This window comes from Pseudoalteromonas sp. S3785, assembly GCF_005887365.1.
Taxonomy (GTDB): domain Bacteria; phylum Pseudomonadota; class Gammaproteobacteria; order Enterobacterales; family Alteromonadaceae; genus Pseudoalteromonas.
Map to the genome: position 1 here is coordinate 1 of NZ_PNCT01000025.1, position 41,107 is coordinate 41,107.

A 41,107-nucleotide genomic window follows, 5' to 3' on the forward strand; every position below is an offset into this window, starting at 1 on the left:
TTCATCAATTAGGCTGTCTATATCATCTAAATCAAAATCATCGCTTTCTTCAACGAGCGCATCAGCAGAGGCCGTATCGGTGGTATCACTCGCTTCATCAATTAAGCTGTCTATGTCGTCTAAGTCAAAGTCATCGTCTTTTGGTGAGTCTGTATCAGCTTGTTGATCTAATAATTCATCAATATCAAAGTCATCGCCTTCTTCTTGGGCAAGTTCTTCGCTTAAGGCGGCCAACTCATCATTGCTTTCGACATTACTATCACTCGGTTGCTCAACCTCAGGCAAGTCAATTTCAGGTAAGCTATCGTCCTCATCAAATAAATCATCTAGATCATCGCTGCTTAAAATATCGTCTGACTCTTTTGCATCACCTAAATCGAGGTCAATTTCATCCTCTGGTTTCTCATCTACAGGCTCATCAAAGCCCTGCTGCATGAAAATATCTAACTCGTCTCCTGCACCGCCTTCATCATCAAAAACAATATCATCACTTAATAAGCTTTCTAATTCGTCTTGATCGAGCAAGTTTTCAGTATCAGAAAATTCCTCGTCTAACGCATCATCAAGAGAATCGTCAAATGCAATATCACCCTCTGGCAAAATATCGTCGCTATGATTGTCATCAAGTTGAATATCTAAATCATCAAGAGGGTCAGGAATGATTGGATCGTCTAGCGCATCATTACTTTGCGGCTCGTCTTCGGTAAAGCTGGGCGTTTGTGGTAGAAAGTCGTCGTCATCTTGCGTTTCCTCATCTTTGTTGGTGCGCTTTCGTAAAAACATCACCACAGCAAAAATAATTAATAATGCAGGAATGGTCATTAATAAAATAAGCACAAGCGGTTTAGACATGAAAGCGCCTAAGTCAAAAGGTTCTTCTTTTGGTACTTCTTGTACTTTTTGTTGCGCAATTATTTCATTTTGTTTTTCAATGAGTTCTTTTAACTGTTTTTGGATTTCGCTGTCTTGGCCTAGTTGCTCTTTTACATTAGCTAGTTCTTTTGAAATGCCCGACAGTTGCTTTTTGAGATTATTATTTTCAGCTAATATTTCTTCTACATTATTGACCGAACTTTTAAATTGCTGCTGCAGCTCTACAAGTTTATTACCTTGCTGCGTTTTTATTTCATTTAATTCTTTTTGAATTTCTTTTTTAGCGTCGTCAACATCGGCTTTACGCGCTTGAGTAACTTTAGTTTGCGCAGCGTTAATTTCACTGGTGGTTAGTGTGCCATTTTTCTTTTTTTCCCACAGCGCGTCGTCTTGCTCTGAGCGTTGTTTAGCAAGCTGTGGATCTATGCGTCTAATTTCCGCTAAAGTGGGTATTTTTAAATAGGCACCACTTTGCATGTGGTTTAGGTTTTGTTCTAAAAATGAATTAGGGTTTTTGTTATACAAGGCTTGCATAACTTGGTAGATACTAACTGAATTATCTGGGCGTACTTTGGCAGCAATACGCCATAGTGTATCGGTTGGCTTTATAGGCCCTATTGATCGCCCTTGCGCACCATAGTCAGCGCCTTTTGGCCCCTTTAATTGGGTGCTGTCTTGAGAGTAAATTGGAGTTACTACCAATGCAGACGCTAATATAATAAGTGAAGCTAAACCGCGCATGCTGATCCTTTAATGTGTAAATGTTAAATGCTTTGCTATTTATTAAGCTGCTCAACATTAATTATTCTTGCCGTAACCAGCCAAACAGCTGATCTACATTTGTTATTACAATCTATTTTTATTGCAAGCTCTATTCCAGTTACAAACTATAAACCAGTTACGGTCTAATATCCATTGCAACGCTTTGAAAATAAATACCTTAAAACTTTATTCTTAATACTATTTTATCGTGATAGATCAAGGCGTTTAGCTTAGTAGCAACGCTAAGCGGCAATAATTTGGCTTCTCCAAAAACAAAAGCGGCAAACTCTTAAAGTTTGCCGCTTAATTTACATACTATATTAGCTGCTATTTATAAATAGTTAGCGATTAACTCTTCAGCTATTTGTACGCTATTTGTTGCAGCCCCTTTGCGGGTGTTGTCACTCACAACCCACATATTTAAACCATGCGGGTGCGAAATATCGGCGCGCAAGCGGCCAACGTAAACCGTATCATTACCACTGGCATCTGAAACCGCGGTTGGGTAATCTCCTTCGTCTTCAATAAGTTCGACCCCTGGCGCATCATTTAAAAGCTGCTTAACGTGCTCAAAGTCATACGGCATGCGTGTTTCAATATTGATTGACTCAGAATGGCCAAAAAATACAGGTACACGTACACAGGTTGGGTTAACCGCAATGGTAGTATCGCCCAAAATTTTATGTGTTTCGTTTACCATTTTCATTTCTTCGCGTGTGTAGCCGTTATCTTCAAAGGTATCGATTTGAGGGATAACGTTAAATGCAATTTGCTTAGGAAAAATTTCGTTTTCCATTGGACGCGCATTCATCAAATTGGCGGTTTGTTTTGCCAATTCATCTACTGCTTCTTTGCCTGCACCAGATACAGCTTGGTAGGTAGATACATTAATGCGGTCAATACCATAAGCATCGTAAATGGGTTTAAGGGCAAGCATCATTTGAATAGTAGAGCAATTAGGGTTTGCAATAATATTGCGGTTTCTAAAGTCTTCAAGGCTTGCTGCATTCACTTCTGGTACCACTAGCGGCACTTCAAAATCATTTCTAAAATGTGAAGTGTTATCAATTACAACACAGCCAGCGTCGGCCGCAATTGGCGCGTATTTTTCTGATACACTGCCACCAGCTGAAAACAAACCAATGTGTGCTTGGCTAAAGTCAAAGCCTTCTACGTCTTGTACTTCAATGGTTTCGCCACGAAACTTTATGTCTTCACCTGCGCTGCGGCTACTGGCTAGTAAAAAGAGTTGGTCTACCGGAAACTTACGATCTTCCAGGGTTTCAATAATTTGACGACCTACTAAGCCTGTAGCGCCAAGCACAGCAACATTATATTTTTGCGACATATTTTATCCTCTTTAAGCACTGTTAAAACAACAATGCTAGTTAAATTAGTTTGCGGTGTTAAAACCAAGCTGAGCGAGTGCATTTGTATGCTGCCCACTCCCTTGCACTGTTAAAGTGCTAAACTCTCGCCTTACTGGGTAGTTTTTACGTAAACTATCAAACCCATCTTTTGCTAAGTGACGTAGCAAAATGCCATCATCGCGGCGTACGTCGTAGATTAAATGCACTAAACGCGCAATATCAGCCTCAGTAAAGGTGCTTTCTAAATTTAAGTTTGTAACAGCAGGTTGTGGTAAAAAATCAGAAAGCGATTTTTCTGCGGTTACGTCTTTTAATTTACATAGAGCCTGATACAGCATTTGTGTGCCGCGGGCTTTTCCTTCAAGGGTATGCCCGGCAATGTGCACGCTGGCATAGCGCACATGATCAAGCAATGGAATTAAAATGTTAGGCTCGTTTTCCCACACATCAAGAACCAAATCTAAGTCTGCCCCTTGCTTCATAACCGATAACAAAGCCTGGTTATCAATCACTTCTCCACGGCTAGCATTTATAACAGCTAACCCAGGCTTTAACGCATTTAGGCGTTTTTCATCTATTAAATGATGTGTTTTATGCTCACCAGTTTTAATCAGCGGCACATGAAAAGTAACCGCATCTACAAGCTCAAGTAGCTCATCAAGTTCTACATGCTCGGCTAATAAGCCCTGCTCATGTTTAATTGGGTCACATAATAAAACATCAACATCAAGTGCTTTTAGTTTTTGAGCTAAACAGCTGCCAATATTTCCCACCCCAACAATACCTATTGTTTGCCCACTCAGTGAGGTTGCGTTTTCTTGGCTTAAAGCGAATAAGCTACTTATTACATATTCAGCCACCGCAATTGCATTGCAGCCAGGGGCACTGCTAAAAGCAATGCCTTTCTCGTTAAGTAAAGGTGTATCTATATGATCAACACCAATGGTGGCGGTACCTACAAAGCTTAATTTATTAGCCTTTGCAAGCAGATCACTGTTTACTTTAGTAACCGAGCGCGTAAGGAGTACATCAACATCAATTAACGCATCAGGTGTTAAATTTCGTCCATCAAAGCGCGTTACCTCACCAAAGTCTGCAAAATACTGCTCAACTAAAGGCATGTTTTGATCGGCAAGAATCTTCATTGGGGAGTCCGTATGGCAAAATGAGGCGCTATTGTAACGAACAACCAAGCAATTACACAAACTAAAAAGCCGAGCAATGCTCGGCTTTTAATCACTATAAAGAGAAAACGAATTAACCTTTATATTTGCTCATAACTAATGTGGCATTTGTACCACCAAAGCCAAAGCTATTAGACATTACCGTATTAAGCTGTGCATCGCGGCGCTCAGTTACAATGTTAAGGCCTTGTGCTTGCCCATCTAGCTCTTCTACGTTAATAGATGGCGCTACAAAGTCGTTTTCCATCATTAAAATTGAGAAAATAGCTTCGTGAACACCCGCAGCACCCAATGCGTGACCCGTTAATGATTTAGTCGCACTAATAAGCGGCGAATTACCACCAAACACTTCTTGAATGGCGCCTAGCTCTTTAACATCACCTACTGGCGTAGAGGTACCGTGCGTGTTTAAATAATCAATGGGTGCATCAACACCTTGCATTGCTTGGCGCATACAGCGTACTGCACCTTCACCTGAAGGTGCTACCATGTCGTAGCCATCAGATGTAGCACCGTAGCCTACAATTTCTGCGTAAATATGTGCGCCACGAGCAAGTGCATGCTCAAGCTCTTCTACTACAACAATACCGCCACCAGCAGAAATAACAAAACCATCGCGGTTTGCATCGTACGTACGTGATGCTTTTTCTGGTGTTTCGTTGTATTTAGTAGACAACGCACCCATTGCGTCAAATTCCATTGCAAGGGTCCAGTGTAGCTCTTCACCACCACCGGCAAAAATAACATCTTGCTTGCCTAATTGAATTTGCTCAACCGCGTGACCAATACAATGTGCAGAGGTTGCACACGCAGAGCTTATAGAATAGTTAACACCTTTAATTTTAAATGGCGTTGCTAAACAGGCCGATGTGGTGCTCGCCATTGTACGCGGTACCATATATGGGCCTACACGTTTTACACCTTTTTCGCGCAAAATATCGGCTGCTTCTACTTGCCACTTTGAAGAGCCACCACCTGAGCCTACTAATAAACCCGTGCGCTCATTAGATACTTGCTCATCTGATAAGCCAGCATCTTCAATTGCTTGCTTCATAGAAATATAAGAGTAAGCAGCAGCATCTCCCATAAAGCGCATTGCTTTACGGTCTACGTGTTCTTTAACATCAATATCAATTTTGCCCGACACATTACTGCGTAAGTTGTAATCGGCAAATTCTTGGTTAAAAGCAATACCGCTTTTACCCGCTTTTAATGACTCTAAAACTTCTTGTTTGTTATTACCGATGCTTGATACAACACCGATACCCGTAATTACGGCTCTTCTCATGGGTAATTCCCTTAGCTTGAAACTAAATTACTGTGTATTTTACGCTGTTTTTAGGTGTTAAGTGGTCAGCTTTCTAGCGTACACCTGTACTCTGAATTTAATAGCTTATAAATAACGCCAGACTATTTCAAAGAAAACCCGTAAAATAATAAAAAAATACTGTCTAAAAATTTAATAAGTCATGATAAAAAACGCCCAAATACACTTTAATGAAGTAGGCACACCGGTAGCCGATAACTTTGACGATGTTTATTTTTCTAATGACGACGGCCTTGCTGAATCGCATTACGTGTTTTATCAACAAAACAATATACAGGCGCGGTTACAAAATCATGACCAAGCGCATTTTGTTATTGCCGAAACCGGTTTTGGCATGGGTTTAAACTTTTTAAATGCATGGCAGCACTTTAATGACCACCTTGCCAATCAACAAGTTCAAAATCAAGTAGACAAACGTGTTAAGCGTTTGCATTTTATTTCGTTTGAAAAATACCCGCTCAATGCTGACGATCTAAAAAAAGCATTGCAAGCGTGGCCAACACTGCACAAGCTAAGTGATGAATTAACAACGCATTACCCAATTAATTTAGCTGGCTGCCACCGTATTGAATTTAATAACGGCCAAGTTATTCTTGATTTGTATTTTGGCGACGTGCTTGATTCCATAAACGCGATGAGCTACCCGCAATCGGGGGTGGTCGATGCATGGTTTTTAGATGGCTTTGCACCGAGTAAAAACCCCGACATGTGGCAACAAAGTGTGTTTAAAGCCATGGTTGATATATCACGCAAGCAAGCAACACTAGCCACCTTTACCGCGGCAGGCTTTGTACGCCGGGGCTTGATAGCCGCAGGCTTTAATATGCAAAAAGTAAAAGGTTTTGGGCGCAAACGGGAAATGCTAATAGGCCAATTAGCCGATGCTAATAGTGCGCACTCATCACCCCCATACTTTGAACACCCCCCTGCCAAGCTAGAACATGTTGCTGTAATAGGCGGCGGAATTGCAAGTAGCTGTATTTTGCACAGTTTGGCTAAGCGTGGCATTAAAAGCACCCTATTTTGTCAAGATGAAAAACCAGCTATGGGGGCTTCACATAATGTACAAGGTGCGGTTTACCCGCACTTACAAGCTAAAAATTCACCGCACAGCGAATTATTTGCGCATAGTTTTTTATACGCTAAACGCAACTACCAGCAACTACTTAAAAACGGCTTTAATTTTGATCATAGTTGGTGTGGTGTGTTGCAACATGCGGTAAAAAAACCACTTGCCGATAAACACCAAAACTTAGAACAAAAACAGCTATGGCCTCAATCCTTAATGCGCAATGTAACTGCCGAGCAAGGAGACACACTTGCAGGCGTAACAACCGGCTACCCCGGCGTTTATTTTGAGCAAGGCGGTTGGGTAAACCCACCGCAATTAGTAAAAGCAATGCTTCAGGCTGTCCACACTTTACAGCCTTTTAGCCGCCATTTTAACTGTCATGTTAAGCAGCTTAACAAAACACCCGAAGGCTGGTATTTAGCCGCTAATAACATTCAGTACGGCCCATTTAGTGATGTAATAATATGTGCTGGTGAGCATAGCGATGCGTTTGAGCAAACAAACGCATTACCTATTGTAGGAGTACGCGGCCAAGTATCGCATATTCAAGCCAGTGAACACTCTAAAAAGCTTAAAACTGTGTTGTGCCATAAAGGTTATTTTACACCCGCCTATTTAGGTAAACACTGTATGGGCGCTACATTTGAAAAAAACACAAAAAGTCGCGCCGTTACAGAAAAAGATAACCAATTAAACCACGAGCAACTCCTTAGCTTTTACCACCAAAGCGACTTTGCCACCTCATTAGGTGATATAACCTGCGCTAAAGCCGCTGTACGCTGCACATTTATAGATCATTTGCCAATGGCGGGGCAATGGTGTGAGCAAAGTGATTACATCAACGCCTTTGCTAATTTACGCTTAGGTAAACGCTATCAATACTTGCCTTTGCAAAAACCACAACAAGGCTTACATATTTTTACCGGATTTGGAGCGCGTGCATTATGCAGTGCACCGCTATTAAGTGAGCACTTTATTAGCACCTTAAATAACGAGCCACGTCCATTAAGCGAGCGTGTAAGCCAAGCTATTCACCCAGCGCGTTTTATAGTGCGTGATTTAATACGAAATAAAATTTAAATGACACCATTCTTTTTTTGCGTAAAATAATACCTATAAAAGGAATTTATATTACTCATGCGCAGCCTATGTACGAATGCGAATGGGTATAAATAAAAGGAAAAAAATGAAAGCTTTAACTTATGCTGTAGCAATACTTGCCGCTATATCGTTTAACGCATTTAGCCAAAACGTAAGCGAGATCCCCTTACCCGAAGAGTTTGTCACTACCATGGATGTAACTAACGAATACCCAAAGGTACGCACTGGGTATTTAGCCACCTCTATCAATGATATTGCTAAATTTTATCAACACGCACTTGGTGAGCCTCTCAACATTAAAGGCGATAACAACTACCGCACCCTTTACTATAACTATCAAAGTCATGCCGTACGCATTAGCTTATACCATCATAATTATGTTACCGAAGTCAGTATAATGATTGAATAAACACGGCAAAAAGCGGCTAATTTTCACGCTCAGTTCAGACTCCTACTTTATTCACCAGCAAATTTATTATTTGTGAAGAATAATCATGTTTTACCCTTTAAAAACGCATGCCTACCCCAAGGTCTATTTGTACTAAACACCTTTACACTAAATTGAGAAGGAATTAATTATGAGTAAGACCCTAATTATTGGCGCTAGCGGACAGATTGGTAAAATGGCAACCGAGCTGCTTTTAAACAATGAGCAAAATGTATCTGCATTAGTGCGCGATAAAAGCAAGTTAAGTGATTTAGATAGCCCGTTTTTAACTATTGTAGAGCAAGACCTCGAAGGCGACTTTTCTACTGCGTTAAAAGATTGCGACCAAGTAATATTTGCTGCAGGTTCTGGCGGAAGTACAGGCACAGATAAAACCGTGCTAATTGATTTATGGGCGGCTACCAAAGCAGCCTCGTATGCTAAAGAGCATGGCGTTAAGCATTTTATTATGATCAGTTCTATTGGCGCTGACGATCCAGACTCGATTGAAAGCGACTTAAAACCTTACTTAGTTGCCAAACATATGGCAGATGAGCACCTTATCAACAGTGGTTTAAACTACACCATAGTGCGCCCAGGTACTTTAACCAATGAAAGCGCCTCAATGAAGGTAACCACAGAACGCCCAAGCGATCGTTCTAAAGCTAAAATTAGCCGCGAAAACGTAGCCAATGCCTTGTTGCATATTGCTACAAATACATTTAATGGCAACCGCGTTTTTGAGTTATTTAATGGTGAAACACCAATTAAAACTGCTGTAAAATAAATTAGGCCTTGCTGCCCTTTGCAACTCCTATGCAAAGGGCACTCTACTTAGGTGCAACAGAACCCTCTATGCACCGCCTCCTCTTTAAATTTATAAATGTAAACAACACGTTTAAATTTCTTTAATAACACAAATCAACATCGTCCCTAATAAAACCACAGGAAAAACAAGTATTTCCATTAAAACGGCTATAAAACAGCATGTTGAGATTATGAAAGGTTGATTTTTGTTCAGGCTTTTTTACTAGTTTAATAAGGTTAAATACTAGAAACCCCTTATTTTATCTGGTAAATTAACAGCGTGTTAAAACAATAATAAAAATTCCTCAATGGAAGTTGCACGAATAAGGACATAGCGTGAGCGCCTCATTTAAAATTATTTTTAATGGTCAGTTACATCAAAATGCTGACATTGGTACCGTACAAGACCAACTTTGTCAGTTTTTAAAAATTCCCCATAATGTCGTTGTAAAATTATTTGATGGCCGAGCCTATGCACTCGTTAAAGACCTATCGAGTATTGATGCAGTTAAAACCGAATCACAGCTGAAAAGCTTTGGCTTAATAACTAAGGTTGAACCGCACGCAAGTGTAAGGGCACCCCAAAGTACAGCGGGTACTAAACTGGTTGTTACTAACAACGAGCCAGCGGTAAAAAACATAGCCAATACAATAACCAGCATTAAAAAGGCCGGCGTAAATAGCCCTGCCACCCTGCCCAAACTTGCACTGCAAAGTGCGTTATTTTTTTGCTATAGCTTATTATTCATCTGCCTTATTTGCTCAGCAGTAATAAGCTTTAACACACTTAAAATGAGTATGATAGACAGCTCAATAGCTTCCCCCTCTACAACATTAAATTACGTTAATTATAAGCAGTACTTAGCAAATCAAAAAAAGCACCCAGAAGTCACCTTGCCTAGCACCCACAGCACAGATGAGCTTAACCAAAGGGCGCAGCAAAAAATTGATAGCTATTTTGCTCGCTTTTCAGCGCACATAAACAGTTACGCAAAGATTCTAAAGCAACCAAACATAAACAGCATGGGTGCAGGAAAGTTAAAGCAGCACTTACAAGAAATAGACGCACTAGGCACGGAACATGTTTTTTGGGAGCAATTAATTAACCTTGCTAAATCGCTCAATAATGACGCCCATATAATGAGCAAGCTTGCTAATGATAACCCAGATAAAATTCAGTGGATCAACGCCGTTGATTGGATAAGCCAAAGCTATATTAGGCAGCAACAAAATAAGCCTAACGCTTTACCGGCCTCGCCTGCAAACACACAACTCGCCAAGTCACCAATTTTAGATTTAACTTTGCTAATTAGCTTAATGTCGTTCTTAACGCTTATTATTATTAGTATTAAAATGAAAGTAAGATCGTTAAAAATGAAGCTAGCCACTATAAGCACAGAATAAATTAAACCCATAAAAAAACCGCCAACTTGATTGCTCAAATTGGCGGTTTTTTATGGTTTTTAAGTAACGAACTTAAATACCTGTATTGGTGGAGCTGGGGGGATTTGAACCCCCGTCCGAAAAGCCTCGACCGTCGGTACTACATGTTTAGTATTGTCATTTAATTAACCTTTAAATCCCGGACAAACACGGTAGATAAAGGCGAGGCCGCTTAGATTTAACGCTTCAACCCCGGCCAGGGTTTCCGTCGCGATCAGGTGTTAGGGTGACACTCCAAAATCCAGTCCACAAGAATACATGGAAGGAGCGCTAGCCAGCCTAAGCTGCTAGAGAGTAGTTATCGTCGTTTGCGATTACTTTAAATTGCGGCTTTTTTACGAGGCAAACCGCACCTCGACATGCACCTCAGGCTTCTTGAATTCCGTCGAATCCTAATCAGCCCCTGAAATATGAATTTCTTTCAGTGAGGGCAGTATAACTGAGTAAACGTCTGATACTCAAGGGGTGTGACACTTTTATTTTAGCCTACAGAATCAAGTGAACAGTTAATAAGCACAAGTTTGCAAAAAAGCAAACAAATACTGAACATTTACTTAACATACCGTTCAAGTTGTGCTCAAATAAGGAGTTAATTTTTACGCAGAGGCTTAAGTTTTTGTAGTAAAAGTAATAATCATAATAACAGGCATAATCGTAGGGAATTTATAAATGTCGGTTTTTTTATTTAATGAACAAACGGGTGAGCTGGCGTTATCTGCGCATCCTATTGATAATGGATTTCCGGTAACAAGCGCTCAGCTTATTGAGCTACTTGAGCAGTCGGATTATTGCGAGTTTGAAGTGCTCTCTGGCAATATTGGTAAGTTATTTTCACCAAGTAAAAATTATCAGCAAGAGTCATTAGTAATTGCCAAAGCAACGGACGCGAGCCTTGTTATTAATGTTGATGAAAAAAACATGGTTGCTGAGGCAACACTTACCACGGCCAGAGGCGGTGCTTTACTTTCTATGGAAGCCGCTCAAGCCGCGCTGGCTGAAGCTGGTGTGAAAAAAGGCATTAGCCCTCGTGCACTTGATACGTTTTTAGGACAGCAGTTTTCTCATCCTGCAGGTACAGCATATAGCGCTATTGTGGCCCATGGCCGAAACCCCAAAGAAGGCAGTGATGCGAGGTTTGTTCGCCTTTGCTCTACTGCGCAAGACCGCGTACTTAGCCCTCAAGCAAAAGAAGGTGGCAAGGTGGATATGAAAGACCTTGGCGCCATTATTACCGTAAAACCCGGCACTCCTTTAATGCAGCGTGTGGCTGCTACACCCGGGGAGGATGGCTATACGGTTTTTGGTGACCTAATTAGGGCCACGCCAGGTAAAGAGCATGAATTACAGCCCTTTGAAGGCACAAAAATAGACCCTAACAACCCAAACATGCTCATTGCCGATTGTAAGGGCGTGCCTGTTGCACTACCCAGAGGCATGCGGGTGGACGACGTTTTGTGTTTTCATAATGTAGATGTAAGCACAGGCCATGTTGATTTTGATGGCAGCGTAATTATCTCTGGTGATGTTAAAGATGGTATGCGGGTTAAAGCCAATGGCGATATTACTGTATTAGGGTTTGTTGAATCAGGCACGATTGAAAGCCAAAGCGCGGTCACTATTATGCTCGGCGCTATTGGGCGCAAGCGCGAAAATGAAGAAGCATTTACTTGTGAAATTTCAGCTAAGCGTACCATTTCTATTGGCTATGCCCAGTACTGTAATATTAAAAGTGCACAGGATTTATTTATAGAGCGCCAGGCCTTGCACTGTAATTTAAGTGCAAGGCGCTTAATACGGGTAGGTAAAGCAGGTAACCCGCGCGGAAAAATAATTGGGGGTAATATTCTTGATGCTATGCGTATTGAAACGGGGGAACTAGGTGCACCAGCAGGCACTAAAACACGCGTGTTTTTAGCTCAAAACTGGCATGAACTGCGCTCAAAGCAGTCTCAGATAATTGATTTTGAAAAGGTGTTAGCAAGTAAAACGTCGGCGCTTAATCAAGCTAAAGAAAAAGCGATAAAAATTCCTGTTGCAGCTCAACGTCAACAGCTGTTAGATAAAATTGCCGCTAATGAGCAGCATATAAAAACGCGTGCTATGCACGTACAACGTCAAAAAAGATTGGTGAAACAAAAAATTTCTCAGCTATTAGCCACTAGCCGCTTAAAAATTAATGAAATAATGCACCCAGGTGTGGAGCTTAAAATAGCAAAAGACACAAAACAGTTTTCGCGTATTTACCCACCCCACTTGGTAAAACTGTCTGAGGGGAAAATCACTCAGTCGTTTTAGTATCCTCTTGAGTGTTTTCAGTTTCTTGAGCGTCACTTTCAGGTAGTGGCGCTAACGGCCAGCCCCCTAATTCTTGCCAACGATTTACTATTAAACAATACAGCTCTGCTGTGCGCTCTGTATCGTAAAGTGCAGAGTGTGCTTGGCTGTTATCAAACTCAATGCCCGCGGCTCTACATGCTTTAGCCAGTACCGTTTGGCCTAACGCTAAGCCTGCAAGCGAGGTTGTGTCAAAGCTTACAAACGGATGAAATGGCGTACGCTTAATATTGTTACGCTCAATGGCTGCATTTAAAAAACCATGATCAAAGGCAGCATTATGTGCCACTACAACTGAGCGTTGACACCCGGCGGCTTTTTGCGCTTTACGTACTGCTTTACAAATTTCTTTTATTGCTTCTTCTTCAGGTACAGCGCCACGCAGTGGACTAAACGGGTCTATGCCGTTAAATTCAATGGCAGCTTGTTCTATATTAGCACCTTCAAAAGGCTCTACATGAAAATGAACGGTATGATCTATGCTGAGTAACCCTTGGTCATCCATTTTTAAAATGGATACGGCAATTTCAAGTAAGGCGTCGGTTTCTTTATTAAAGCCGGCGGTTTCTACGTCGATTACAACAGGAAAAAAGCCGCGAAAGCGTTGTGCGAAAAGTGTTTGCTCAGTATTTGCCATAGTCTTCTTGGTTTGTGAGGATAAGCTCACTATTATGTCAAAATTGAGGGCGACTCGGCTAGGGCTTTATAAATTTTTTAATGAATATATTGTAGGCATGCTATTTGCTTTCTAATAACTGCTACCCGTATTGGCTATTAATTGAGCCTAGCTTTTGTAGCACGCCAAAATATTGGCTTAGTAGATTAACTGGAGCGTTTTATGAAGTGTAAGTTGTTTTTTATTAGCGTAAGCCTTGGCACCGCCCTGATGAGCTATTCATCGCAAGCGGCTATGCGTCAATACAGCGCAAATCAAGATAACTCTAACTGGGAAGTTATAAAAACAACACGCTTACAGTGCCAGCTAAACCACGAAGTGCCCTACTATGGCGAGGCTATATTTAAGGCATCGGCAAGTAAAAATAAAAATTTAACTTTTAATTTAGATATGATTGTGCGTCCGGAAAATTATGATATAGCAGGTTTAAAGGCGGTGCCACCAGCATGGCGAGCAGGCTTGCCCGCGCGTGATATAACTACGATGAAGTTACTTAAAAAGTTTGATGGTGAGCTTGGTAATAAAACCGCATGGGAAATGCTGAGCGAACTTGAAAAAGGGTTTCATCCTACCTTTTACTACCAAGACTGGCAAAATAGTGCCGACAAAATTGCCGTTGGTATTTCAAGCGTTAATTTTAAACAAGCCTATTGGGCATTTTTGCAGTGCCGAGATGAGCTTTTACCGTACAGTTTTGAGGATATTTCATTTACCGTAATGAACTACCAATCAAATAGCAGCAAGCTCACTAAAGAGTCGCAAAAGCGCTTAGATAAAATTGCTGAGTATTTAAAAAATGACACGAGTATTGAATCTATCAGTATTGATTCGTATACCGATAGTTACGGTGGCCGCTGGAATAACTTAGACTTATCGCGTAAGCGTGCCAATGCGATAAAAGACTATATGGTCAGCTTAGGTGTTGATGAAAACAAAGTACAAACCACAGGCCTTGGTGAAAGACGCTTTGTTGATACCAATGAAAATATTTTAGGCCGAAATAAAAACCGCCGCTTAATTATTCAAATAGCGAAAATGTAACTACTTTAAGCGCGTAAATACAGCTGTAAATTCATGGTTACATTATTATTTACGCGCATTTATTACAAAACTATTTATGTTTTAAGTAACTAGTTATATCTTGAGTGCCTCTCACACATTTAAGGATAGTTAAGTGCTTAAAAATAAAACAATAGGCAGCATGTTAATTGTTGCAGGCACCACCATAGGCGCTGGTATGCTAGCGTTACCCATTGCCTCTGCTGGGCTTGGCTTTAATACTGCACTTGCACTGATAATAGCCAGCTGGTTACTGATGACCTACACCGCTTTATTAATGCTAGAGCTCCACCAACACGCTCCCAGAGATGCAACTTTGAACACCTTAGCAAAACGCTGGTTAGGAAAGCGTGGGCAATATATTGCTAATTTTTCGATGGTATTTTTATTTTACGCCCTGTGTGCAGCTTATATTGCCGGTGGTGGCGCTCAGTTACAGTCGCGGATTAGTAGTGATTTAAGCATAAACATCGCGCCACAAATTGCCTCTGTGGTTTTGGCCGCTGTAATTGGTAGCGTGGTTACTTTAGGCACCAGTAAAGTAGATAAACTCAACCGCGTATTATTTACTATTAAAATTATAGTATTAGGCAGTTTGTTTTATATGCTTACGCCCCATGTACAAGGTAAGCATTTACTTGAAATGCCCGTAGAGCAAGGGCTTATTTTATCTGCCTTGCCGGTTATTTTTACCTCGTTTGGTTTTCATGGCTCTATTCCGTCAATTGTTAAGTATGTGGGGCTAGAAACAAAAGTATTGCGTAAAGTAATGATTGCAGGGGCTGCTTTACCTTTAGTGATTTATATTTTTTGGCAACTGCTTAGCCAAGGTATTATGCAGCAAAGTGATTTACTCAATAGTAATGGATTAACAGGCTTTGTAGAGAGTGTCGCGAATATTGCGCATAACCCGCAAGTAACAAGCGCCGTTACACTGTTTGCCGACTTAGCATTGGCCACCTCTTTTTTAGGTGTTAGCCTAGGCTTATTTGATTTTTTTGCTGATGCATTTAATAAAGGCGATACCAAATCAGAGAGAATAAAAACCGCACTAATTACCTTTATTCCTCCTTTAGGGTTTGCGTTGTTTTACCCTCAGGGATTTATAATGGCGCTGGGTTATGCAGCCATCGCCCTTGTGGTACTAGCTATATTTTTACCCGTGTCGATGGTTTATAAGCAGCGTAAGGTAGGCCCGCAATCAGGGTATAAAGTACGAAGTGGTAATGTTGGTCTAGCAGTTGCTGGGCTGTGCGGTATTGCAATTATTGTCGCCCAATTTATGCAAATGTTGGGATTAGTACCCGCCATTGGTTGATAAATTAAAGGCTAACCCCTTTAGCTTAAAGGGGTTAGCTCCAAGCCTTTAAAAAACGCGAGACTCACCGCGACCTGTAGCCTGAGACGCAGCTTGTAGCTCACCGTCTTTATTTACAATAACCTGCAAGTCACCAAAACCTCGCTCATCCAGTGTGTAGCCCATTTTTATAAGCTCAGTTTTTGTGTTTTCACTAAGCCCTGCATGCACTCTGATCACGTTTTTAGGCCACAACTGATGATGAAACCGCGTGCTGTTAACAATACCCTCGGCGCTCATGTTAAATTCAACCGCATTTAAAATCGATTGATACACCGAGCTAATGATTGTTGTGCCCCCAGGCGAACCCGTAACCATTTTAACGCGATTGTTTTTAAGCAGTATAGTTGGCGACATTGAGCTAAGCATACGCTTTTTTGGCTGAATTTCGTTTGCTTTACCACCGAACGCACCAAAGGCGTTCATTACCCCTGGTTTAGCGCTAAAGTCATCCATTTCGTCATTTAATATAAAGCCCGCACCTTCAACCACAACGCCACTACCAAAGCTTAAATTAATTGTTGTGGTATTTGCCACCGCATTACCCATTTTATCAATAATAGAAAAATGTGTGGTTTGCTCACTTTCTTTAAGCCCAGGTTTTATATTTTCGGTGGTGGAAATAGCGGTTAAAGAAATCCCCTTACTGCGCCCTTTTAAATAATCAATATTAGTAAGCTCAGTCACTGGTACATCAAAAAAGTCAGGATCGCCCAAGTACTCTGCTCTATCGGCAAACACACGTTTGCCTATTTCAGCAAGTAAATGTACGTATTGAGTAGAGTTATGTACTAGCCCCATTTCGCTTTTTTTAAGCTCAAACATTTTTAGCCACTGTAAAATAGCTATTCCACCAGAACTTGGTGGTGGAGCAGTTAATACTTCATAGCCATTCCAATTAGCCTTAATAGGCGTGCGCGACACAGCAGAGTAGTGAGCCAAATCTGCTTCATTAATAATACCGCCATGCTGGTGCATAAAGTTGGCAATAATGCGGGCTGTTTCACCTTTATAAAATCCGTCTTGGCCGTTATCTCTTATTCGTTTTAAAGTAGCCGCTAGCTCGGGTTGTTTAAATACCTGATTTGCTTTTATATCTGCAAAATAGTGCTTAAAATTTACATTTATTTTTTGCTTGTCTAAATGAGCAATGTATTGCTTAACGCCTTTGGCCAATTTGGGCGGCACCTTAAAGCCTTGCTCTGCTAAGGTAACCGCCGGCTGTACTAATGTTTGCCATTTTAAGGTGCCGTGTTTTTTGTGCGCCAACCACATACCAGCTACACTCCCCGGTACGCCACTGGCGTGAATACCATAAATGGACTTGTTTTTAATTACATTGCCCTTGGCATCTAAATACATATCTCTGTGCGCTGCTTGGGGGGCGGTTTCGCGATAGTCTATAAAATCACTTTTTCCTTCTTTTTGTATAAGCATAAAACCTCCCCCGCCAATATTACCTGCCTCGGGAAGTGTTACCGCCAATACAAATTGCGCAGCTATAGCCGCATCAACAGCATTTCCACCTTGTTCTAAAATAGCTTGCGCGACATCTGCACTGAAAGCGTCAGGCATTGCTACCGCGCTTTTAGCAACTTGCTCTGCCTGCACGCTAAATATACAAAATTGTGCAATCAATACACTCTTAACAATGAGCCTGCTTGGTCGAAAAAATAATCCCATGAAACATCCTTACTTTATTATTTTAAACTCGCTTGGCTCATTTATGCATACCATAGAATGCTAGGTCAATGTTTATACACGTTAATTTTTGTATGCTATAACGGCTTAGCGTATAAAACAGCATTTAAGTCGCCTTGCTCATCGGTATGCACATAATTTTTGACCCACCTAAGCCCAAGCTTTTTCATAATACCAATTGAAGCTTTATTATCGGCCAGTGCCATTGCCGATAGTGTTTTTACCTCTGGCTGCATTTTTAAAGCGCTACATAATGCGCTTGCAGCCTCAGTTGCAAAGCCTTGCCCCCAACTAGATTGTTTAAAGCGCCATCCTATTTCAATATTTGAAAAATCGGGCGTTTGAGTAAAAAAGTGCATAGGCCTAATAAGTACCCACCCTATAAAAGAGCCGTCTTTTTTTAGGGTGATTTTCCACAGCCCCCAACCTTTGTTTGCATTTTTGTAGGCAAGCATTCTGGGGATTCCTATTTCTTTAATTTGCTTTAATGAAGAAGGAGTGCCCCGATTTATATATTTCATTACCGCGGGGTCTTGATCTAGTTCATACAACAAAGGCCAGTCGTGTTCATTCATTAATTCAAAATTTAAGCGTGTTGTTACAGGTGTGTTCATTTTCGTTGTTCTATTATTAGGGTGAATTAATTACTTGTCTCTAAGGAGAGATAGCACATGAACAAATTAGCAGGTTTAGCTTTATTAGGCACTTTAATTACACTTACGGGCTGTGAAGATGCCCAACAAGCACAAGAAGATGCAAAAGATAAAAGCGCACAAATGCAAGAGCAGCTTGGTGATACATGGAACGATGTAAAAGATAAAGCCAACGAGCTTAAAAACGATGAGTCGTTAAATGAGCTACTTGAGCAAAGTAAAGCGATGGGCTTAGACATGTACGACGATGGCAAAGAAATTGCCGTTGATGCATGGATAAAAAGTAAAGAAGCCGCAGGCGAGCTAACTGAAAAAACAAAGCAAAAAGCGCAAGAAATTGCACAAGAAATTGAAGAAGCTCGTGAAGCGCATTCTCAAGAGCAATAAGCTTTAATAGTTTTACTACTTAAAAATTAGTACCTTATAAAAAAGGCTGCAAATATAACTATTTGCAGCCTTTTTAGCTTTATATACAAAAATGTTTTGCACTATAAAATTAAATTGCTTCTTCGTCTTCTTCTGCTGTACGGATACGCACTACACGCTCAACATCAGTGACAAATATTTTACCATCACCAATTTTGCCGGTTTGCGCTGTTTTTACTATTACTTCTATTGCGCGCTCAACGTCTTCATCGGTTAGTACAATATCAAGTTTAACTTTAGGTAAAAAGTCCACCATGTACTCAGCGCCACGGTAAAGTTCTGTGTGCCCTTTTTGACGGCCAAAGCCTTTTACTTCACTTACAGTCATACCTGTAATACCTACATCTGATAAGGCTTCGCGTACATCGTCTAACTTAAAGGGTTTGATGATTGCTTCTATTTTTTTCATGCTCACTACTTATTAAAGCTTTAGTTGCCTCGATTTTAGACAATCATGGGGTTCATAGCAAACAAAGCAATTGAATTCGATGATAAAACAACCAAGCATGGTATAATTGCTTATAAGTCCAATGTGTAAATATTCTCAACTCGCTATAACAATAACAAATGTAGTAGGTGTAAAAAATATGAAAAAATTCCAAACCGGTTTAACTTTATTAGAGCTTATGGTGGCAGTGGCCATAGTGGGTATTATTGCCTCTATAGCGCTTTGGGACAGCAGCGATATGCTTGAAGAAAACCGCGCTGAAAACTTCTTACTTGAACTAAAACGTAATATTAGTTTTGCCCGTTCGCAAGCCGCCAGTACAGATGAAATTGTTGTTGTATGCCCTACCGGTCAAGGTAAAATTAAAAACAGCAAAGACACTTTCAATTGCAACAAAAAGTGGGACGAGAATAAGATTATTGTTGTGTTTATCGATTTAGATAACGACGGGCACTATAATGGTGCTACCGATACATTGCTTAGAGTAATGGAAAAAATTTCAGATAACGACAAATTAACCTTTACAGGCAATGAGCGTCGCTTACGATTTAATACCAGTGGACGAATTACCACTAACCCAGGTGACTTTGTTTTTTGTCCCAATGGTGGTACTGAAAACAATAAAGCCCTTACTTTATCGCAATCTGGTACCGCTTTTTATGCAGGTGACAGCGCACTTAGTTGCGGTTAAAAAATATACAATTTAAGTTGTCATATTTTTATCATTTACTACACTGAGCTAATACATTTTTTTACTCAGGGCTTCAGGGATGAGGTTATCTACCCAAACTCAGGCTGGCTATACGCTTTTAGAATTGATGGCATCTATTGCTATTGTGAGTATTGTTAGCCAAATTTCTCTATCGGTTTTTCCTGACTTTTTAGCGAAAAACCGCGCCGATAACCATGTTAGTTTGCTGCACCGAAACATTAATTATGGCCGCCTTTACGCCATTGAAAATGGCACTTATGTTACTTTGTGTGCTTTAAAAAATAATCAATGCACTAAAGATGAGTGGGATGGACAAATGTCGTTATTTATTGATAACGACAAGTCTACATCATTAGACGCCGACGACTTATTAATAAGCACTTTTGAAAAAATCCATAATGCCGATTCTATGCAGTACCCCCGAAGTGCAATTACCTTTCGGCCCGATGGCTCTTTAAATGGTTTTCAAAATGGAACATTTATATACTGCCCAAATAAAGAAAAAGCCAACCTTGAGGGGCTGGCTTTATCTGTTAGTCAAACAGGGCGTATACGAATTAAATCAACCGACAAATGTCAGCACGACTAGTTAACCAGATTAAGTTAACGTCCCCAACAGTACTCAACGTCTGAGTTACCTTTAGTGCCTTTTGCGCCTTTATAGCCCGTATCAGTGATTGTAATTTGTGTGCAATCACCGTCGCCTTTTACTGCACCTGCAATAGGTTTAGCTGTAATTACAAAGGTATTGTCGTCCTCTTCCACATCAATCGACAGCTCAAAATGGCCGTTTTCTGTGGTGTCTTGTATACCTAGGTCTGAAAATGACTCTGTGTACTCACGATTGTCTACAAAGTATTGCTCTTGTTTGTTTGCGGCATCTAAAAGCGCTGCTGCAGCCTCTGCGCGAGAAGAGCGTTTTACATACTCAGTATAATTAGGCAGTGCTATTGAGGCTAAAATACCTACAATAGCCACGGCTATCATTAACTCTATCAACGTGAATCCGCGTACGTGTTTATTCATTAATATTCCTTAATCATCAATTTCATCATTCTCTTCACGTTTATAAATATAGGTTTGTTGGGTTTTAAAACCAAACCCTACATTATCGTCGTCATTAACTAATTGTACTGTACCATCTACAACCGTTAAGCCTGGGCCCATTATTTCTACTGGCTTCATTGGGTTTTGCGCATTTTCGCCTTTTATCCCCGGCCCAATTAGGTAAAACTGGCTTTCTTCGGTCACTTCAATGGTTGGGTTATCATCACACATGCCATCACCGTTGCCATCTGCACACGATGGGGCTTCACCGAAGTACAATTGTGGTGTGTCAGGTACATCATAACTAGTGGTAAATTTTAGGTCGTCATAGACTTTGGTGCCATAATGTAAATGGAAAGCATATAACGAGCCGCCTCCACCACTTAACGAACATTGGTTCTCTGTGGAAGTTTCAGATGAAGGTGTAAAGCTTGTATAATAAGCGACACCGCCAACCACGGTTGCAGCGGCTAAAGATTTTTCGCCGGTGCCTAACTCATAACGCCATCCTTTGAATTTAGCTAAATCAACTTCTAAATCAACAAACTCATCTACATCGTCTAATGCATTACCAAACGGGTCGCTGTTCATTAGCATTAGATCTACCGGTTTAATCGCTGCTGGTGCAGTCGTGAATGACTGAGTTACTGTGTTTTCGTCTCTTATCATAAACAGTTGATCGTCTTCATTGGTCCCGGTGGGTTTTGAGCGGTTACCGCTACCAATCACAATCGCGTCATAAGGTGTATCTAAACGTGTAATAACTGTTTCGCCATTAACGGTTGTTTCACTTACCTTGCTATATAGTGTGCGCGCCACCATTGGTTGATAAAAAAAGCGACGGTCTTGGCTTGCTAAACTGCTACCTAGTTCTGCAAGTTTAAAATGCGTAAAATTACTGGTGCTAGTGCCTGGCATGTCAATACGCCAAATATCACCCCCGGTATCGGCAGCATAAATTCTGTCAATGTAACCATCGTAATCTGAATCAAGCGTAGATAGATTTGCTGCAATCGAGTGCTTACCTTTAAATCCGTTTTCGCTTGGTGTTAAAGCCCACACTTTTTTGCCTGTTTCAGCTTCTACAATATAAATACCGCGGCCTACAGAATCTTCACTTCTTACCACGGCGTCTTTATTCGTGTCATACCCTGCACCAAAAATGAGTAATGGTTTATCACCAAATGCTTTTATGTAGGCTATTTGGGGCTTTGACCACGTTTGAGCAAGCTCTTTAAAATCGCCTTTACCACCCTCTATAGGGTTATCCCATAGTTTTTTAGGCTGATCGGGGTTAGTGATATCAAAGGCATAATAGTTTTTCCCGCCACGGCGCATGCCTGCAAACGCCCACACGTCATCACCATCGCTCGCATCAACAATACCATCATTGATGCCATCATCATTTAAGCTTTTATCACTAAAGTAAACACTGATTGGGCCGTCCATACCATAGAGTTTACCGGTGTTTTCATTGCGTAAAGGCTGAATAATATCGTAAAGATCGGAGGGAATGAATGCCCAACTTTCGGTTACTTGATTATTAGTATCATCGTCTTTAAACATATGTAAAAAGCCGGCATTAGTACCAATCAATATCCGTATGTCGTTATTACCATAGTCGATTGCTACGGGCTTAGAGTGTAAAGGGTCACCAAAAATATCACTGCGTTGATCGGTGTTAGAGCCATCGTTATCTTCATCATCAACATCTATTCCCATTGCCCATTTTATATCAGAACTGGCTAGGCTAATCGGGTTGTTAGTTACTAAGTCTAAAATGTCGCTCACAATACTGGTTGTAAACTCAACTATATCGCCTTGTTTATCGGTATAGAGGTTACGTCTGCCCTCAGCGGGTGAGCCTGTTAATGAAGACAAGTGATAATTTACTCCCCCTTGTGCTACTAAGTTACCATCAGCAGACTGGCCATCTGGCAACCAAAATGTTTTAGCATCAGTATCGATTAAACCATCAGAGTCAAGCGCGGTGTTGCCAACTGAGTCGACTATTTCACTGCCTGATACTTTTAATTTTTTTAAGTTACCGCCCCAGCGTGTGTTTGTTTCTGGATAAAACATGGCAAAGTAAATGGCATCACGGCTACGTGTTTGGTCTACGTTGTTACTTGCTACCGAAGGCGATGAAAAGCTATCGTTAACTTCACGAATGCGAGAAATTGCACTATTTAATGAGTTAGAGAGCTCGTCAGGTGTACTCGCTGGTAAGTTTTCACCGCCACCTAATAAGGCCGCACGCCTTAATAACTCTTGACCTTCGTCACTCATGCCTGACCCAAAACCTATGGTGTATAAGCGGCCTGTTTCGTGAATATCAGCAGTAGCAGGGTATAAATCAACAGTAACATCACTTGTACCATGAATAATTTTGGCCATTTGGTGTAAATAATTACTGTAATAACTATCGGTGTCCCAGTTTAATGGCTCTCCAAAGTACTTTTCGTGTTCATCACTAATATCACTATCGCTGCCGTTATCATTAGATGGATCACCATCGGTCATGTAAATGATGTTGATTGAATTATCACAACGAGCCGCTTCAGCTTCACTGTCTGCAAATGGCGATATATAAGTATAACTTGTTTGGGTATCTATATAGGTTTTACATTTTATTTTTGGGTTCCACCAGGGCCCAGTATTGTAACAATATTCTTTCTCTTCTTGAGTTGTTACCGTTTCTTCTACGCTTGTGTCTCGCTCAAAAGTAGAGGCATCTAGACCATACCCCACACCTTTACCAGTAATGTACAAATAAGCTTCCCATAAGGTTTCGGTTAAAGGGGTGCCACCATTGGCTGGGAGGGCTGCGATGGAGCTGCGCACTATAGACGAGTCACTACCAACACCATTTACAACATAGCCGCCTTCAGAATCACTTTTAAATCGCATCAAACCAAAATCGATAGTGTCTTCGTTATCTGATACTACTTTTGTCATGGCATATTGTGCTGCCGCAAGTCGACTATCCACACATAAGTAGTAACCTGTTTGATTGCTATAACCACAGCTATTACCATTAGTAGATGAAAAAGCCATACTTCCTGATGTATCAAAAATTAACAGTACTCGCGGTTTTTCTTCCACATCCACATCGTGGTTTACATACAACTCTATATCTTCGGCAGCAACATAGCTGCTTAAAGTGATGCCAATTAAAGAGGCGAGAACTTTATTCGGTTTCATCTTTAAATCCCCTTACTTATACTGGCCATTTCTTGAGCAACACCGGTTACAATTGTAAGTTCGTGTTTTGCTTTAGAGCCATATTTTATAGTGGTAGAAACTTGCAGCATGTTGCACGATATACCCGCAGTAAAATTAAATCGGCGTGGGCATTCTAAATCAAGCGCTCCCTGATTTAGGTTTACCATTTTGCTTTGCATGTCGCCGTGCGTAGCGATGACCATTCCCTCATCGTCTGCGCCTGCATGAGTTGAGACTTCATCTGGCGTTAAAAAAAACTGATTAGCAGCGCCTTTGCTTGCTTCATCAGAAATCATGCGCTGTACCTCACCAATAAGCTCATTTTCAGCCACTTCACGCTCTTGGGCTGCATTGGTAATTTTTATGTCGACGCTACTACTGCTCATTAATGTAACGGCAATACCCGTTACTGCAATAACCATAATGAGGGCTGTAATAAGCACTACACCTTGTTGTTTATTTGCGTGTTTACTTAGATACGCCATAAATTTGCTCCCACGTTATTTAAACGAATGGTGGTGGTAAATACTGTTCTTCTGTAAGAGTCATTAAAAGTAAGCTCTCGAGCGTCTTCATCTTCACCTAAAGTATATGTTTGATTTTTTATTTTAAGTCCCGGATCTGGCTGCAATGCTCTTACTAATAAAAAAACTTGCACTGTTAGAATGCTTTTGCGGTTTTCCCAATCAGTGTGCTGCATGTCATTAATACTTCGGTAAGAGTCTACACGGCTATCACTATCTGTATCTAAACCAAACACAAAGCGCATATTTTCAACGCCCTCCATAATGGTTTCGGCTTTCATGTTGGCGCCATTTAAGCGTTTTCGCATTAATGCTGGTACTGTAAGGCTTTTATTATTTACCGTATAAGTTTGCTCTGCGAGGTAATAAACATGATGGCTATAGGGCCACACCGTGGCATTTACGTTTAAACTACCAGCAGCTACAACGCCTCGGGTAAATTCTGCGCTTTCTTGCTCAGCTATAAAATAGTTCTCACCCGCCTGTGTTTCATTCGTTGCACCATCAACAGTAAGCTGCTCGCCTTGTAAAAACTTAATTTGTAAAATATCAGTCCCTGCAATTGGCTTAGTTATACAGTTAAGCTCGCTTGTTGAACTGGCTTCTTTTGCATAAATAGTTCTGAAATTACTAGAAGATGTTAAATCTGGAAAGCTGCCGTTATTAAGCCCCTCAAAGCAATCTCCACCAGGGGTAGCAAGCGTTTGTGTGTTTGCTGCCGTGAACGAATCATCATAATAAGTTCCCCAAAAGCCTACCTGCTCAATATCGCGCTGCATAATATTAATTGCTAAGCGACCAGACTCTTGCAATTCACCTATGGTCATTGTGTCTTTTGTGGTTACCTTCATACCAATATAGGTAAACATCACCCCACCTAAAATAAGCCCACCAATAAATAATGAAATCATCATTTCTATTAGTGTAAAACCTTTTTCTCTCATGTTAGCTCCTTAGGTATATATAGCTATTTAATGCAACCAAGCGGCGTTTTTTGTCATCAGTACCACATTTAAGCGCTTTGGTTTCATCATTAGCATTAAACTCTTGACGACCTTGCCAAGACACTATGACCTCAATATTAAAGCCACGCCCCCCCGTGCCTGCTGCAGCCGTAGGGTTTATACACACTGTGGCATCATCAAGTGTGCCAGTATTTTCGCGTGCACGAATGGCGCGTTTCCATTGTTGTAAATCGAGGGCTGCAACTTGCGCTGCAGTGCACGACCCGCTAAAGCACGCAGTAGAGGTAGATGTTGAGGTTTTGCTCGTGAATGTTTGCGTATATAAAGCAACGAGCTGTGCGGTATCATTTGCTCTAATGCGTTGAATAATGTCATTTCCTAACGCGACTGCTGCTGCGCGCTGCATAGAGTCAAAGCTTGCCTGCTTAGCTTTTGCCTGCAGTGCAACAGCGCCTAATAAGCCAAAGCTTAAAATAATAAACGCAATCAGCACTTCAATTAGGGTAAAGCCTTTTTGAGGTTTTTTGTGAGATGAATGCATAGTAAAAACCAAATCAATTTTATCTGATCATAAGTTTATGCATTGAAAATGTAGATGCAATATATACTAGGATAAACGGTTAAATTTGTTGATAAACGGTAAACAAAACTACTGTAATATACTTTTTACTGTTTTTAGCTCTCGCCTACTCACGTTTAATTGCTCCTTACACCCAGCGAGTTCTACACTATGTACACCTGAATTTAGGGTGTGTAAGGCAACAAGCCTTTGCTTATTTATCAGTGTATTTCTGTGAATACGCAATAATTGCGTTGGGAAGCGCTGCTCAAGTTGCTTTAAGCTTTGCTCAATTAGCGCCTCGCCCCCTTCAAATACCATATTGGTGTATTTTTCTTGAGCATTAAAATAATATACGAGATCAAGTTCAATACTTTTAATCGTACCGCCAAGCTGATAACTAATTTTTGTAGACTGCTGCGTTTGCATATGTGCTTTATTTAAACGCCCTACCTGTGCTAATACTTTATCTAATGCTTGCTCAGTGACTGGTTTTACTAAGTAGCCTGCTGCACTGAGCTGTAATGCATCAAGTGCATGCTCCGGATAGGCTGTCACAAATACTATCGCTGGTGGCACACTTAAAGTATTGAGCTGCTGTGCCACTTCTAAACCATTGATCCCGGGCATATCTATATCTAAAAACACCAAATCGGGTTGAACCTGCTTGATAAGGGCAAGCCCCTGTGCGCCATTATCCCCTTCACCCTGTACTAAAATATGCTCATTGTGCTGCAGTAAACGTTTTATTCTAGCGCGAGCAAGTGGCTCATCATCAATAATTACAACATTCATTAGGTATTCTCAAACTGTTTAGGGATCACCACTTTTACTCTAAACACATTTTCTTTGTGCGTGACTGAAAGCTGTGCTTTTTCTTTGTAATATATAAACAATCGCTGGCGAATATTTTCAAGCGCCATACCGTTATTTGGTCTTGTTAACGCCTCAGTATGAGTAATCGGATTGGAAACAATCAATGTTAAGTATCCCGTTGTTACATGCAGTTCTACATTAATAACAGCCCCTGTTTCACTGGGCTCTACCCCGTGGCACACCGCATTTTCTATTAACGGCTGAAGGGTTAAGCACGGAATACTAATATCGGGCAAGTCAGCAGGCAGTTGCCAGTTAACCTCTAAGCGGCTGCCAAAGCGCCATGTTTCCAGCGCAACATATTGTTTTGATAAGGTCAGCTCATCCTCGAGAGAAACGCGTTGCCCTGAACGCATAGCTGCTTGCGATAACGCTGCAAGCGCAAGAATTGCTTGCTCTGCAGCATCGGCATCGTGGTGTGTTAGCTCAGCGGCGGTATTCAAGCTATTGTACAAAAAATGTGGGCGTATTCGGGCTTGTAAAGCGTCAAGCTCTGCGCGCGAAAGCGCTTTTGTTTGCTGCTCTTTTTCAAAATAAATCAGTAAAAACTGTACAAATAAAGCCGTAATCAAAAAAACAATTAAGCAGTTTCGTAGTACAAAATAAATACTCGTTTCATTATTTGCAATATCTAAAAAGTAGCGGGCACACAGCGCACTGAATAAAGCGGTACTGACTAAAAAGGAAATAAAAAAAGCAAAAAGTTGAGTGGTTTGCGGCTTTTTTTGTAAAACACGCTGAAAAGAGTATAAAGCAGAAATGCTGACCAACACGGTCATATGAGAAAATAAACTAATTACGCCAAGGCTTTGCCAGCTATCCCCCTCAACAAAAGGAGAAAATGCTAAGATGGTAGCAACAACTTGGGTAACAATAAGCGTGGCAAGTACCCCTCGCTCATTAAAAAGAGCCGAAAAAAGCAATGTTTCACCTTGCGGCAACTTGCTCATAACGGCTCTCCTTGTAATCTAAATAATTAATTTATATAGATTAACGCAGCTCAACAGGAACGGCAAATACGATATTCTCTTCTTCACCTGGGTTTTCAACTACCTGCGTACCGCCAAGCTCTTTTAAGCGCGCAATAACTTGTTGAACAAGCACTTCTGGCGCAGAAGCCCCCGCAGTTACTCCCACAGCGCTCGTGTTAGCAAACCACTGTGCTTCAACATTTGTTGCATCATCGATTAAATAAGCGGTTGTGCCCATTTTATCTGCAAGTTCACGTAAACGATTAGAGTTAGAGCTGTTTTTTGCTCCCACAACTAAAAGCACATCAACTTTATCTGCTAAATCACGCACCGCATCTTGTCGGTTTTGTGTGGCATAGCAAATGTCATCTTTACGCGGGCCATCAATTGCTGGGAATTTTTCGCGCAGCGCATCAATTACATCTGCAGTGTCATCTACTGAGAGCGTTGTTTGGCTGCAATAAAATAGGTTATCAGCATTCTTAACGTTAAGTTTGGCAACATCTTCTGCGGTCTCTACAAGGTAAATACCACCGTCGTTGTTGTCATACTGTCCCATAGTCCCCTCAACCTCTGGATGACCATGGTGACCAATTAAAATACATTCAATACCTTTGCGGCTCGCACGTGTTACTTCCATATGCACTTTAGTAACTAATGGGCATGTTGCATCAAATACTTTTAAATCTCGGCGTTTAGCTTCTGAGCGAACCGCTTGCGATACACCGTGGGCGCTAAAAATAACAATGCTGTCATCAGGTACTTGGTCTAGCTCTTCAACAAATACGGCACCACGGTTTTTTAAACCATCTACTACGTAGCGGTTATGCACTACCTCGTGGCGTACGTAAATTGGCTTTTCAAAAATATCTAAAGCGCGCTCTACTATGCTAATTGCACGATCTACCCCTGCACAAAAGCCTCGCGGATTCGCTAATAAAATATCCATTAGCCTTGCACCTCAATAATATCTACTTCAAACGTTAAGCGTTGGCCCGCTAACGGGTGATTAAAATCGATAGTAACCGACTCACCTTGTACTTCGCGTACCAGTCCTGGCAGCTCAGTACCATCTGGCTGAGTAAAGGCAATAATTGCGCCGACTTTAGCTGGCGTTTCTGCACCAAATTTACTGCGTTCTACATAGTAAATATTATCTGGATTAGGTTGGCCAAATGCATCTTCTGGTTCTAGCTCAAACGTTTTGCTTTCGCCTGCGCTTAAACCGAGCAAACACTTTTCAAAATTAGCCGTTAAGCTGCCATCACCCATCGTTAACTTGGCTGGTTTATTATGCACCTTTGTTGAGTCTGCGGCAGAGCCATCTTCTAGTTTAATAGAAAAGTGAAAAATAACCTCTGAGTTTTCACCAATTACAGCTTGGCTCATGCTTTATGCTCCTTCGGACTTTCGCCTGTAAAGGCATCAAATAATAATAATGCGGCACCAATACAAATTGCACAGTCGGCAATATTAAATACTGGAAAATGCGAGTTTTTATAAAACACATGTATAAAGTCAATTACATAACCATAAGCAACGCGGTCATACAAATTACCAATAGCGCCAGCAAGTACTAACGCATAAGCACTACATAATATTTTATTTGTCGCTGGTAAGCGCTTCAACCACCATACTAATAGCGCGCTAATAGCAATGGCAATAAAACTTAAAAACCAACGTTGCCAGCCACCAGCTTCACTTAAAAAACTGTAGGCCGCTCCATAGTTATGTACGTAGGTAATACTAAAAACAGGCAGTAAATTAATCGACTCTTGATAAGCCATGGTATTTACAACAAGTGTTTTAGTGGCAAAGTCTATTACAAGCAGTAATAGACTTAACCAAAGCCACACTAAACCACTTTTTTGGGCTAGTTTGCTCACTGAGTAAAACTCCTAAGCGAATTGACGCTTTTCACCTTCGCCGTCAACATTGCTTACACAACGACCACAAATTTCAGGATGTGCAGGCTCTGAGCCTACATCGTCGCTGTAATGCCAACAACGCTCACATTTAGTTGCATCTGTGGCTGCTACGCTAATGTATAAACCTTCAATTTCGGTTGTTTGTGTATCACTTGGCTGGCTATCTACTGCAGATACAGTAACCGCAGAGGTTAGTAATACAAAACGTAGCTCATCACCTAATGCAGCTAACTTATCAGCCAATGATTTTTCGGCATATAAGTTAACACTTGCTTGCAGCGTTGCGCCAATCACTTCTTCTTTACGGGCTGCTTCTAGTACGCGGTTTACTTCGTCACGTACATTTAGAATCGCTTGCCAGTCATCGTTGCTAAATTGGCTGTTTGTCGGTGCATGTAAACCGTCGTACCATACCGATGTAAATACGTAATCGCTACGCTCGCCCGGTAATGCTTCCCAAATTTCTTGCGCTGTAAAGCTCATAATTGGTGCCATCCAGCGCGTCATTGCTTCTGCAATGTGGTAAAGCGCAGTTTGACAAGAACGACGTGCGTGACTGTCGCTTTTTGCTGTGTACTGGCGGTCTTTAATTACATCTAAGTAGAATGAACCCAACTCACCTGTACAGAAGTTCATTAGCTTTTGCGTTACTAATAGCATTTGGTAGCTATCGTAGGCTGCTAAAATTTCTTCTTGTAATTGGGCTGCACGGCCAACAATCCACTTATCAAGCTCAACCATGTCATCAACAGCAACTTGGTCTGTTTTAGGATCAAAACCACTTAAGTTAGCTAATAAGTAACGGCTTGTGTTACGAATACGACGGTAGCGATCGGCAGAGCGTTTAAATATTTCATCCGATACGGTCATTTCTGCCGTGTAATCGGTTGAAGCAACCCATAAACGTAAAATGTCAGCGCCAAGTTTGTTCATCACATTTTGTGGTGAAATAACGTTACCTAATGATTTTGACATTTTGCGGCCGTTTTCATCTACGGTAAAGCCATGCGTTAGTACTTGCTTGTAAGGAGCGTGACCGTTAATAGCAACTGAGGTCATCATTGATGACATAAACCAACCACGGTGCTGATCAGAGCCTTCTAGGTATAAATCAGCTGGGCCAACTAACTCTTCACGTGCATCAACAACACAGGCATGTGTTACGCCCGAATCAAACCATACATCTAACGTATCTTGTACTTTCATGTATTGCTTGGCATCGTCTTCGCCTAACAAGGTGGCAGGCTCTAGGTCATACCACGCTTGAATGCCTGACTTTTCTACTAGTTCTGCAGCTTGTTCTATCAGTTCTTGCGTATTTGGGTGTAAAGCACCGGTGTTTTTATCAACAAATAAAGCAATTGGCACACCCCAAGTACGTTGACGAGAAATACACCAATCTGGGCGACCTTCAACCATGTTTGCAATGCGGCTTTCGCCCCACTCTGGCAACCATTGAGTGTTTTTAATTTCGCTTAACGAGTCTTGGCGTAAGTTAGCCTGATCCATGCTTACAAACCACTGCGGTGTAGCACGGAAAATAATAGGTGTTTTGTGGCGCCAGCAATGCGGGTAGCTATGCGTAAGCGCATGATGGTGCATTAAGGCACCACGCTCTGTTAATACATCAATTACACTGGCGTTTGCTTTAAATACGTGCTGACCTGCAAATAATTCTGTATCAGGTAGGTAAACACCATTAGCGCCTACAGGATTTGCTACTTCAAGATTGTAATTTAAGCCTGCCGCGAAATCTTCTTGGCCATGACCTGGCGCAGTATGAACCACACCCGTACCTGATTCAGTAGTAACGTGATCTGCTACAATGACCGGTACATCAAAATCGTAAAATGGGTGAGCAACCTGTAAATTCTCTAGTGCTGCACCTTTAACATAACCTAGTACGTGGAAATGATTAAACCCGTAACGGTCCATTGCATCTTTAACAAGCTCTGAGCCTAAAATTAAGCGTTGCTGTGAGCCTTCATCATCGACTTGTACTAAGGCGTACTCTAAATCTGCATGCACAGCTACGGCACGGTTAGCGGGTAAGGTCCACGGTGTTGTAGTCCAAATAACAGTACCAACACTGCCTTGACCTTTATGGCCATCGGCTAAATCAAAGGCATTAACAACCGCATCTTGATCGGCAAATGTAAAGCGCACATCGATTGCTGGTGATTGCTTATCTTGGTACTCAACTTCTGCCTCTGCAAGTGCAGAGCCACAGTCTGTACACCAATGCACAGGCTTTGCACCTTTATGAAGGTGGCCATTTTTAATAATACGGCCAAGCACGCGAATGGCGTTTGCTTCAAAGTCATAGTTCATTGTTAGGTAAGGTTTGTCCCAATCGCCAAACACACCTAAGCGTTTAAAGTCTACTTTTTGACCTTCAACTTGCTTTTTAGCGTAAGCACGGCATTTTTCACGAAACTCGCTCGCAGTTACTTTAACACCAGGCTTGCCTACTTTTTTCTCAACCATTAACTCAATCGGCAAGCCATGACAATCCCAACCAGGCACGTAAGGGGCATCAAAGTCAGATAAAGTTTTAGACTTTACAATAATGTCTTTTAAAATTTTATTTACTGAGTGGCCTAAATGGATATCGCCGTTTGCATACGGAGGACCGTCATGCAAAATAAAGGTTTTTTTACCTTTTTTAGCGCTGCGAATTTGACCGTACAGGTCGTCTTCATACCATGCTTTAAGCATTTTTGGTTCACGTTGTGCCAAATTGCCACGCATTGGAAACTGTGTTTCCGGTAAATTCAAAGTATGTTTGTAGTCGCTCATTAATCCTACTTTCCGTATCTATCGGCTACCTAATTTAAACCAAAACACTGTTTTGCGGCGGCAACATCGGTTGCTATTTGTGCCGTTAACTGTGTTAATGTCTCGAATTTTTTCTCATCGCGAAGTTTTTCAATTAACTCCACGTGCATAAACTGTCCATATATATCGTGTGCAAAGTCAAAAAGGTGAACTTCTAACAAAGCACGCGTTCCATTAAAAGTGGGCTTATTACCAATATTGGCTACCCCATAAACCTGCTTACCGGCAATATTAGCTTTTACAGCAAACACCCCATTTACAGGACAAACTTGGCGTTTAAGCGCTATATTTGCAGTTCGAAAACCAAGCTCTCGCCCTCTTTTCCAACCATGTATTACACGCCCTGAAATAGCATAGTTATGCCCTAGCATTAACTTAGCATTTTCTAAGTCGCCTGCGGCTAATGCTTCACGTATTAGTGTGCTGCTTACTCTAGCATTTAATTGGCGAAAACTCGCGGTGCTTTTTACATCCATGCCCGCTTGTTTGCCCATACTGCGCAGTAAATTAAAATCCCCTTGGCGCTGTTTACCAAATTTAAAATCATCGCCTACTGTTAATGCTTTTACACCTAGCTTTTTAATTAAAATATCGCTAACAAATTGCTCAGCGTGCATATTGGCAAATTGTTGATTAAAGCTAATACAAATAACGCGCTCAATACCTAAGTTACTAAGCAGCTTAAGTTTATCGCGTAACCGAGTAAGTCGAGCAGGTGCATTATTTTTGGCGAAAAACTCTTGCGGCTGTGGCTCAAATAACATCACCGTACTGGGTAAGTTATGTGCTTTGGCATCCGCTAACAGCCCTTTTAACACTTCACCATGGCCTAAATGCACACCGTCAAAATTACCAATAGTCAATACGCAACCATAATGTTGCGCTCGAATATTGTGTATACCTCTAATTAACTCCATGCCACCTAATGCCTTTTTCAGCGAGTATTATTAACGAGTTTAAAATTGTTCAAAACCACAGGGCTGCCGATTATAATCTTTTTTTTAGTTTGATTCAGTAGTTGCTACACTTTTTATCGTATTTAGTCTTACGCCAAGTAAAAACAGCACTGCAAAGTAACTTATTGCAGCAACCACCAACAGTACAATTAACAACATTATTTGCTCATGAAAGTGCCATGTAGCCCAATAATAACGGCTACTGACATACCAAGTTAGCGCGCCCATGGCTAAGCTTGCCACTATACATTTTATGGTAAAGCGTAGGCTCATAGCAGAAAACTGATACACGTTTTCTTTTTTAAGTTGCCTGTAAAGTAAAAAGGCATTGCAGCTGGCCGACATAGACGTTGCTAAAGCAAGCCCCAAATACCCAATAAATGGGGCTAACATTATATTGAATACCATATTAAGTACCAACGTAATAATTCCAATGCGCACAGGCGTTTTAGTATCCTGGCGCGAGTAAAAACCCGGCGCTAAGACTTTAATAAGCATAAAGCTAACTAACCCTACCGAGTAGGCGACCACCCCTAAACTTACCGCTTTGACATGATCAACATCCGCCTCCTTAAATGCGCCATGATCAAACAGCACAGTAATAATAAGCGGGCTTATAATCATTAACCCGACCATAGCGGGTATGCCTAAAAAGATGACAAAACGCACTCCCCAATCCAGCGTATGCTGAAAATCGCTGCGTTTTTTACTGCTATGTAATTTAGAAAGTGCAGGTAAAATAACAGTGGCAATACCAATACCAAATAAACCAAGTGGAAACTCAATTAATCTATCCGAGTAATAAAGCCATGCGATAGACCCCGTCATTAATAACGAGGCAATCATAGTATCGAGCAGAAGATTAATTTGGCTTATCGACACACCAAATAAGGCCGGCAACATAAGCTTACGCACTTTTTTAACGTTTTCATCTTGCCAAGCCCAGCGCGGGCGCGCCAACATTTTTGCGCGGTATAAAAATGGTAACTGAAACAACAATTGCACCACCCCACCCACAAATACACCAACGGCTAACGCATATGCCCCAACGCTAAATTTGTCGTGCAATAAAATAGCGCAGGTAATAATAGAAACATTAAGTAATACGGGCGTAAAAGCAGCCACTGCAAAGCGATTATATACATTCATTACTGCACCGCTAAGTGCCACTAAACTTACAAATAGCAAATACGGAAAGGTTAATTTTAGTAATGAGCTTGCCAGCACAAATTTTTCTGCATTGGGTCCTCCTTGCCACCAATCAATAAACCAGCCGGTTCCAAACAACGCGGCAATAACAGGTGAGGCAACAACGCCAAAAATAGTTACGCACAGTAAAATAGTGCCCAGCGTACCAGCCGCTTGTGCTACAAATAACTTAACTTTATCATCACCATGGTGTTCTTTAATTTCGCTAAGTACAGGCACAAAAGCCTGAGCAAAAGCCCCCTCTGCAAATAGACGTCGTAAAAAATTGGGAATACGGTTAGCAAATAAAAAAACATCGGCAGCAGCACTTGCACCTAATAAGTTTGCAACAACGGCATCTCGTACTAACCCTAAAATACGCGATATCATTGTCATAGCACTTACAATCATACCGGAGCGAAATAATCCTTTTGACACCTTAAACCTACTTAAAAACCTTTAATTGAGGCAATTATGCCACAGTCTTTTTTATAAATCGCTTTAAAGCACTAGGCTGGGCGTCTGTGCTTTGTTACAATAGCGATATTAACTGCTGAAGCGGCAAATTGATGTTCGTTATAAGGAGCAGTTTTTCTTGAATTGTTAAATTTACATTGACATTCATGATAAAAACAGGCATATTCCACGGCCTTTAATTTAAGCTTTATTTAAGATTGTTAGGAGCAAACCTTGGCTAACATCAAGTCTGCAAAAAAACGCGCTATCACTAGCGAAAAAAACCGTCAGCACAACGCAAGCCGTCGTTCAATGATGCGTACTTACTTCAAAAAAGTAACCGCTGCTATTGAAGCTGGCGATAAAGAAGCTGCACAGCAAGCTTTCTCTGTTGCTACACCTATCCTAGACCGTTACGCAACTAAGGGTCTAATTCATAAAAACAAAGCAGCTCGTCATAAGAGCCGTTTAGCAGCTAAAATTAAAGCGCTATAATTTGTTTTATGATTAAAAAACCGGCTTAGGCCGGTTTTTTTATGTCTACAGTTTAGTACTTAAAAAATGACTAAACGCTTTCTAGATCGGGATAAAACTTTTTCAACATGGCTGCTATTTTTTTAGGTGTAAATGGCTTTACTACAAACCCTTTAGCACCTTTATCAATGGCTTCCTTCACGTTTTCTACTGCTGAATGGGCCGACACCATCACCACATTAGTCTCAGGGTTAATATTATTAATTTGCGCGATTAACTCTTTACCATCACCATCAGGCAGTTCTATATCTAAAAAAATCATATTGTAATTAGCAGCCTGGCATTCGCTAATACACTGTTTAGCCGTTGAAGCCTCTTTAACGTTTTCTATTCCTAAGTGCATGAGCGTTTGGCTCAAAAAACTACGCACTGTGCTAACATCATCCACTATTAAAATTGATAGCTGCGTATCCATGTATCTTCCTCGTAGGCTAAAAGCATTGTATAAGTTATTATATAACTAGATATTTAATCATTTTATTATAGAGACCTAAGCTCAAAAGGCCAGATTTGCTTTATGTCAAACAATACAAAAAAACAATCATTGCTTGGTAAAACACCACAAAAAAGAAACCCCCCTGTAAAAAAGCCTCGCAATAGGCCGCAAACAGCACCGCAATCTTCAGCTAACCCAATAGCTCCCCCAGCAGAGCAGCCAATAAAGTCTAAAAAAGGGTTACTTATTGCGTTGGCTATCATTTTTGCTATAGCTATTATTTTTCCAAAACCAACTTTGCTCACCTATAAAAAATTAGGATTAGTAAGCGAAAGTATTTATTGGCCTGGCGTTTTTGGTTATGGCCGTACACTGCTTGACTCAAACTTGCACCCGCAACTAGACGAGAAGCGCAATGCCCTTTATTTATGCGCAGATATGAAGGTGCCGCAAAGCTGTCAAAAGTACCAACTAATAAAAAATAATGGCTTTTTTGCTGCATTGACTAGCTACATTTAGCATTAAAAAAACTAATCTGAAAATTTAAAATTACTTGGTTGAAAGGTGTGCAAAAGATCACCATAATGGCGCTCCTTTTTTCAACAACTGAACTATTGAAACGACCATGCTAAACGAGCTAGATTGGCTTTTAAACACTGTATTACTTGCACTAGGACTAGGTGCATTCTTTATTAATAATATAACAATACTGCGCGTTGCAGCCATTAGTGCGTGTGGACTGTTATTTTTGACTTTTAGCTTGGATTTGATGTCGTCGAGTGTTATTTCGAATATGAGTTTAGTGTTGATCAATACGTTTTATTTGTTCAAAGTGTATACGTTTGGGCAGTTTAATGTAACGCAAAATTAACATTTCCCCTTAGAATATTTTATAGCCCAGCCTTGCTGGGCTTTTTTATTTAAAAAATTAAAAGGCTTGGGGAACAGATTGAACTAAGATAATATTTACCGCGTATTAATCCTCATTTAGGTCTTACTATGTCTTTATCTGATTTTGATTTATTTTTATCTTCTATGGAAGATGTAACACCTATAAACCACGATACTGTAACTCCTCTTGCAAGTAATCCCAGTGTCACCCTTGCACAACAAGAGAAACGCAAAGCTGCTGAACTTAGCCTCGCGAACGATGAAAATTACTTACAAACTGAGCATGTAGAACTATTAGACCCACATGCATTATTAAGCTTTAAAAAAGACGGTGTACAAAGCGCTGTTTTTAAAAACTTACGCTTAGCAAAGTACCAAGTTGATGCCACATTAGACTTACATGGCCAGCTACTTAAAAATGCCCGTACAACATTATTTAACTTTATTACTGATTGCCATCAACGAAACATTCGTGTTGTATTAGTGCGCCATGGTATTGGCATAAAAAATAAAGCGAAGCCCGGTATACTTAAAAGCTATGTTAATAAGTGGCTACAGACGCTACCCGCAGTTTTAGCTTATCATACCGCCCTCAAACATCACGGTGGCAGTGGTGCAACCTACGTATTACTTAAAAAAAGTGATGAGAAAAAACACGAAAACCGAGAGATCCATGCTAAGCGCTATTAACTAGCTTGTTGCTAGATAATTAAAGCAAGCTAAAGCAATTGTAAGGTTATATGAAAGGAGGGATACTCTTGAACATTCAGGCTTAGCCATGAATGAATAAAAAGAGTTCCCTTTTTAGAGCATACTGAAGAGTGTAACTACTCACTTTGCGTTGACTGTGCGTTACCACTTTGAGGTAATTGATCGGCACTCGCTTGGTTTAACCAAGCAGAAACGCCCAACACAATAATAGAAACCACCACTAAACTTAGTTTTACTCCGCCTTGACTTGATTTCATACGTCACTCTTATTATTTTTATTTTGGTGTTTAAATTCTACATTAATTAAAATTACAAATGTTAACAAGGTGTTTTCTAAACCAATTTGTTATCTATTAATAACCTTTTGTTCTATTAACTCGATTGTTTAACTCAAGCCCCCTATTTAAGCGATCAACATTCTCTGCTATTTGTACTGCCACACTATTTAAATCTGATATTGCTGCACAATGCGGGGTAATAGTCACTTTAGTGTGCTGCCAAAATGGGTGTGAACTCGGTAACGGCTCCTCAGTGAACACGTCTAGGGTTGCTGATCTTAGATTATCTGAATCTAAAGCTGATAATAAATCCGACTCAATAATATGCTGCCCTCTTGCTACATTTATTACGCAGGCGTGTTTGGGAAGCTTTGCTAATAATTGTGTATTTATGATGCCTTTCGTCTCGTCAGTTAGTGGCAATAAACACACTAAAAAATCTATTTGAGGTAACATTTCATCAAGCCCTGTTCCAGTGTATAGCTTAACATGCTGACTTTCTTTAGCCGTTTTTGACCATGCGCTTAGCGTAAAGCCATTAATAAGTAGCTTATCTGCGCATGCTTTTGCGAGTTCACCAAACCCCAAAATACCGACATGCTTATATTTGTAACCACGTTTGGGTTTCCAGTTACCTTGCGATTGCTTAACAAAGTACTCTTGTAAGCGTAGCTTTTGAGCTAACACATGAGTTAGTACATACTCTGCCATATCATCAGCTAGTTGTTTATCTACAATACGCACCACATCTATATGCTCATGCAATAGCGACAGGTTAATACTATCCACACCGGCACCAAATGAAGAAACGGCTCTTAAATTTGGCAATTGTTGCCACAAGTCATTTGGGGCATTCCAGGCGAGTACAAACTCTACATTACTGGGGTTTTTACATGATGGCCATTCCTCAATGGTCTCATTTGGTAGCAACTCAGTTAGCCTTGCGATTAACTTTGTATTATCACGCCCTGTAATGGCAACTAAAACTGACATGTAAACTCCTAATAAGCTTAAATAATTTTATGTTTTTCACTGAGTAAATGTACTCTTGGTTATTTACTCTTTAAAAAGTCACACTACTGCAAAGTAAATGTCACACCCTTTTTTTACTCTAAACAGGATGGCGAATAGGCCAAATTGTAAATGAGGTTAATATGATAAGCGTTGATAAAGTAATAGCAGCAAACTTACCACAGTTAGAGAACTCCCCTAAAGTAAAAGGTTTAGTTAAAAAAGGGCTTGGCTACTTATTACATGAACAAGAGTTTGTTGCCTTTGGCGATGCTTACCCTCATCTACAAGGGCTAGAATTTGTTGAACAAGTACTTGATGAACTTGACTTTGATACCCGCTACAAACCAAAGCAAATTGAAAATATACCCAGCGAAGGTAAGTTAGTTATTGTGGCTAACCACCCCATAGGCTCGCTCGACGCACTTGCACTGATAAAGGTACTATCAAGCGTTAGGCAAGACTTAAAAGTGGTTGCCAATCGCATGCTAATGTCGGTCACCCCTATGCATTCATTGCTGTTGCCAGTAGATAATTTATCGGGAACCAGTAAAAAACAAGAACTAAGTAATATACAAAAACACTTAAAAGATGAAGGTGCTTTGTTAATTTTTCCTGCCGGCGAAGTCTCTCGATTAAGCCCTACCGGAATTAAAGATTGCAAGTGGAACAGTGGCTTTTTACGCATGGCTAAAAAAGCAAACAGCCCTATTTTACCTATTTATATAAAAGCTAAAAACAGCCCGCTTTTTTATGGCACCTCAATGATTTACAAACCACTTGCGAGCTTATTATTAGTAAAAGAAATGTTTAAGCAGCGACAAAAGTCATTAGAGTTTGAAATTGGCGCTTCCATTCCGCCTGAATCATATTTAATCGAAAATTTAAAAGATAAAGAAATCGTTAACCTCATTCGCAAGCAACTTTATCGCCTTACCACTAAAAAGCCCCTCCCTCTTAAAACCCAAACCCCTATTGCAATACCCGAGTGCCGCAAAGAGCTAAAAAAAGCCATAGAAAGTTGTCAGATATTAGGTAAAACACAAGATGGCATGCATATTCATTTATACCAGTATACTGGGAGCTCAGCGGTGTTTAGAGAGCTTGGGCGACTGAGAGAAATTGCCTTTAGAGCGGTAGGTGAAGGCAGCGGGAAACGCCGCGACATCGACAAATATGATATGGATTATCAACACTTAGTGCTATGGGATCCTACGCAATTAGAATTAGTGGGGGCGTATCGCCTTGCTTGTGCAAAGGAAATAATAAATAAACATGGTCGAGAAGGCTTATACACCGATAGTTTATTTAGTTACACACAAGCAATGAAACCGTATTTAGAGCAAGGTATAGAGCTTGGTCGCAGTTTTGTGCAACCTAAGTATTGGGGGCGAAAAAGCTTAGACTACTTGTGGTATGGTATTGGTGCATTTATTAAAAACTACCCGCAATATCGTTACTTATTTGGCGCAGTTAGCGTCTCTAACGCCTTGCCTGAACAAGCAAAAGCCATGCTCGTGTATTACTATCAACATTATTATAAATCAGAGCAGCACCTCGCCATCCCTAATAACGAGTTTAAATTAAGCGAACAACAACTTACTCAGTGTAAAACTGTTTTTAATGGCAATGATATAAAAGAAGACTTTGTAGAATTAAAACACGTACTGGCCAATATGGGTGCACACGTTCCCACCCTATTTAAACAATATACCGAACTGTGTCAGCCTGGTGGCGTAAAGTTTTTAAGCTTTAGTATCGACCCCGACTTTAACAACTGTATTGATGGGTTAGTGCTGGTAGACTTACAAAACGTAAAAGAAAACAAAGCCAAGCGCTATTTAGGTTAGGGCGTGTTGAACTTTACGGATTGAAATTTGTTCAACCTAGGGGCGATTTAATCGCGGCGCGAGGTTTGTAACCTAGTGGGCTCGATAACTACTCCTGCGTTATTCTAATGACTTACATCCATGTAAGAATA

39 protein-coding genes and 1 other RNA gene are annotated in these 41,107 nt (G+C 40.7%); 15 read left to right on the forward strand and 25 right to left on the reverse strand.

The genetic code is table 11. The features are described from left to right. The 4 genes from CWC17_RS07355 to fabB all read right to left on the reverse strand — a co-directional run. A partial coding sequence (locus CWC17_RS07355) for a FimV/HubP family polar landmark protein (protein ID WP_283956915.1) occupies positions 1–1,614 on the reverse strand: 1,614 nt, incomplete at its 3' end. A 352-nt stretch (positions 1,615–1,966) separates the two neighbouring features. Then, positions 1,967–2,983: an aspartate-semialdehyde dehydrogenase gene (locus tag CWC17_RS07365; protein ID WP_004588395.1), complete on the reverse strand. Its 1,017-nt coding sequence runs from the start codon at positions 2,981–2,983 to the stop codon at positions 1,967–1,969. A gap of 45 nt (positions 2,984–3,028) precedes the next feature. After that, a complete protein-coding gene (locus CWC17_RS07370) occupies positions 3,029–4,150 on the reverse strand; it encodes a 4-phosphoerythronate dehydrogenase (protein ID WP_138612488.1) in 1,122 nt (373 codons plus the stop codon). A 112-nt stretch (positions 4,151–4,262) separates the two neighbouring features. Next, positions 4,263–5,477: a beta-ketoacyl-ACP synthase I gene (gene fabB, locus CWC17_RS07375; RefSeq protein ID WP_138540874.1), complete on the reverse strand. Its 1,215-nt coding sequence runs from the start codon at positions 5,475–5,477 to the stop codon at positions 4,263–4,265. A gap of 181 nt (positions 5,478–5,658) precedes the next feature. Between fabB and mnmC the strand changes: the two genes are divergently transcribed. The 4 genes from mnmC (at position 5,659) to CWC17_RS07395 (ending at position 10,327) form a co-directional block, all read left to right on the forward strand. After that, positions 5,659–7,668, forward strand: a complete 2,010-nt coding sequence (gene mnmC / locus CWC17_RS07380; protein ID WP_138612489.1) for a bifunctional tRNA (5-methylaminomethyl-2-thiouridine)(34)-methyltransferase MnmC2/FAD-dependent 5-carboxymethylaminomethyl-2-thiouridine(34) oxidoreductase MnmC1 — start codon at positions 5,659–5,661, stop codon at positions 7,666–7,668. A 106-nt stretch (positions 7,669–7,774) separates the two neighbouring features. Beyond that, on the forward strand, positions 7,775–8,098 hold the full coding sequence (locus CWC17_RS07385) for a hypothetical protein (RefSeq protein WP_138540872.1): 324 nt from the start codon (positions 7,775–7,777) through the stop codon (positions 8,096–8,098). Positions 8,099–8,267: 169 nt separating this feature from the next. Then, a complete protein-coding gene (locus tag CWC17_RS07390) occupies positions 8,268–8,903 on the forward strand; it encodes an SDR family oxidoreductase (protein ID WP_138612490.1) in 636 nt (211 codons plus the stop codon). Positions 8,904–9,259: 356 nt separating this feature from the next. Next, complete coding sequence (locus CWC17_RS07395; protein WP_138612491.1) at positions 9,260–10,327, forward strand: hypothetical protein; 1,068 nt, start codon at positions 9,260–9,262, stop codon at positions 10,325–10,327. Positions 10,328–10,413: 86 nt separating this feature from the next. On the opposite strand, the gene ssrA is transcribed toward CWC17_RS07395, so the two are convergent. Next, positions 10,414–10,770, reverse strand: a transfer-messenger RNA (tmRNA) gene (gene ssrA, locus CWC17_RS07400). A 265-nt stretch (positions 10,771–11,035) separates the two neighbouring features. Between ssrA and CWC17_RS07405 the strand changes: the two genes are divergently transcribed. Continuing rightward, a complete protein-coding gene (locus tag CWC17_RS07405) occupies positions 11,036–12,661 on the forward strand; it encodes a flagellar assembly protein A (protein ID WP_055018096.1) in 1,626 nt (541 codons plus the stop codon). Here CWC17_RS07405 and rnt read toward each other — a convergent pair. After that, a complete protein-coding gene (gene rnt / locus CWC17_RS07410) occupies positions 12,645–13,337 on the reverse strand; it encodes a ribonuclease T (RefSeq protein WP_055015815.1) in 693 nt (230 codons plus the stop codon). The two genes, CWC17_RS07405 and rnt, sit on opposite strands and share 17 nt — an antisense overlap. A gap of 201 nt (positions 13,338–13,538) precedes the next feature. Between rnt and CWC17_RS07415 the strand changes: the two genes are divergently transcribed. Both CWC17_RS07415 and tyrP read left to right on the forward strand, forming a co-directional pair. Continuing rightward, complete coding sequence (locus tag CWC17_RS07415; protein ID WP_138612492.1) at positions 13,539–14,417, forward strand: flagellar protein MotY; 879 nt, start codon at positions 13,539–13,541, stop codon at positions 14,415–14,417. A 133-nt stretch (positions 14,418–14,550) separates the two neighbouring features. After that, positions 14,551–15,753, forward strand: coding sequence for a tyrosine transporter TyrP (tyrP, locus tag CWC17_RS07420; protein ID WP_082422720.1), 1,203 nt, complete (start codon positions 14,551–14,553; stop codon positions 15,751–15,753). Positions 15,754–15,801: 48 nt separating this feature from the next. On the opposite strand, the gene ggt is transcribed toward tyrP, so the two are convergent. Continuing rightward, a complete protein-coding gene (gene ggt / locus CWC17_RS07425) occupies positions 15,802–17,475 on the reverse strand; it encodes a gamma-glutamyltransferase (protein ID WP_138612493.1) in 1,674 nt (557 codons plus the stop codon). Between the two features lie 95 nt (positions 17,476–17,570). Continuing rightward, positions 17,571–18,107 carry a GNAT family N-acetyltransferase gene (locus CWC17_RS07430; protein ID WP_138612494.1) on the reverse strand — a complete coding sequence of 179 codons (537 nt, stop codon included), beginning with the start codon at positions 18,105–18,107 and terminating at the stop codon, positions 17,571–17,573. 57 nt (positions 18,108–18,164) lie between these two features. On the opposite strand from CWC17_RS07430, the gene CWC17_RS07435 reads away from it, so the two are divergent. After that, positions 18,165–18,533, forward strand: a complete 369-nt coding sequence (locus CWC17_RS07435; protein ID WP_055015819.1) for a hypothetical protein — start codon at positions 18,165–18,167, stop codon at positions 18,531–18,533. 109 nt (positions 18,534–18,642) lie between these two features. Here the strand turns inward: CWC17_RS07435 and CWC17_RS07440 are convergent, their stop codons facing one another. Next, a complete protein-coding gene (locus CWC17_RS07440) occupies positions 18,643–18,981 on the reverse strand; it encodes a P-II family nitrogen regulator (protein WP_004588371.1) in 339 nt (112 codons plus the stop codon). A 178-nt stretch (positions 18,982–19,159) separates the two neighbouring features. On the opposite strand from CWC17_RS07440, the gene CWC17_RS07445 reads away from it, so the two are divergent. Both CWC17_RS07445 and CWC17_RS07450 read left to right on the forward strand, forming a co-directional pair. Beyond that, on the forward strand, positions 19,160–19,711 hold the full coding sequence (locus CWC17_RS07445) for a GspH/FimT family pseudopilin (RefSeq protein WP_138540863.1): 552 nt from the start codon (positions 19,160–19,162) through the stop codon (positions 19,709–19,711). 79 nt (positions 19,712–19,790) lie between these two features. Beyond that, positions 19,791–20,321 (forward strand): GspH/FimT family pseudopilin, encoded by a 531-nt coding sequence (locus CWC17_RS07450; RefSeq protein ID WP_138612495.1) that lies wholly within the window; start codon positions 19,791–19,793, stop codon positions 20,319–20,321. Positions 20,322–20,335: 14 nt separating this feature from the next. Here CWC17_RS07450 and CWC17_RS07455 read toward each other — a convergent pair whose 3' ends face one another. The 13 genes from CWC17_RS07455 to murJ form a co-directional block, all read right to left on the reverse strand. Continuing rightward, positions 20,336–20,758 (reverse strand): type IV pilin protein, encoded by a 423-nt coding sequence (locus CWC17_RS07455; RefSeq protein ID WP_055015822.1) that lies wholly within the window; start codon positions 20,756–20,758, stop codon positions 20,336–20,338. Between the two features lie 9 nt (positions 20,759–20,767). Next, positions 20,768–23,983 carry a pilus assembly protein gene (locus tag CWC17_RS07460; protein ID WP_138612496.1) on the reverse strand — a complete coding sequence of 1,072 codons (3,216 nt, stop codon included), beginning with the start codon at positions 23,981–23,983 and terminating at the stop codon, positions 20,768–20,770. Between the two features lie 2 nt (positions 23,984–23,985). Then, positions 23,986–24,489 carry a hypothetical protein gene (locus CWC17_RS07465; RefSeq protein WP_055015824.1) on the reverse strand — a complete coding sequence of 168 codons (504 nt, stop codon included), beginning with the start codon at positions 24,487–24,489 and terminating at the stop codon, positions 23,986–23,988. After that, positions 24,477–25,472: a PilW family protein gene (locus CWC17_RS07470; protein ID WP_138612497.1), complete on the reverse strand. Its 996-nt coding sequence runs from the start codon at positions 25,470–25,472 to the stop codon at positions 24,477–24,479. Before CWC17_RS07470 ends, CWC17_RS07465 begins: the two co-directional genes overlap by 13 nt. 1 nt (position 25,473) lies before the next feature. Next, entirely contained in the window at positions 25,474–26,034 is a 561-nt protein-coding gene (gene pilV, locus CWC17_RS07475) for a type IV pilus modification protein PilV (RefSeq protein ID WP_055015826.1), read from the reverse strand. A gap of 108 nt (positions 26,035–26,142) precedes the next feature. Then, a complete protein-coding gene (locus CWC17_RS07480; RefSeq protein ID WP_055019483.1) occupies positions 26,143–26,847 on the reverse strand; it encodes a LytR/AlgR family response regulator transcription factor in 705 nt (234 codons plus the stop codon). Beyond that, the gene (locus CWC17_RS07485; RefSeq protein ID WP_138540859.1) at positions 26,847–27,878 is read right to left on the reverse strand and encodes a sensor histidine kinase; all 1,032 of its coding nucleotides are present in this window, start codon (positions 27,876–27,878) and stop codon (positions 26,847–26,849) included. Before CWC17_RS07485 ends, CWC17_RS07480 begins: the two co-directional genes overlap by 1 nt. Before the next feature lie 40 nt (positions 27,879–27,918). After that, positions 27,919–28,848: a 4-hydroxy-3-methylbut-2-enyl diphosphate reductase gene (gene ispH / locus CWC17_RS07490; protein WP_055015829.1), complete on the reverse strand. Its 930-nt coding sequence runs from the start codon at positions 28,846–28,848 to the stop codon at positions 27,919–27,921. After that, entirely contained in the window at positions 28,848–29,288 is a 441-nt protein-coding gene (gene fkpB, locus CWC17_RS07495; RefSeq protein ID WP_004588360.1) for an FKBP-type peptidyl-prolyl cis-trans isomerase, read from the reverse strand. The genes ispH and fkpB overlap by 1 nt, the downstream gene beginning before the upstream one ends. After that, positions 29,285–29,785, reverse strand: coding sequence for a signal peptidase II (gene lspA, locus CWC17_RS07500; RefSeq protein ID WP_004588359.1), 501 nt, complete (start codon positions 29,783–29,785; stop codon positions 29,285–29,287). The genes fkpB and lspA overlap by 4 nt, the downstream gene beginning before the upstream one ends. A gap of 12 nt (positions 29,786–29,797) precedes the next feature. Then, positions 29,798–32,626, reverse strand: coding sequence for an isoleucine--tRNA ligase (gene ileS, locus CWC17_RS07505; protein WP_138612498.1), 2,829 nt, complete (start codon positions 32,624–32,626; stop codon positions 29,798–29,800). A gap of 29 nt (positions 32,627–32,655) precedes the next feature. Beyond that, positions 32,656–33,582 carry a bifunctional riboflavin kinase/FAD synthetase gene (gene ribF, locus CWC17_RS07510; protein WP_055018089.1) on the reverse strand — a complete coding sequence of 309 codons (927 nt, stop codon included), beginning with the start codon at positions 33,580–33,582 and terminating at the stop codon, positions 32,656–32,658. Between the two features lie 84 nt (positions 33,583–33,666). Beyond that, positions 33,667–35,205, reverse strand: coding sequence for a murein biosynthesis integral membrane protein MurJ (murJ, locus tag CWC17_RS07515; protein WP_055015841.1), 1,539 nt, complete (start codon positions 35,203–35,205; stop codon positions 33,667–33,669). Between the two features lie 294 nt (positions 35,206–35,499). On the opposite strand from murJ, the gene rpsT reads away from it, so the two are divergent. Then, entirely contained in the window at positions 35,500–35,760 is a 261-nt protein-coding gene (gene rpsT, locus CWC17_RS07520; RefSeq protein ID WP_004588355.1) for a 30S ribosomal protein S20, read from the forward strand. Positions 35,761–35,830: 70 nt separating this feature from the next. Here rpsT and CWC17_RS07525 read toward each other — a convergent pair whose 3' ends face one another. Beyond that, positions 35,831–36,214: a response regulator gene (locus CWC17_RS07525; RefSeq protein ID WP_055015832.1), complete on the reverse strand. Its 384-nt coding sequence runs from the start codon at positions 36,212–36,214 to the stop codon at positions 35,831–35,833. A 102-nt stretch (positions 36,215–36,316) separates the two neighbouring features. On the opposite strand from CWC17_RS07525, the gene CWC17_RS07530 reads away from it, so the two are divergent. The 3 genes from CWC17_RS07530 (at position 36,317) to smrA (ending at position 37,816) form a co-directional block, all read left to right on the forward strand. Continuing rightward, the gene (locus tag CWC17_RS07530; RefSeq protein WP_138612499.1) at positions 36,317–36,754 is read left to right on the forward strand and encodes a hypothetical protein; all 438 of its coding nucleotides are present in this window, start codon (positions 36,317–36,319) and stop codon (positions 36,752–36,754) included. 106 nt (positions 36,755–36,860) lie between these two features. Next, positions 36,861–37,106 carry a hypothetical protein gene (locus CWC17_RS07535; RefSeq protein ID WP_138540856.1) on the forward strand — a complete coding sequence of 82 codons (246 nt, stop codon included), beginning with the start codon at positions 36,861–36,863 and terminating at the stop codon, positions 37,104–37,106. Between the two features lie 128 nt (positions 37,107–37,234). Then, entirely contained in the window at positions 37,235–37,816 is a 582-nt protein-coding gene (gene smrA, locus CWC17_RS07540; protein ID WP_138540855.1) for a DNA endonuclease SmrA, read from the forward strand. Positions 37,817–37,953: 137 nt separating this feature from the next. On the opposite strand, the gene CWC17_RS19345 is transcribed toward smrA, so the two are convergent. Together CWC17_RS19345 and CWC17_RS07545 are read right to left on the reverse strand one after the other, a co-directional pair. Further along, positions 37,954–38,094, reverse strand: a complete 141-nt coding sequence (locus CWC17_RS19345; RefSeq protein WP_162838342.1) for a hypothetical protein — start codon at positions 38,092–38,094, stop codon at positions 37,954–37,956. Between the two features lie 96 nt (positions 38,095–38,190). Beyond that, positions 38,191–39,108: a 2-hydroxyacid dehydrogenase gene (locus tag CWC17_RS07545; RefSeq protein ID WP_138540854.1), complete on the reverse strand. Its 918-nt coding sequence runs from the start codon at positions 39,106–39,108 to the stop codon at positions 38,191–38,193. Between the two features lie 161 nt (positions 39,109–39,269). Between CWC17_RS07545 and olsF the strand changes: the two genes are divergently transcribed. Then, positions 39,270–40,976 carry a bifunctional ornithine lipid synthase OlsF gene (olsF, locus tag CWC17_RS07550; RefSeq protein WP_138612500.1) on the forward strand — a complete coding sequence of 569 codons (1,707 nt, stop codon included), beginning with the start codon at positions 39,270–39,272 and terminating at the stop codon, positions 40,974–40,976. Positions 40,977–41,107: the final 131 nt, after the last annotated feature.

Coding starts and splice junctions, on each gene's coding strand:
- CWC17_RS07365 (WP_004588395.1), bottom strand. CDS start 2,983: ATGTCGCAAAAATATAATGTTGCTGTGCTTGGCGCTACAGGCTTAGTA.
- CWC17_RS07370 (WP_138612488.1), bottom strand. CDS start 4,150: ATGAAGATTCTTGCCGATCAAAACATGCCTTTAGTTGAGCAGTATTTT.
- fabB (WP_138540874.1), bottom strand. CDS start 5,477: ATGAGAAGAGCCGTAATTACGGGTATCGGTGTTGTATCAAGCATCGGT.
- mnmC (WP_138612489.1), top strand. CDS start 5,659: ATGATAAAAAACGCCCAAATACACTTTAATGAAGTAGGCACACCGGTA.
- CWC17_RS07385 (WP_138540872.1), top strand. CDS start 7,775: ATGAAAGCTTTAACTTATGCTGTAGCAATACTTGCCGCTATATCGTTT.
- CWC17_RS07390 (WP_138612490.1), top strand. CDS start 8,268: ATGAGTAAGACCCTAATTATTGGCGCTAGCGGACAGATTGGTAAAATG.
- CWC17_RS07405 (WP_055018096.1), top strand. CDS start 11,036: ATGTCGGTTTTTTTATTTAATGAACAAACGGGTGAGCTGGCGTTATCT.
- rnt (WP_055015815.1), bottom strand. CDS start 13,337: ATGGCAAATACTGAGCAAACACTTTTCGCACAACGCTTTCGCGGCTTT.
- CWC17_RS07415 (WP_138612492.1), top strand. CDS start 13,539: ATGAAGTGTAAGTTGTTTTTTATTAGCGTAAGCCTTGGCACCGCCCTG.
- ggt (WP_138612493.1), bottom strand. CDS start 17,475: ATGGGATTATTTTTTCGACCAAGCAGGCTCATTGTTAAGAGTGTATTG.
- CWC17_RS07430 (WP_138612494.1), bottom strand. CDS start 18,107: ATGAACACACCTGTAACAACACGCTTAAATTTTGAATTAATGAATGAA.
- CWC17_RS07435 (WP_055015819.1), top strand. CDS start 18,165: ATGAACAAATTAGCAGGTTTAGCTTTATTAGGCACTTTAATTACACTT.
- CWC17_RS07440 (WP_004588371.1), bottom strand. CDS start 18,981: ATGAAAAAAATAGAAGCAATCATCAAACCCTTTAAGTTAGACGATGTA.
- CWC17_RS07445 (WP_138540863.1), top strand. CDS start 19,160: ATGAAAAAATTCCAAACCGGTTTAACTTTATTAGAGCTTATGGTGGCA.
- CWC17_RS07450 (WP_138612495.1), top strand. CDS start 19,791: ATGAGGTTATCTACCCAAACTCAGGCTGGCTATACGCTTTTAGAATTG.
- CWC17_RS07455 (WP_055015822.1), bottom strand. CDS start 20,758: ATGAATAAACACGTACGCGGATTCACGTTGATAGAGTTAATGATAGCC.
- CWC17_RS07460 (WP_138612496.1), bottom strand. CDS start 23,983: ATGAAACCGAATAAAGTTCTCGCCTCTTTAATTGGCATCACTTTAAGC.
- CWC17_RS07465 (WP_055015824.1), bottom strand. CDS start 24,489: ATGGCGTATCTAAGTAAACACGCAAATAAACAACAAGGTGTAGTGCTT.
- CWC17_RS07470 (WP_138612497.1), bottom strand. CDS start 25,472: ATGAGAGAAAAAGGTTTTACACTAATAGAAATGATGATTTCATTATTT.
- pilV (WP_055015826.1), bottom strand. CDS start 26,034: ATGCATTCATCTCACAAAAAACCTCAAAAAGGCTTTACCCTAATTGAA.
- CWC17_RS07480 (WP_055019483.1), bottom strand. CDS start 26,847: ATGAATGTTGTAATTATTGATGATGAGCCACTTGCTCGCGCTAGAATA.
- CWC17_RS07485 (WP_138540859.1), bottom strand. CDS start 27,878: ATGAGCAAGTTGCCGCAAGGTGAAACATTGCTTTTTTCGGCTCTTTTT.
- ispH (WP_055015829.1), bottom strand. CDS start 28,848: ATGGATATTTTATTAGCGAATCCGCGAGGCTTTTGTGCAGGGGTAGAT.
- fkpB (WP_004588360.1), bottom strand. CDS start 29,288: ATGAGCCAAGCTGTAATTGGTGAAAACTCAGAGGTTATTTTTCACTTT.
- ileS (WP_138612498.1), bottom strand. CDS start 32,626: ATGAGCGACTACAAACATACTTTGAATTTACCGGAAACACAGTTTCCA.
- ribF (WP_055018089.1), bottom strand. CDS start 33,582: ATGGAGTTAATTAGAGGTATACACAATATTCGAGCGCAACATTATGGT.
- murJ (WP_055015841.1), bottom strand. CDS start 35,205: ATGACAATGATATCGCGTATTTTAGGGTTAGTACGAGATGCCGTTGTT.
- CWC17_RS07525 (WP_055015832.1), bottom strand. CDS start 36,214: ATGGATACGCAGCTATCAATTTTAATAGTGGATGATGTTAGCACAGTG.
- CWC17_RS07530 (WP_138612499.1), top strand. CDS start 36,317: ATGTCAAACAATACAAAAAAACAATCATTGCTTGGTAAAACACCACAA.
- CWC17_RS07535 (WP_138540856.1), top strand. CDS start 36,861: ATGCTAAACGAGCTAGATTGGCTTTTAAACACTGTATTACTTGCACTA.
- smrA (WP_138540855.1), top strand. CDS start 37,235: ATGTCTTTATCTGATTTTGATTTATTTTTATCTTCTATGGAAGATGTA.
- CWC17_RS19345 (WP_162838342.1), bottom strand. CDS start 38,094: ATGAAATCAAGTCAAGGCGGAGTAAAACTAAGTTTAGTGGTGGTTTCT.
- CWC17_RS07545 (WP_138540854.1), bottom strand. CDS start 39,108: ATGTCAGTTTTAGTTGCCATTACAGGGCGTGATAATACAAAGTTAATC.
- olsF (WP_138612500.1), top strand. CDS start 39,270: ATGATAAGCGTTGATAAAGTAATAGCAGCAAACTTACCACAGTTAGAG.